Origin of the sequence: Arhodomonas sp. SL1 (genome assembly GCF_052060015.1) — a bacterium.
Lineage (GTDB): Bacteria > Pseudomonadota > Gammaproteobacteria > Nitrococcales > Nitrococcaceae > Arhodomonas.
In genome coordinates this window covers 167,659-223,520 of the sequence record NZ_JBPODZ010000002.1, presented here as the reverse complement: position 1 = coordinate 223,520, position 55,862 = coordinate 167,659, and the positions used below count along the sequence as shown (strand labels likewise).

Annotated in this window: 51 protein-coding genes (2 of these 51 only partly in view); 24 read left to right on the top strand and 27 right to left on the bottom strand. The window is 68.8% G+C overall.

The features are described 5' to 3' along the window. Both ACQ754_RS04820 and ACQ754_RS04815 read right to left on the bottom strand, forming a co-directional pair. A protein-coding gene (locus ACQ754_RS04820) for a flippase (protein WP_440995864.1) crosses the window boundary here: on the bottom strand, window positions 1–1,160 show its 5' portion. 157 nt of this gene lie to the left of the window's left edge; only the first 1,160 of its 1,317 coding nucleotides appear in the window; the start codon lies at window positions 1,158–1,160; the stop codon falls past the left edge of the window. After that, a complete protein-coding gene (locus ACQ754_RS04815) occupies window positions 1,157–2,050 on the bottom strand; it encodes an FkbM family methyltransferase (RefSeq protein WP_440995863.1) in 894 nt (297 codons plus the stop codon). The genes ACQ754_RS04820 and ACQ754_RS04815 overlap by 4 nt, the downstream gene beginning before the upstream one ends. 57 nt (window positions 2,051–2,107) lie before the next feature. Between ACQ754_RS04815 and ACQ754_RS04810 the strand changes: the two genes are divergently transcribed. Next, window positions 2,108–3,298, top strand: a complete 1,191-nt coding sequence (locus ACQ754_RS04810; RefSeq protein ID WP_440995862.1) for a hypothetical protein — start codon at window positions 2,108–2,110, stop codon at window positions 3,296–3,298. Here ACQ754_RS04810 and ACQ754_RS04805 read toward each other — a convergent pair. Then, window positions 3,238–4,167: a sulfotransferase domain-containing protein gene (locus ACQ754_RS04805; protein ID WP_440995861.1), complete on the bottom strand. Its 930-nt coding sequence runs from the start codon at window positions 4,165–4,167 to the stop codon at window positions 3,238–3,240. The genes ACQ754_RS04810 and ACQ754_RS04805 overlap by 61 nt on opposite strands. 34 nt (window positions 4,168–4,201) lie before the next feature. On the opposite strand from ACQ754_RS04805, the gene ACQ754_RS04800 reads away from it, so the two are divergent. Beyond that, complete coding sequence (locus ACQ754_RS04800; protein WP_440995860.1) at window positions 4,202–5,344, top strand: glycosyltransferase family 4 protein; 1,143 nt, start codon at window positions 4,202–4,204, stop codon at window positions 5,342–5,344. An 8-nt stretch (window positions 5,345–5,352) separates the two neighbouring features. Here the strand turns inward: ACQ754_RS04800 and ACQ754_RS04795 are convergent, their stop codons facing one another. After that, window positions 5,353–5,913 (bottom strand): Uma2 family endonuclease, encoded by a 561-nt coding sequence (locus ACQ754_RS04795; RefSeq protein WP_440995859.1) that lies wholly within the window; start codon window positions 5,911–5,913, stop codon window positions 5,353–5,355. A 38-nt stretch (window positions 5,914–5,951) separates the two neighbouring features. Between ACQ754_RS04795 and ACQ754_RS04790 the strand changes: the two genes are divergently transcribed. From ACQ754_RS04790 to ACQ754_RS04770, 5 genes are all read left to right on the top strand, one after another. Further along, entirely contained in the window at window positions 5,952–6,638 is a 687-nt protein-coding gene (locus ACQ754_RS04790; protein ID WP_440995858.1) for a response regulator transcription factor, read from the top strand. Continuing rightward, window positions 6,625–7,962, top strand: a complete 1,338-nt coding sequence (locus tag ACQ754_RS04785; protein ID WP_440995857.1) for a sensor histidine kinase — start codon at window positions 6,625–6,627, stop codon at window positions 7,960–7,962. The genes ACQ754_RS04790 and ACQ754_RS04785 overlap by 14 nt, the downstream gene beginning before the upstream one ends. Window positions 7,963–8,026: 64 nt before the next feature. Next, window positions 8,027–8,740, top strand: coding sequence for a glycosyltransferase family 2 protein (locus tag ACQ754_RS04780; RefSeq protein WP_440995856.1), 714 nt, complete (start codon window positions 8,027–8,029; stop codon window positions 8,738–8,740). Beyond that, entirely contained in the window at window positions 8,737–9,018 is a 282-nt protein-coding gene (locus ACQ754_RS04775; RefSeq protein ID WP_440995855.1) for a lipid-A-disaccharide synthase N-terminal domain-containing protein, read from the top strand. Before ACQ754_RS04780 ends, ACQ754_RS04775 begins: the two co-directional genes overlap by 4 nt. A 2-nt stretch (window positions 9,019–9,020) precedes the next feature. Further along, complete coding sequence (locus ACQ754_RS04770; RefSeq protein WP_440995854.1) at window positions 9,021–10,709, top strand: ArnT family glycosyltransferase; 1,689 nt, start codon at window positions 9,021–9,023, stop codon at window positions 10,707–10,709. Here ACQ754_RS04770 and ACQ754_RS04765 read toward each other — a convergent pair. Genes ACQ754_RS04765 through ACQ754_RS04745 form a run of 5 tightly spaced genes read right to left on the bottom strand, consistent with a single transcriptional unit; the run spans window position 10,651 to window position 18,744 of the window. Continuing rightward, window positions 10,651–13,299 carry an AMP-binding protein gene (locus tag ACQ754_RS04765; RefSeq protein ID WP_440995853.1) on the bottom strand — a complete coding sequence of 883 codons (2,649 nt, stop codon included), beginning with the start codon at window positions 13,297–13,299 and terminating at the stop codon, window positions 10,651–10,653. The two genes, ACQ754_RS04770 and ACQ754_RS04765, sit on opposite strands and share 59 nt — an antisense overlap. Next, window positions 13,296–16,073, bottom strand: a complete 2,778-nt coding sequence (locus ACQ754_RS04760) for an ATP-binding protein (protein WP_440995852.1) — start codon at window positions 16,071–16,073, stop codon at window positions 13,296–13,298. The genes ACQ754_RS04765 and ACQ754_RS04760 overlap by 4 nt, the downstream gene beginning before the upstream one ends. Next, window positions 16,066–16,269: a hypothetical protein gene (locus ACQ754_RS04755; protein ID WP_440995851.1), complete on the bottom strand. Its 204-nt coding sequence runs from the start codon at window positions 16,267–16,269 to the stop codon at window positions 16,066–16,068. The genes ACQ754_RS04760 and ACQ754_RS04755 overlap by 8 nt, the downstream gene beginning before the upstream one ends. A gap of 11 nt (window positions 16,270–16,280) precedes the next feature. After that, complete coding sequence (locus ACQ754_RS04750; protein WP_440995850.1) at window positions 16,281–18,365, bottom strand: exonuclease domain-containing protein; 2,085 nt, start codon at window positions 18,363–18,365, stop codon at window positions 16,281–16,283. A 4-nt stretch (window positions 18,366–18,369) separates the two neighbouring features. After that, on the bottom strand, window positions 18,370–18,744 hold the full coding sequence (locus ACQ754_RS04745) for a response regulator transcription factor (protein WP_440995849.1): 375 nt from the start codon (window positions 18,742–18,744) through the stop codon (window positions 18,370–18,372). A gap of 160 nt (window positions 18,745–18,904) precedes the next feature. Between ACQ754_RS04745 and ACQ754_RS04740 the strand changes: the two genes are divergently transcribed. Further along, window positions 18,905–20,794, top strand: coding sequence for a putative nucleotidyltransferase substrate binding domain-containing protein (locus ACQ754_RS04740; RefSeq protein WP_440995848.1), 1,890 nt, complete (start codon window positions 18,905–18,907; stop codon window positions 20,792–20,794). Between the two features lie 22 nt (window positions 20,795–20,816). Continuing rightward, complete coding sequence (locus tag ACQ754_RS04735) at window positions 20,817–21,671, top strand: fumarylacetoacetate hydrolase family protein (RefSeq protein ID WP_440995847.1); 855 nt, start codon at window positions 20,817–20,819, stop codon at window positions 21,669–21,671. On the opposite strand, the gene ACQ754_RS04730 is transcribed toward ACQ754_RS04735, so the two are convergent. The 7 genes from ACQ754_RS04730 to ACQ754_RS04700 all read right to left on the bottom strand — a co-directional run bounded on the left by ACQ754_RS04730 (window position 21,662) and on the right by ACQ754_RS04700 (window position 28,920). Beyond that, a complete protein-coding gene (locus tag ACQ754_RS04730) occupies window positions 21,662–22,645 on the bottom strand; it encodes a L,D-transpeptidase family protein (RefSeq protein WP_440995846.1) in 984 nt (327 codons plus the stop codon). The two genes, ACQ754_RS04735 and ACQ754_RS04730, sit on opposite strands and share 10 nt — an antisense overlap. A 57-nt stretch (window positions 22,646–22,702) precedes the next feature. Beyond that, on the bottom strand, window positions 22,703–22,987 hold the full coding sequence (locus tag ACQ754_RS04725) for a hypothetical protein (RefSeq protein ID WP_440995845.1): 285 nt from the start codon (window positions 22,985–22,987) through the stop codon (window positions 22,703–22,705). Window positions 22,988–23,054: 67 nt separating this feature from the next. After that, window positions 23,055–23,864 carry a metallophosphoesterase gene (locus ACQ754_RS04720; protein WP_440995844.1) on the bottom strand — a complete coding sequence of 270 codons (810 nt, stop codon included), beginning with the start codon at window positions 23,862–23,864 and terminating at the stop codon, window positions 23,055–23,057. 22 nt (window positions 23,865–23,886) lie between these two features. After that, window positions 23,887–25,950, bottom strand: a complete 2,064-nt coding sequence (locus tag ACQ754_RS04715; RefSeq protein WP_440995843.1) for a sensor domain-containing diguanylate cyclase — start codon at window positions 25,948–25,950, stop codon at window positions 23,887–23,889. A 2-nt stretch (window positions 25,951–25,952) separates the two neighbouring features. Continuing rightward, window positions 25,953–26,930: an ABC transporter substrate-binding protein gene (locus ACQ754_RS04710; protein WP_440995842.1), complete on the bottom strand. Its 978-nt coding sequence runs from the start codon at window positions 26,928–26,930 to the stop codon at window positions 25,953–25,955. Between the two features lie 157 nt (window positions 26,931–27,087). Further along, window positions 27,088–28,386, bottom strand: a complete 1,299-nt coding sequence (gene hmgA, locus ACQ754_RS04705) for a homogentisate 1,2-dioxygenase (RefSeq protein WP_440995841.1) — start codon at window positions 28,384–28,386, stop codon at window positions 27,088–27,090. An 81-nt stretch (window positions 28,387–28,467) separates the two neighbouring features. Continuing rightward, complete coding sequence (locus ACQ754_RS04700) at window positions 28,468–28,920, bottom strand: MarR family winged helix-turn-helix transcriptional regulator (RefSeq protein ID WP_440995840.1); 453 nt, start codon at window positions 28,918–28,920, stop codon at window positions 28,468–28,470. Window positions 28,921–29,029: 109 nt separating this feature from the next. On the opposite strand from ACQ754_RS04700, the gene ACQ754_RS04695 reads away from it, so the two are divergent. Both ACQ754_RS04695 and maiA read left to right on the top strand, forming a co-directional pair. Further along, the gene (locus tag ACQ754_RS04695) at window positions 29,030–30,013 is read left to right on the top strand and encodes a fumarylacetoacetate hydrolase family protein (RefSeq protein WP_440995839.1); all 984 of its coding nucleotides are present in this window, start codon (window positions 29,030–29,032) and stop codon (window positions 30,011–30,013) included. Beyond that, window positions 30,013–30,648 carry a maleylacetoacetate isomerase gene (gene maiA / locus ACQ754_RS04690; RefSeq protein WP_440995838.1) on the top strand — a complete coding sequence of 212 codons (636 nt, stop codon included), beginning with the start codon at window positions 30,013–30,015 and terminating at the stop codon, window positions 30,646–30,648. The genes ACQ754_RS04695 and maiA overlap by 1 nt, the downstream gene beginning before the upstream one ends. A 6-nt stretch (window positions 30,649–30,654) precedes the next feature. Here the strand turns inward: maiA and ACQ754_RS04685 are convergent, their stop codons facing one another. After that, the gene (locus ACQ754_RS04685; protein ID WP_440995837.1) at window positions 30,655–33,093 is read right to left on the bottom strand and encodes an EAL domain-containing protein; all 2,439 of its coding nucleotides are present in this window, start codon (window positions 33,091–33,093) and stop codon (window positions 30,655–30,657) included. Here ACQ754_RS04685 and ACQ754_RS04680 point away from each other — a divergent pair. Continuing rightward, window positions 33,073–35,202, top strand: coding sequence for an ATP-dependent helicase (locus ACQ754_RS04680; RefSeq protein WP_440995836.1), 2,130 nt, complete (start codon window positions 33,073–33,075; stop codon window positions 35,200–35,202). The two genes, ACQ754_RS04685 and ACQ754_RS04680, sit on opposite strands and share 21 nt — an antisense overlap. A 350-nt stretch (window positions 35,203–35,552) precedes the next feature. Continuing rightward, a complete protein-coding gene (leuA, locus tag ACQ754_RS04675; RefSeq protein ID WP_440995835.1) occupies window positions 35,553–37,262 on the top strand; it encodes a 2-isopropylmalate synthase in 1,710 nt (569 codons plus the stop codon). A 37-nt stretch (window positions 37,263–37,299) separates the two neighbouring features. Here leuA and ACQ754_RS04670 read toward each other — a convergent pair whose 3' ends face one another. Further along, the gene (locus ACQ754_RS04670; protein ID WP_440995834.1) at window positions 37,300–37,770 is read right to left on the bottom strand and encodes a potassium channel family protein; all 471 of its coding nucleotides are present in this window, start codon (window positions 37,768–37,770) and stop codon (window positions 37,300–37,302) included. Between the two features lie 101 nt (window positions 37,771–37,871). Between ACQ754_RS04670 and ACQ754_RS04665 the strand changes: the two genes are divergently transcribed. After that, entirely contained in the window at window positions 37,872–38,477 is a 606-nt protein-coding gene (locus ACQ754_RS04665) for a class I SAM-dependent methyltransferase (protein WP_440995833.1), read from the top strand. Window positions 38,478–39,006: 529 nt separating this feature from the next. Here ACQ754_RS04665 and ACQ754_RS04660 read toward each other — a convergent pair. The 4 genes from ACQ754_RS04660 to ACQ754_RS04645 form a co-directional block, all read right to left on the bottom strand. Continuing rightward, complete coding sequence (locus ACQ754_RS04660) at window positions 39,007–40,314, bottom strand: TRAP transporter large permease (RefSeq protein WP_440995832.1); 1,308 nt, start codon at window positions 40,312–40,314, stop codon at window positions 39,007–39,009. Continuing rightward, window positions 40,304–40,807 carry a TRAP transporter small permease gene (locus ACQ754_RS04655; protein ID WP_440995831.1) on the bottom strand — a complete coding sequence of 168 codons (504 nt, stop codon included), beginning with the start codon at window positions 40,805–40,807 and terminating at the stop codon, window positions 40,304–40,306. The genes ACQ754_RS04660 and ACQ754_RS04655 overlap by 11 nt, the downstream gene beginning before the upstream one ends. Window positions 40,808–40,825: 18 nt before the next feature. Next, window positions 40,826–41,866: a TRAP transporter substrate-binding protein gene (locus ACQ754_RS04650; protein WP_440995830.1), complete on the bottom strand. Its 1,041-nt coding sequence runs from the start codon at window positions 41,864–41,866 to the stop codon at window positions 40,826–40,828. A gap of 63 nt (window positions 41,867–41,929) precedes the next feature. Next, window positions 41,930–42,430, bottom strand: coding sequence for a MarR family winged helix-turn-helix transcriptional regulator (locus tag ACQ754_RS04645; RefSeq protein ID WP_440995829.1), 501 nt, complete (start codon window positions 42,428–42,430; stop codon window positions 41,930–41,932). 184 nt (window positions 42,431–42,614) lie between these two features. Between ACQ754_RS04645 and ACQ754_RS04640 the strand changes: the two genes are divergently transcribed. Both ACQ754_RS04640 and ACQ754_RS04635 read left to right on the top strand, forming a co-directional pair. After that, window positions 42,615–42,887 carry a hypothetical protein gene (locus tag ACQ754_RS04640; protein WP_440995828.1) on the top strand — a complete coding sequence of 91 codons (273 nt, stop codon included), beginning with the start codon at window positions 42,615–42,617 and terminating at the stop codon, window positions 42,885–42,887. A 132-nt stretch (window positions 42,888–43,019) separates the two neighbouring features. After that, on the top strand, window positions 43,020–43,643 hold the full coding sequence (locus tag ACQ754_RS04635) for a LuxR C-terminal-related transcriptional regulator (protein WP_440995827.1): 624 nt from the start codon (window positions 43,020–43,022) through the stop codon (window positions 43,641–43,643). A 57-nt stretch (window positions 43,644–43,700) separates the two neighbouring features. Here ACQ754_RS04635 and ACQ754_RS04630 read toward each other — a convergent pair whose 3' ends face one another. Both ACQ754_RS04630 and ACQ754_RS04625 read right to left on the bottom strand, forming a co-directional pair. Continuing rightward, window positions 43,701–45,050 (bottom strand): ATP-binding protein, encoded by a 1,350-nt coding sequence (locus ACQ754_RS04630; protein WP_440995826.1) that lies wholly within the window; start codon window positions 45,048–45,050, stop codon window positions 43,701–43,703. After that, a complete protein-coding gene (locus tag ACQ754_RS04625; RefSeq protein WP_440995825.1) occupies window positions 45,043–46,209 on the bottom strand; it encodes an FIST N-terminal domain-containing protein in 1,167 nt (388 codons plus the stop codon). Before ACQ754_RS04625 ends, ACQ754_RS04630 begins: the two co-directional genes overlap by 8 nt. Before the next feature lie 213 nt (window positions 46,210–46,422). Between ACQ754_RS04625 and ACQ754_RS04620 the strand changes: the two genes are divergently transcribed. From ACQ754_RS04620 to ACQ754_RS04585, 8 genes are read left to right on the top strand one after another with little or no spacing between them, the layout of a single operon-like run. Beyond that, window positions 46,423–47,781 carry an alginate export family protein gene (locus ACQ754_RS04620; RefSeq protein WP_440995824.1) on the top strand — a complete coding sequence of 453 codons (1,359 nt, stop codon included), beginning with the start codon at window positions 46,423–46,425 and terminating at the stop codon, window positions 47,779–47,781. A 17-nt stretch (window positions 47,782–47,798) separates the two neighbouring features. Further along, window positions 47,799–49,313, top strand: coding sequence for an aldehyde dehydrogenase family protein (locus ACQ754_RS04615; RefSeq protein WP_440995823.1), 1,515 nt, complete (start codon window positions 47,799–47,801; stop codon window positions 49,311–49,313). Window positions 49,314–49,330: 17 nt separating this feature from the next. Continuing rightward, window positions 49,331–50,479, top strand: coding sequence for an amine dehydrogenase large subunit (locus ACQ754_RS04610; RefSeq protein WP_440995822.1), 1,149 nt, complete (start codon window positions 49,331–49,333; stop codon window positions 50,477–50,479). Between the two features lie 10 nt (window positions 50,480–50,489). Next, window positions 50,490–51,032 (top strand): MauE/DoxX family redox-associated membrane protein, encoded by a 543-nt coding sequence (locus tag ACQ754_RS04605; protein ID WP_440995821.1) that lies wholly within the window; start codon window positions 50,490–50,492, stop codon window positions 51,030–51,032. Continuing rightward, the gene (mauD, locus tag ACQ754_RS04600; RefSeq protein WP_440995820.1) at window positions 51,025–51,669 is read left to right on the top strand and encodes a methylamine dehydrogenase accessory protein MauD; all 645 of its coding nucleotides are present in this window, start codon (window positions 51,025–51,027) and stop codon (window positions 51,667–51,669) included. Before ACQ754_RS04605 ends, mauD begins: the two co-directional genes overlap by 8 nt. A gap of 15 nt (window positions 51,670–51,684) precedes the next feature. Continuing rightward, window positions 51,685–52,209 (top strand): methylamine dehydrogenase light chain, encoded by a 525-nt coding sequence (locus ACQ754_RS04595; protein ID WP_440995819.1) that lies wholly within the window; start codon window positions 51,685–51,687, stop codon window positions 52,207–52,209. Beyond that, entirely contained in the window at window positions 52,202–52,690 is a 489-nt protein-coding gene (locus ACQ754_RS04590; protein WP_440995818.1) for a c-type cytochrome, read from the top strand. The genes ACQ754_RS04595 and ACQ754_RS04590 overlap by 8 nt, the downstream gene beginning before the upstream one ends. Continuing rightward, entirely contained in the window at window positions 52,687–53,118 is a 432-nt protein-coding gene (locus ACQ754_RS04585; RefSeq protein ID WP_440995817.1) for a c-type cytochrome, read from the top strand. The genes ACQ754_RS04590 and ACQ754_RS04585 overlap by 4 nt, the downstream gene beginning before the upstream one ends. A gap of 47 nt (window positions 53,119–53,165) precedes the next feature. Here ACQ754_RS04585 and ACQ754_RS04580 read toward each other — a convergent pair whose 3' ends face one another. The 3 genes in view from ACQ754_RS04580 to ACQ754_RS04570 are tightly spaced (at most 40 nt apart) and all read right to left on the bottom strand, a layout consistent with a single transcriptional unit that may run on beyond the window. Continuing rightward, a complete protein-coding gene (locus ACQ754_RS04580) occupies window positions 53,166–54,317 on the bottom strand; it encodes an ABC transporter substrate-binding protein (RefSeq protein WP_440995816.1) in 1,152 nt (383 codons plus the stop codon). A gap of 40 nt (window positions 54,318–54,357) precedes the next feature. Continuing rightward, window positions 54,358–54,885 carry a flavin reductase family protein gene (locus ACQ754_RS04575; RefSeq protein ID WP_440995815.1) on the bottom strand — a complete coding sequence of 176 codons (528 nt, stop codon included), beginning with the start codon at window positions 54,883–54,885 and terminating at the stop codon, window positions 54,358–54,360. Window positions 54,886–54,895: 10 nt separating this feature from the next. Beyond that, window positions 54,896–55,862 carry the 3' portion of an LLM class flavin-dependent oxidoreductase gene (locus ACQ754_RS04570; RefSeq protein WP_440995814.1) on the bottom strand. Its footprint extends 122 nt past the window's final position, so the window shows 967 of its 1,089 coding nt (coding positions 123–1,089); the start codon falls outside the window, past its right edge; it ends in the stop codon at window positions 54,896–54,898.

Sequence of the window (55,862 nt, the reverse complement as noted above, 5' to 3'; positions counted from 1 at the left end):
AGGGCCACGTTGGCGACGACGCCCACGGCCAGTCCCCGTGCCGTGTCGCCCTCGTGGCCGGTCATGTTCAGCAGCAGTGCCACCGAGCCGAACGCGGCGTTGCCGAATTGGCCGAGGGCGAGGAGGATCAACGCGGGCCCGCCGCCGCTGTAGTCCTCGCCGAATACCAGGACGATGACCGTCTCGGCGATGATCAGGAAGGCCGCCACGATGGGCAGCGTCAGCACCATCACCAGCCGTGCGGCGCGGGTGGCGGTGCGCTGCAGCGTGGCGAGGTCGCCGCGGGCGTGGCTATGCGAGAAGCGCGGCGCGACCACCAGGTTCACCGCCATCAACCCGAAGCTCACGCTCATGGCGGCCTGGGAGATCACCCGGTAGAGCCCTACCTCGTCGCTGGGTCGGAACCAGCCCAGCATGATCAGGTCGGTATACTGATGGACGATATGCATGGCCGAGACCAGGGTCAGGGGCAGGGTGCTCGCCAACCATCGCCGGCTTTCATAATGCGGTGCCGCCTGCTTCGGCAGGGGCGGAGATACGCGGCGAAACAGCACCACGGCGGCCCACAAGGCCAGCGCCGCCGCACCGGCATGCAGCGCCACGGCGGTATCCGGGCGCATCGCCTGCGGGGCTACGACCAGCAAGGCGGCGATGGCGAGGAACAATAGGGCCGGGCGGATCACGTATTCCGGGAGCTGGCCGAGGATTACGTGATGGAGGCCCCGCATGGTGGCCCCGTAGAGGTTTGCCAGGATGATCATGGGCACCGCCACCACGGCCAGGGCGACGCTCGTCCGCTCCACGGCGTCGAGGCGTGCGCCGAGCAGCCAAACCCCCAGGATAGAGATCATCGCCACCGAGACGCCCAATGCGAGCGCCCCCCCAAAGGCCCAGCGCCGTATCCCCTGCAGGAGATCCCAGCGCTCGCGGGCGCGGGCGGCGGCGGTCTCGCGAAGGATCAGGATCGGTAGGCCGCCCGCACCCGGCATGTTGAGCAGCATCACCAGGGCCATGGCGTAGGCGTAGATACCGTAGCCAGAGGGCCCGAGACTGCGTGCTAGAAGCACCGTCAGGCCGAAGGCCAGGGCGGCGTTGAGCGCACGCAGGGCGAAGCTCGAGGCGCCGCTGCGCAGCAGTGAGCCCAGGCGGAGCGCGCTCACGGCAGGCACAGGATGTTGCAATGCGAGCTGCGTTTCGGTAGGCGTCTCCGCAGGGTGCCGGCGGGGGTGATGTAGTGGATCCGGTAGCGGAGATCGTCCCAGAGGGTTCGGACCGCGTCCGGATCCCGCCCCGCCGCCGCGAGCAGGCTATCGTTGCGTTCCATGACCACAGCGGGGCGCAGCTCGCTGAGCGTTCGCCGCGCGCCTTCCAACACGTCCATCTCGGCACCCTCGACGTCGATCTTGATTACGTCCACCCGGCGCAGGCCTTGCTGGGCTACGTACTCGTCCAGGGTCAGGCAGGGTACGGTCTCGGGAGCCCACCCGTGCTCGCCGCGGCCGACGTAGGGGGAGCTGCGCCCGGCGTTGTAGAGTCGGCCTTTCCAGTGCGCCTGGGGGACCCATACCGTGAGCTCACCCGCCTCCGCGGCGAGGGCGCAGGCGTTGACCGTGATGTTCTCCAGGCCGTTGTCGGCGATGGCGCGCTCGAGGCGCTCGCGGTTGCCGCGCACCGGCTCGAAGGCGTGGACCTGCCCGGCGGGGGCGTCCGTGGCGAGGACCAGGGAGAAGCAGCCGACATTGGCACCCACATCCAGGGCCACACCGTCACGGGGCAGGCGATCGCGGAGCACGGCGAGGGCGCCGCGGTCCTCGGCGGGGAAGCCGTACCAGAACACCCCGGCCTCCACATGCTCACTCAGCCGCACCGGCAGGGACGCGCCACCGGGCAGCCGGGCCGGCATAGGGTCGGTGACGCGGCGGGCCCAGAACTGGGGCATCACGCGGCTCACCGACGGCCACAGCCCTCGCACCCCGGGTATGGAGGCCGCCGCAAGGCTGATACGCTGGCAGACATGGAGGGTGAGAGGTGGTTTCGGTCGCTCCGTCATGCTAAGGGAGTCTACAGGCGGCGTCTGGGGCTGTCAGCGAGGCCGTTACGGCTGCTGATGGCGGCTCTGTTGCTCCTCGCCGTCTCCTGTGGCGCCGCGGCGGACCCGCGCCTGGAGGCGCCATCGTTCCGTAACATCGACCCGGTGACCTTTCGCTTTGACTATCCCGCCCTGGCCGCGCTGAAGCTGGAGGGCCAAGTGGTCCCCGGGCTGCACCGCAACTTCGTGCCCCAGGGCATCGATTACGTGGATCGGGATAACGGCCGGGTGGTGCTCTCTGGCTACTTCTGTGAGCGCGTTGGCCGGGGCCTGCGTTGGCAGATGTTCATCCGTCGCTGCATGCTCAAGCATTCGGCCTTGTATCTCTATGACCTCGCCGCCGGTGAGACGGTGCGCTTGGCGATGCTGGAGGAGCGCGACGGTGAGCCCATGCGGCGGCATGCCGGTGGTGTGGCGGTGCTCCACGATTGGCTCTGGGTGCCGGACCGTTTCCAGGTGTTCCGCTTTGCTCTCGATGAGCTCCTGGACGCTGAGGTGCCGGTGATCACTATGCGCCCGGACAACGAACGCCCCATCCCCGTGGACAGCAGCGGCGACTTCGTTACCGCGGAGGGCGGGATGCTGTGGGTCGGGAACTTCCAGCGCGGCGACCGCGGCGCGCCGCTACCGCAGCATTACCTCTCCCTGCTCGGTGACACCCGTGGCTGGACGGCCGGTTACCGTATCGACCCCGAGACCCTGCGACCAGTGAACCGGGAGCGCTACCAGCTGCGCTGGGGCGGGATGAGCCACGAGGTCTACCGGCCGGACATCGCATTGCATCACCGGGATCGAGTCCAGGGGATTTCCTTCCTCGGCACCCATCGGGTGGTGTTAAGTGCGTCTTGGGGCCGTGCCCCGAGCAGCTTCGCGTTTCATCACCTGCCGAGCTCCGTGGCGGAGGCCTTGGAGAAGCCCTCGCCGACGGTCCGCTTGCCGGATGGCACCGAGATCCCCGTGCTCACCCTGTTCCGCCCGACCCGCGAGATGCGAGTGCACGCTCCGCCCGGTTCCGAGGGCATCAGCTTCGACGGCAGGGGGTTGGTAACGGTCTTCGAGGGCGGGGCCATGCCGTATCGCGAGCGGTGGCCGGACGTGGAGGACCGTATGATCCGCTTCCTACCGCCGGGGATCACGCGCTCTGTGGATCAACTGGCCGAGGCGGTCCCGGAAGAAGGATCGCCATCGGAGTCCGGCGCTATCCAGTGAGAGAGGTCGCGTCCGAGGAGCTGGGAGAGTAGCGTCACGTCGTCGGCGAAATACCGCCGCAGGCGCCCCGCCATCTCCGGGGAGAGGGCAGGCCGGCGGTCACCGGCGCTATTGAGCCGTCGCAGCGCCGCAGCGATCCCCCAGTCCCCGCTGATTCCCAGGGCGTCCCGCGCCCGGCTGGTATGGCGGATGAGCCGTGAGAGCAGCAGGGAGCGGGTCGGCGGTGTTGCGTTGACCACCGGGAACTGGCGGCGACCATCATCGTCGACCTGCAGGAAGGCGAGGGTTCGGCGATATACCCCCGCGGGGTCGGCACGCAGGTCATCGAGGAGCAGCGCGAGGACGCGCTCTTGCGGTACCCACCGGTAGAGGCGCTGGAGCTGCTCACCGAGGCGGCAGTAGGCGCCGTACTGGAGCCGATCCGGGTCGGCTCGGACCGCCCGGGGCAGCTCGCGGCCGGCGTGGCGCGCGGGTTGCAGCTCCCAGGCCCGGGCGAACTCACGCCGGTCCTCCCAACCCTGGCGCTGGCACTCGGCGTGCAGGGCGGGGGCCATCTCCACGGGGTTGCGTAGGCAGACGATGAAGCGGGCGGACGGGTTGTAGGCGAGGATATTGGGCACCGCCTCCGGGCAGTACAGGTAATGGGTGGAGGCCTCCCCGACGGCCCGATGGCCGGGGCCCGCGCTCGCGAACAGTGCCTCGTACTCCGCCAGGTTCCGGGTGGCCGGCATGCTCTCGGTGTTAAAGTAATGCGGCTCCTTGCGCGGGCTCAGGAACACCGCCGGGTGCTCGGCGAGCCATTGGGCGAGTGCGGTGGTGCCGCACTTGGGGGCGCCCAGGATGAAGAAGTCCGGTCGCTGGCTGGCCATGTCCGATTCGACCTCGGGACTCGTGGAGACGGCAATGATGGCACAGCGCGCGGCGGTGGCCGCGCACCCGACCCCCCTCCGGGTGTTGCACGTGGTGCGCACCGACGACCCGGCCGGCGGGGGCATTATTCACTATATCAACCGGTTGGGGGAGGGTCTCGCCGGCTCGGGAATTACCATGGGGGTTCAGGCGGTATTCGGCCGGGACCAAGCCCGCCGGGTGCTGTCCGTGCGTGCCCCATTGGCCTTCCTCCGACGCACCCGCCGCGCGCTGCGTGAGGCCGATGTCCTCCATGCCCACGGGATCTTCGGATGGCACGTGCTGCTCGGGGTGCTGGCCGCCCGGCTGGAGGGGCGGCCCTACGTCATCACCCTGCACGGCCACCTGCATTCGGCCGCGTTGCGGGAGCGCTTCCTGGCCAAGTGGCTGTATCTGCGAGCCGGTGGCGAGCGGATCCTGCGGCGGGCCGCCATGGTCCTGGTAAGCGCCGCGGCCGAGCAAACCGCGCTGCGAGCGCATAGCCCGAGGGCGAGGGCAAAGATGCTGGTACCGGCGTTGCCGGTGCCGGAGACAGCGACGCCACCGCCGCCGGGCGACCCCGGTGATACCCTCCAAGTGTTGTTCATCGGCCGCCTGCACCCCCACAAGGGTCTCCCGGAGCTGCTGGAGGCGGTGGCCCGGCTCCGGGGCGGAGGGCAGCCGGTGGCGCTGCAAGTGGCGGGCAACGGCCACCCCCACCAGCGCCGGGACGTGGAGGCCCGAATTCGACGGCTGGGTCTGGAGGATTGTGTATCCTTGCTCGGCCACGTCGACACCGCCGAACGGGATCGACGGTTGCAGGCCTCCCATGTGCTGGCGTTGCCGTCGCATTCGGAGAATTTCGGTTTCGCCGTGGCCGAGGCCATGGCCCTGGGGCGGCCGGTGGTGGCCAGCGAGGGTGTTGGTGCCGCCGAGATCGTCGCCGAGCGGGATTGCGGCCGAGTGATCCCGGTCAGTGACGTGGACGCCTTGGCGGAGGCCCTGTACGCCTGCACGGATCCGGAACGGCGCCGGAGGTGGGGACGTCGCGCCCACCGAGCGGCCTGGGAGTGCTTTTTGCTGGGGCGTCTGGGAAGCGATGCGGCGGCGGTTTATCGTGACGCCGTGGCGGCGGACGCCACCGGTCATTCGGAGTAGCCGCGGGGTCAGGCCCAGAGCGTGTCCAGGGCGAAGGTGATCGCCTCGAAGGGTGGCTGGGAGACGGCATCGTCCTCCTGCAGGGTGGCGAGCAGCAGCCAGTAGGCGCCCTCCTGCAGGGCGTAGACCTCCAGGGTGCGGGCGTCCGGATCCACCAGCCACAGGTGGGGCACACCCTCCCGAGCGTAGCCGGGCATCTTAACGGCGCGGTCGGTGCGGGCTGTTGCCGGGGAGAGGATCTCGCAGACCCAGTCGGGGGCGAGCTCGAACCAGGCGGTATCCGGTAGAGAGGGCATGTGCTCGCGGCGCCATCCGGCCAGGTCCGGCACGATGATATCGCCGCCGAGGTGGAGCTCCGGCTCGTCGAGTATCCACCACCCCCCCGGGCCGTTCCCGCCGTGGTCGAAGGGGCCCCATAAGTTCCCCGTAAGGGCCGAATAGGCCCGGGCGTGCCGGGGTGCCGGCCGGGGATGGGTATGCAGCTCGCCGCCGAGGATCTCTCCGACCAGATGCTCGGGGAGGGCGAGGATGTCCTGGTAGGTCGCATGTTCGGTGTTGGGCTCGGCCATGGTAACCACCCCCGGTGCTCTGGGTTATCCTAGCGCACATGCGGATCCTGGTGGTGGAGGACAACGCGGCGCTGGCGGCCAACCTGGTGGATTATTTGGAGTCCCGGGGCCACCAGGCGGAGGCCGTCGGCAATGGGCGTCGGGGGCTGAACCTGGCCATTGCCGAGCCCTACGAGGTGATCGTGCTGGACCTGGCCCTCCCCGGCATGGACGGTGTGGAGGTTTGCCGGCGGCTGCGCGAGGCGGGGGTGGCGACTCCCGTGATTATGCTTACCGCCCGGGGGGAGCTGGAGGAGAAACTCGCCGGTATTGACAGTGGTGCCGATGACTACCTCGTCAAGCCGGTGGCGCTGGCGGAGCTGGAGGCGCGGGCTAGGGCCCAGGTCCGGCGTGTGCGGGGTGAGCTGGCGAGCACGCAACTCACTGTCGGTGACCTGGTGCTGGACGAAGAGGCCTTTGAGGTACGCCGGGGGGACACGCCGGTGCCTCTCGCCCCGGCGGATTTCCGTCTCTTGCGCACCCTGATGCGTGCCGCGCCGCGGGTGGTGCCCCGGCAGGAGCTGGACCGGGCACTGTGGGGCGAGGACGTCCCTGGCAGTGACACCCTGCGCGCCCATATCCACCGTCTGCGCTGTGCCATCGACCGGCCCTTCGGCCGGGATACCCTTCGAACCCGGCACGGTATCGGTTATTACCTGGTGGCGGATGGGAATGGGTCCCCGTAGCCTGCGTGCCCGCATCCTCACCGCCTTCGCCCTGGCCGGGCTGGTGCTTGGCCCGTTGGTGGTGGGGGTGTTGCTCCTCGCCGCCTATGAGCTCGAGGAGCAGGCGGTCGGCTCGATCCTCTCCCAGCGCCTGGAGCGGATCATGGCCGAGGGGGCCGCCCCGGTAACGGGCGACGGCGAAGCGGCGCCGGGTCTGCGGCTTTTCGGGCCGGTCGGCGCCGAGGCGCTTCCCGAGGATGTGGACCGCTGGCGGCCCGGCCTCTATGAGATTGAGCCCGACGGGGAGTCCGTGGCCGTGGAGTACCAGGGGACGCTGGGGACCGATCCGCTGTTTTCACTGCCTCGCCAACCCAGCTTGGCGCTGGCCATCGACCGTTCGGATGGGGTCACCTATGTGCTCGCCGAGGATCTCACCGCCCTGGAGGTCCGCGAGTCGCTCACGATCTGGCTGGTGGTGGCTGCCGCGGCCTTGGCCATGTATCTGTCGCTGTGGATCGGCTACTACCTCTCCCGGCGGCTGATCGATCCGCTGCGGCGGCTGGCCGCCGCCGTCGGCCCTGCCCGGGCGGGCGCGGGCCCGGCCGTCGACCCGGCCGATTATCCGGACGACGAGGTGGGCGAGCTGGCCGTAGCCCTGGCGGATTATCAGCGGCGCACGTATGAGGCCTTGGAGCGGGAGCGCGGCTTCTCTGCGGATGTCGCTCACGAGCTGCGCAACCCGCTGGCGGTCATCCGCAGTTCCCTGGAGTTGCTCCAGGAGGCGCACCGGCTCGCAGGGCCCCAGCGTCGGGCCCTGGAGCGTGCCGATGCCGCTACCGGGGAAATGGGGGAGACCCTTTCCGTGCTGTTGTTGCTTGCCCGGGAATCCCCCGCGGCCGATGACACGCCGGTGGCGCTTGGCCCGCTGGTGGGCGCGGCGGTGGAGCGTTTGCGCCGGGAGAGCGATGTGGCCATCCACTATAGTGCCAAGGCGGAGCCCTTATTGATGGCACCGGAGGCGGCGTTACGGTCCGTGGTGGAGAACGTGCTCGCCAACGCCTTGCAGAGTACCCCCGAGGGGGAGGTGCGGGTGTTGCTGGACAGCGGGCGGTTGGTGGTGGCAGACACGGGCATCGGTATCCCCGCCGCCGATCTGCAGCGCATCCGCGGCCGCGGCGAACAGGGCAGCAACAGCCCGAGGGTCGGCAGCGGGTTGGGGCTGTCCATCGTCGACCGGCTCTGCCGGCTCTTCGGCTGGGAGCTGGAGATCCACAGCAGCGAGGGTCGCGGCACCACGGTCACCTGGCGGTTTACGCCGGCGTCACCGTCTCTCCACATTCCGTAGACATTTTGTTGACGTGGTACCGGCTATCGTCTGGCGCACTGGAATGCGGCAGAGGAGGCCGGCAATGGTGCTTTCCGTGGTGATCCCTGTGCTCGACGAGGCGCCCAATATCCCGGGCCTTGCCAGGGAGCTGGGGCATGCCCTGGCGGACATCGAGGCCTACGAGATCGTGTTCGTCGACGATGGCAGCAGCGACGACACTCAGGAGGTGCTGGCAGTCCTGAGCGCCGCCGATCCGCGCATCCGGCTGATCACCCATCCCGCCAATCGGGGTCAGAGCGCGGCCCTGACCAGTGGGGTGCGCGCTGCCCGGGGGGAATGGGTAGTGAGCCTCGATGGCGACGGCCAGAACGATCCCGCGGATATCCCGCGGTTGCTTGTCGAGCAACAACGCAGCGGTGCCCACCTGGTCACCGGCTGGCGTCGTCGGCGCAGGGATCGTTGGCATCGGCGCTGGTCGTCGCGCGTGGCCAATACGGTGCGTGGTCGGCTGCTCGGCGATGACTGCCCCGATACCGGTTGTGGCCTTAAGCTGTTCCGCCGCGCGGATTTCCTCGACCTGCCGCGGTTCGACCATATGCATCGATTCCTGCCGGCACTGTTCCGACGGGCCGGCCTCCCGGTGGCGAGTGTGGCGGTCTCGCACCGGGCCCGAGCCGCCGGCCATTCCAAGTACGGGCTCTTCGACCGCCTCTGGGTAGGGGTTGTGGATCTTCTTGGCGTGTCTTGGTTGGGCCGGCGCTGGATCCCCACCGACTACCGGGAGGTGCGGCCGTGAGCGGGCCCTCGCTCATCTGGTTGACGGTGGGTCTGACCGGTCAGGCGCTGTTCTCACTGCGGTTTCTGATCCAGTGGTTGCACAGTGAAAGGGCCCGCCGAAGCGTCATCCCCATCGCCTTCTGGTACTTCAGCGTTGCCGGCGGTATCACCCTGCTCGCCTATGCCGTCCACCGGCAGGATCCGGTTTTCATCCTGGGCCAGACGACTGGTTTAGTGATCTACCTGCGAAACCTGTGGTTCCTCCATCGCGAACGTCCGTCGACAGTGGAGGAATGAACATGAGGGCCGGGAGTGCGGTTGCCCTGTGGGCCCTGGCCATGGTGGCGGCGCTCACCGGTGTCTATCTTTGGGTGCTGCCGATTGTACCCATCGACGAGACGCGCTACCTAGGGGTCGCCCTGGAGATGTGGCAGCGTGGCGACCTCCTGGTGCCCTACAACAACGGGGTCCCCTACAGCCATAAACCGCCGTTGTTGTTCTGGTTGTTCCACGCCGGCTGGTCGGTGTTCGGCGTCAGTGAGATATGGCCGCGAGTGGCGGTGGCCGGTTGCGCCCTGGCAGCCCTGGGGCTGACCGCGCTCCTGGCCCGCCGCCTCTGGCCAAGGTGTCCCTGGGGCGTCGCCCTGGCGGTGATCTTGCTCGTCGGGACCTTTCCCTGGGCGCTGTGGACGCCGGTGGTGATGTTCGATGTGCTGCTCACAGTGCTGGTCCTGCTTGGGTTGGTCGGGACCCGGGAGTTGACCGGGGCGCGCCCGTGGCGCGGGGTGGCGCTGCTGGCGATGGGCGTCGGTGGCGGCGTCCTTGCCAAGGGGCCGGTGGTGCTGCTGCACCTCCTGCCGGTTGGTGTTCTCGCGCCGTTGTGGTATAGCCCTGCCCAGGGATGGGGGCGATGGTATGCCCGCTGGAGTGCGGGGATCGCGGCGGGCGCGGCCATTGCCCTGGGTTGGGCGGTGCCCGCCGCGCTGGCCGGCGGTCCGGACTACGCGCAGGCCATATTCTGGGGACAGAGCGCCGGCCGCATGGCGGACTCCTTCGCCCATGCGCGCCCGTGGTGGTGGTACCTCGTGCTCCTGCCTGTGATCCTGTTGCCGTGGGCACTATGGCGCCCCAGCTGGTGCGCCATTGCCGCGCTCGGCAGGGGTGGCGACGCCGGTAGCCGGTTCCTCCTGGCGTGGCTGGTCCCCGCCTTCGTCACCTTTATGTTGATCAGCGGCAAGCAGGTGCATTACCTCCTCCCCCTGCTGCCCGGCGTGGCGTTGCTATTCGCCCGCGGATTGACGGAGCGCACTGCGGGGCGCTGGTGGGATGGTTTTCCCTTCGCGCTGTTGGTCCTCGGGCTGGCCGGTTTCGTCGCGTGGGCGCCCGGGAGCCCGGCATTCGCCGACGCTCCGGGTTGGCTCGGTGACATACCCACGTGGGTGCCCTGGGCCATGGCGCTGGTGGCGCTCGTCATGACGCGCCTCCCCGAGGCGGTTACCGGTCAGGCCCTGGTGCTGTCCAGTGCGACTGTAGCGGTGCTGGTAATCCTGGTCGGAGGGATCGGGAAGGCGGCGGCCCCCTGGTACGACCTCTCCCCCGCGGCCCGGGTGGTCGCGAGTGCCCAGGGGGAGGGCCGGCCCGTGGCCCACGTGGGCAGCTACCACAACCGCCTCCGTTTCCCCGGGCGGCTGACCGCACCGGTGGAGGAGGTCTCTCACGGTGGCTGGAGGGTCTGGGCGTGCGCCCATTCCGAGGGGCTGGTGGTGCGCTATACCGAGCGCTCGCCGGCGGATCCAGCCGCCTCGGTCCTGCAGCGCCCGTTCCGTAGCGACTGGCTGGTCATACAGCGCGGTGGTGCCTGGGCCTGCCCGGCGTCAGCGCCGGCGGCGGGGGCGTGGCCACCGGCGAGGCGCGGTGAATCGGCCGCGTTCAGCATGCCTGTGTCTCACGGGCGAGTGTCTCCAGTGCGTTCTGTAGGGCAGCCGTGATCCTGCGCTCCTCATTGCCATAGGTGGCGGGGGGAATGGGGGTACCGATGAACAGCCGTACCCTCCCGGGACGCGGCAGGCGTCGGCCCGGTGGGAGCACCTCTCGGGTGCCCTCGATCCATACCGGGACCACGGGAACCGGCTGGGCCGCCAGTACTCGCCCGATGCCCGGGCGCAGGGCCTGGAGGCGGCCGTCGGGCGACCGCCCCCCTTCCGGGAACCAGATCAGGCTGTGGCCCCGCTGCAGGCAGGCGGCGGCGAGGGCGAGGCTGCGGCGCGGTGCCGCGCCGGGGTCGATGGGGAGCACGCCGGCGGTGCGGCTGAACCCCCGGGTGAGACGGTTGGAGAAGAGGTAGCTCTCCAGACCGGCCCAGTACAGGGATTCGAGCTGCTGGTGGCTCAGCGTGGGCAGCAGCGCCAGCGGGTCCATGAGGCTGAGGTGGCGCGGCGCGATCAGGTAGGGGCCGCCGTCCGGGAGACGACCGTGGACCTCGACGCGCATTACCAGCCGACCCAGCAGGCGGGCGATCCCCAGCAGCAGGTAGGCGATGGCGCGCCGCGGCGCGGCGTTCGGTTTCAGGGCCGTCCGCTGGTCCTCGCTGAGCATCGTCTCGGGCGCGGCGAGCTGATGGGCCAGATCGCTGCCCTCGTCCCGCGCCCGGGACGCACCGGCGGCCTCTCGCAGTAGGTCCCGCACCGTCTCGACCCGGGTGATGGCGGTGTCGTCGAGCTCGATGCCGGCCCGATCCTGTAGCGCCAGGGTGAGCTCCACCCAGCCCAGGGAATCGATCCCGAGGTCGCCGGCGAGCTCGCTGTCCGGGGTAAGGCGCCGGTCGTGGAAGCGCTCGGCGAGGTACTGCCAGGTATCGTGCGCGGCGGGGTCCGAGAGCAGTTGCTGGTCCTCGGGGGCCATGGCCTCGGGGGAAATCGGCGCGGTGCGCGAGCCGACAGCGCCATCGTCCGTTTCCAGCGCATCAAAGAGCTCGCGCAGCTTGTGACGGCGGAGCTTGCCGAGACGGGTACGGGGCAGGGGATCCAGCGAGATCCGCAGGACGCCCGGCCGGTGGTGGCTGGGCAGAGCCTGCGCGGCCTCCCGCGCCGCATCCCGCAGCTGAGCGCCGAGGCGTTCGCCGCTGAGCCCGCGGGTCAGGCGAGGCTCCGGGACCACGATGGCCGCGAGGCGGTCGCCGTGCTCGAGTACGCCGGCCTCGCGCACCGCCTCGGCGTCTTCCAGCACGTGTTCCACCCGTTCGGGGTCGATGTTCTCGCCCCCGGAGAGGAGGATCATGGCGGACTGGCGGCCGAACAGGTGGAGGTAGCCTTCGTCGTCCCGCTCGCCGGTGTCGCCGGTGTGGAACCAGCCGTCCTCGTCGAGTACCTCGGCGCTCTTCTCCGGCAGATTGAGGTAACCGCTGAAGACATTCGGCCCCTGGGCCATCACCTCGCCGTGCCTGCCAGCGGTGTGGTCGATGGTCAGCTCCACGCCGGGCAGGGGCAGACCCGCGGTGTCCAGCCGCAGGCGCTCGGGTGGGTTGTAGGTCAGGATTGGCGCGGTCTCGCTGAGCCCGTAGCCGGTGGCCACCTCCCAGCCGAGCGCCTGCAGGCTGCGGCCCAGGTCGGGGTCCAGGGCGGCACCACCGGCGACCACCAGGCGCAGGCGGGGGGCGAGGCGGGCATGGAGGTCGGCGAATAGCCGGTGGCCCAGGCGCAGGCCGAACCGCCGCCGCGCGAGCCGGGAGACGGCGAGCATCCGCCGGAACACCCATGCCGCAAACCGGCCACGTTCGGCGACACGCCCCTGCAGGGCCTCCCAGATGGCCTGATACAGTCGCGGTACGCCGAGCATCACCGTCGCCTCGCCCTCGCGCAGTGCCCGGACGATCTGCGGGCCCACCAGGGAGAACGGCACAATCAGCGGGGCGCCGAGGGTCAGCGGGGTCAGTATGCCGACGGTAAAGGGATAGACGTGATGAAACGGCAAGGGCACCAGGACCCGGTCGGAGGCGTCGGCGAGATCCTGGTCGCACAGCGCGCTGACATTGCTGGCGAGGTTTCTGTGGGTCAGCGGCACCCCTTTCGGCGGGCCCGTGGTTCCGGAGGTGTAGAAGATGGCGGCTACATCGTCGGGGCGGGCGCGGGTGGCCGAGGGCTGCGGGGCCAGCATATCGGCCCAGCTGTCGGCGGCCGGCGGGTTGGTATCGAGTAGACGCAGCGCCGCGTTGCCCAGCTCCGGGGGCAGGCGCTCCTTCAGCGACGTGGTGGTGAAAATGAACCGGGGCCGACAGTCGGCCAGGGAGTGCGAGAGATCCTCCCCAGGCATCTGCGTATCCAGTGGGATCGCGGCACCGCGGGCGTGCATCACACCCAGGGCGACCACGATCCAGTCCGTGCTGTTGGGGGCGAAGATCGCCACGCGGTCGCCGGGCTCCATGCCGTGCTGTTCCAAGCCGGCGGCCAGACGTGCCGCTCGGCCCAGGAGATCGTCTCGGGACGTGGTATGGAGGTCGTCGCGGCCCATCGCTACCACCGCATCCCGGTCCCCCGGAAGGGCACACGAGGTCAGTAGCTCGTCGATGGTTTCCGCGCTCATGGGCCACTCCCTCGTTCCCGGCGCGCCTGCAGTGCCCCCTGTACGTCCACCGCGCAGTGCTCACCGCCGGCCTCCGGGAGGTGGACAACGAAGCGGGCGCCCCCTTCCGGGCCGTTCTCGGCGTGGATGCGGCCCCAGTGGAGCTCGACGATGCGCCGGGTGATGGCCAGCCCCAGGCCACTGCCCTTGGGCTTGCCGCTGCCCGAATCGAGCTGATGGAACTTCTCGAAGATCCGCTGCAGCTCCGCCTCGGGGATGCCGGGGCCGTTGTCCTCGACCCACAAGCGGAAGCCGGTGCCCTCGCGTTCCAGGCCCAGGGTGACCCGGCCGTCACCCGGGTCGCAGAACTTCACCGCGTTGGAGAGCAGGTTGATGACCAACTGTACGAGCCGGTCCGGGTCGCCCTTGACCGGCGTGGCTTCCTCGGGGAGATCGGCGTTGACGGTGACTTCCCGGTCCTCGAAGAGCTGTCGGGTGCTCTCCATGGCGTCGGAGATAACCTCCTGGAGATCCACGGTCTCCAGGCGCCAGCCGGACCAGCCGCTCTCCATGCGCGATAGATCCAGCACCTCGTTGATCAGCCGGCTCAGCCGTTCGGTCTCCCGGACCACGATCTGGAGGAATTCGGAGCGCTTCTCGGCCGGCATCTCCGGGTTCTCCAGCAGGATCTCGCCGAACGCGCGGATGGAGGTCAGCGGCGTCCGCAACTCGTGGCTGACCATGGAGACGAATTCGTCCTTGAGTCGGTCAAGCTCGGTGAGGCGCTCGTTGGCAGCGCGCAGCTGCGCGGTGGCGCGTTCAAGCTCCTCGGATTTCTGTTCCAGCTGGCGGCTGTACTCGATGGCCTGGGAGGTGGCGTCGAGGATCTCCATCACCCCCGCGAAGGTCAGTGCCTCGGCCTTGACCACCGAGGAGATCATCACCCGCGCCGATGTCGAGCCGATGTGGCCGGCGAGTAGCCGTTCGGCGAAGCTCACCAGGGCCGGGTCCGCCTGGGCGGCGTCCTCCGGTATACCCCCGCGCCGGCGGCCGAAGTCGACGAGGGCCTCCTCCACCTCTGCCTCGCCGAGGAAGCGCTCGAGCAGGGCTCGCAGGTCGCCCACCGAGGCGCGACCCTCCCAGAAACTGCGCTCGTGCCCCGATTGGCGGAAGATGTCGACGAACAGCGCCGCCTGGATGCGGTCCAGGTCCTGTTGGCGGCTGAACAGCGATAGGCCAACCGTGAGGCCGATGTTCACCAACAGGCTCCAGAACACGGCGTGGGAGAGCGGGTCCAGGCCGGTGAGCCCGAGCACTGCCTCCGGGCGCAGCCAGGAGAGGCCGGCCGGCCCCTCGGCGAGCCAGGAGAACGGCAGCCAGCCGGAGCGGATAAACGACGGCACCAACAGCGTCCAGGCCCACAGCGACACGCCGCCGAGCATGCCCGCGATGGCGCCGTTGCGCGTGGCGCCGCGCCAGAATAGGCCGAGCAGTATCGGCGGGGCGAACTGCGCGGCGGCGGCGAAGGAGATCAACCCGATGCTGACGAGGGCGTAGGACTCACCGATGAGCGCGTAGTAGAGGTAGCCGAGGAGCACGGCGCCGACGATGGCCGCGCGGCGCACCGCCAACACCAGCCCGGATAGGTCGCGGAGGCCGCCGGCCTCCAAGGCCCGTAGGCGCAGCAGCGCCGGCATGACCAGGTCGTTGCTGACCATGATGGACAGCGCCACCGTGGCCACGATGACCATGCTGGTGGCCGCGGAGAAACCGCCGATATAGACGAACAGTGCCAGCAGGCGCTGACCCTCGGCCAGGGGCAGGGTGAGCACAAAGGTGTCCGGGTCCACGGAACCCGGGGCGAAGCTGGTAAGCCCTGCAACCGCGATGGGCAGTACGAACACGTTGATCGCGAGTAGGTACAGCGGGAACAGCCAGGAGGCGGTGCGCACGTGGTTCTCGTCGACGTTCTCCACCACGGTGACCTGGAACTGTCGGGGCAGAAACAGGATTGCCCCCATGGACAACAGGGTGAGGGTGAACCAGTTGCCGTAGCCCCCGGGCAAGGCGTCCATGGAAAACAGGCGGCGGATATCGGGGTTGGTCATGGCCCGCTCGGCGAGGTCGGTGAAGCCGCCGAACATGCCCCAGGTCACAAAGGCGCCCACCGCGAGGAAGGCGACGAGCTTGACCACCGATTCCACGGCGATGGCGGCCACCATGCCCTCGTGGCGCTCGGTGGCGTCCAGGTGCCGGGTGCCGAAGAGGATGGAGAAGATGGCGAGCACCGCGGCCACGTACAGGGCCTTGTCCACCCAGAAGCCCTGGTCCGAGGGCAGTGCCTCGGGTCCCTGGAGCACCGTGTAGCTCACCGACACGGCCTTGAGCTGCAGGGCGATATAGGGCGTGACCGTAATAATGGCCACCACCGTGGCCAGCGACCCCAGGAGCATGCTCTTGCCGTAGCGGGAGGCGATGAGATCCGCCACTGAGGTGATTCGGTAGGTCTTGCAGATGCGGATGATCTTGCGCAGCACCAGCCACCACAGCGCCGCCATCAGCGTTGGCCCGATGTAGATAGGCAGAAAGCCGAGGCCCGTGGTGGCCGCGCGGCCGACGCTGCCGTAAAAGGTCCAGGCGGTGCAGAACACTGCCATGGATAACGTGTAGACATAGGGGCTCGCCGCCAGGGGGCGGCCGCCCCGGTCGTGGTGCCGATCGGCCACCCAGGCGATGGCGAAGAGCAGGCCGAGGTAGAGGAAGGAGGCGAGCAGGACGACGCGCTCGTCAATCATCCTTGCGCTCCCCGCGCTGCCTGCCGAACAGAAGGCGGATGAGCACGATGAATGCCGCCCAGATGGCGAACAGCCCGATCCAGAGCACGGGCGCGTTGCCGTCGCCCTCGAGCACTGCCAGCAGCGGGAAGTTGAAGGCGACCACGCCCAGGAGGAACAGTGCGAGGAGGCGTTCGTTGGACGGCCCCTGCTGCATGAGCGCCCCCGCTAAAAGGCCCGCTGCTGGCGACGAAATTCCACCATGCGCTCGGAGGCGTTCACCGCGTCGCGCAGGGTGACGATGCCGTGGTCGGGTAGCAGATGCACCAGAGCGGTGAAGATTTCCGCGGTGGTCAGCGCGTCGCCCATGGCGGTATGGCGGCCGGAGACCTCCACCCCCAGACGTCGGGCGATGGACTCCAGGGCATGGTCGGGGGTGTGGTCGTGGATGAGGATGGATAGCAGCAGGGTGTCGAGCACCGGATTGTCGAAGCGTACCCCGGTGTTGCGCTGCTTTAGCCGCAGGAAGCGCATGTCGAAGGCGGCGTTATGGGCCACCAGCACCGCATCGCCGACGAATTCCCGGAACCGCGGCAGGGCCACGGTGATATCCGGCGCGTCCGCCACGTCTTCGTCGGTGATGCCGTGGAAGCGCGTCGAGGTCTCGGGGATCTCCCGTCCCGGGTTGATCAGGGTCTCGAAGGTCTCGCCGTCGCGTACCTGGGTGCCCGAGACGCGGACCGCGCCGATCTGGATGATCTCGTCACCGTGGCTCGGCTCCAAGCCGGTGGTCTCGGTATCGAAGACCACGTAATCCAGCTCCGCCAGCGGCCGTTCCGCCAGCTCCCCCAGCGGTCGGGCACGCTCGCCCAGACTGAAGTCATAGAACTCGGGGCGCGGCGGCAGGGGGTTGCGGGTTTCGGGCTCGTGCTGGGAGGCCGGCAGGGGCAGGCGCAGCAGGGCATGCCCCGGCCGCTCCGGATGGGCCCGGCTCCAGATGGCGGTGTCGTGGCGGTCAAGCACCTCGCGGGTCGTTACGGTGCTGCCGGCGTCCTCCAGCGGTGCGTCGAGCCAGCCCGCCAGGCGGGCGGAGGGCACCGCCTCGCCGGCCCATACCAGGTCCACATAGACTCGATCCTTGTGGGTGGTGGTCTCCACCTCCACCGTCTCCACCCCCTGCTCCTCGCCCAGGCGCAGCAGCAGTTCCCGGAGTACCTGGCCGATGAGGTAGCCCTCGGCCCGCAGCCAGTGCCCGGCGGTGATCAGCCGGACCTCGGGTAGGGCCGCATCGGTGCGCTGCACGCTGGCGAGGATGTCCTCGGAATACAGGTCGGCTAGGCGCCAGGGGTCGGTGACCACGTTCTGCGCCTCGTGGAACAGGGTGTCGAAGCCGGAGGCGAGGCGCCGGCTCTCGTCGCGGATGATCCGCTCGAAGCGTTGCCGGGCATCGGCAAGGCCCTTCTCCTCGGCGGCTTCCAGGTTGTCCGCGGCGGCACTGAGGCTGGCCAGGGGGTCGCGGAGGTCCTCGATGGCGCGGCGCAGCGCCCGCTCCTGGCGCAGCAGGTCCCGGGTGGCGGCGCTGACGTCCTCCAGGGTGAGCACGAAGCCCCCGTTCTCGGCGGTGCCATCGGGGAGCAGGCCGAGCCGGCAGCGCAGCAGCCGGGAGGCATCGGCGGTGGCGCAGACGAAGTCCGCGCCGCGGTGGCCCTCGCTGCCGCCGTTGGCGCTGCCGTGGCGGAGCATCTCCAGGGTGTGCTCCAGCGGCAGGTGGGCGAGCACGTCCATGACGGAACGGCCGAGGCCCAGGGCGGGTTGGTCCCGGAGCAGGGCGCGGGCGGCCTCATTGTAGAGCAGGATGCGGCCCTCGCCGTCGCAGACCACCACCCCCTCGCGGATCTCGCGGACCACGGTCTCCAGGCGGTTCTTTCGGTCCTCGATCTGCGCCGACCAGGAGGCGACCGCCTTGTCGAGCTCCGCGCGGCTCCGTGCCAGGGCATCCCCCAGCGCCTGCACCGAGTCCGGCAGCTCGCCGAGCCAGTGGTGGCGGCCCAGCTCCAGGGCGTGGGCGGGGTTGGAGCGGGCCATGATTCGGGCGCCGCGGTCGACTGCCGCCAGCGGCCGGAACAGCAGCCAATCCAGCGATACCCAGACCAACAGTAGGAGCGCTACCGCCGCGGCGGTCATCGCCGCGGGCCACTGGGGCTGGGCGGCGAGGTAGGTGGCGGTGGCACCGCCACCCAGCGCTATCGCCGTGGCCGTGCCCACCAGCAGCCATAGGCGGCGGCGCACCGGGGGCAGGCGGAACCCCCGCACCCTGTCAGCCCCCCTCGCCGGCGATCCGGCGAACGCGCTCCACCACCTCGCTGGTGGAGAAAGGCTTGACGATATAGTCGTCGGCGCCCAGCGAGATCCCCTTCTCGCGGTCGATCTCACGGCCCCGGGCGGTGAGCATGATCACCGGCACCTCGGCGAGCTCGGGGTCGTCGCGCAGGGTCTGGCAGATCTCGTAGCCGTCGGTACCGGGGAGCATGATGTCGAGCAGCACCACGTCCGGGCGTTGCTCGCGTGCCGCGGCCAGGGCGTCCTCCCCGTTGTCCGTTGTGGTGACCGTGAAGCCTGCCTGCTCGAGTAGGAATTCCAGAGACAGGACGATGTTGGGTTCATCGTCGACGACGAGCACGTGCTTCGACATGGATCGATCCCGTTATCTCGTTGGCGCACGCGGGCGCTTCCAGCGCCCCTCTCCTCCCGGGGCCCTACGACCCCTTATTGGACCAGTATATGGTATTCGACCGTTCCCCGTCGCGAGGGTAGGCTGTCGGTGGAGCCGGAAACGGTAGGCGGGGGTGCCGATGCACAGCGTCGATGAACAGCCTGAGGCGATCCAGCGTTTCCTCGAGGGGCACACGCCCTTCGATGCCATGGAACCGCGGCATCGTGACCTGCTCGCCACCCATGCCGAGGTGCTGGCATTTGCCGACGGGGAGGTCATCCTGGAGCCCGGGAACCGCCGGGTGGAGTATCTCTATATCGTCGCCATCGGCGGTGTGGAGGGGGAGCGGCCCCTTGCCGAGGGTGAGCGCTTCGAGCTCGGGGCGGGGGAAAGCTTCCCCATGGGGGCGTTGCTCGGCGAGCGCGCCACGCGCACCGTCTACCGCGCCCTCGGTGAGACCCGGTGCTACCGGGTCGGGCGGGAGGTGTTCGCCCAGCTGTTCACGGAGAGCCCGCCGTTCCGGGACTTCTGTATCCGCGGGGTGAGCAGCCTGCTCGATCAGGTCCAGCGCCACATCCAGGTCTCCGCGGCCCAAAACCTCGGGGCGGAGACCAGCTTCGATACCCCCCTGGGTGAGCTCATGCGTGGCGAGCCGGTTACCTGTGGGCCGCGCACGCCGGCACGGGAGGCCGTGGCACGGATGCACGGGCGCAAGGTCGGCAGTATCGTAGTCGTGGATGAGGCGGGCCGGCCCGCCGGTATCTTCACCCTCCACGACCTCCGCGCCCTGGTCAGTGCCGGGGCCGACCTGGATCAGCCCGTCGCGGATGCCATGACGCCGGAGCCGCTGGGCTTGCCCGAGGAGACCTTCGCCTTCGAGGCGGTGTTGCTCATGGCCCGCGAGCACATCCGTCACGTGGTGGTGACCCGGGACGAGCGCCTGGTGGGGGTGGTCTCGGAACGGGATCTGTTCGCGCTGCAGCGCATCAACGTCGTGCATATCATGCGCGGGATCAGCCGGGCGGGCTCCGTGGAAGAGCTGGCGGAGTCCCGTCGCGGGGTGCAGCCGCTCATCGACACGATGATGGCCCACGGCGCCGAGGTGGAGCAGCTGACCCGCATCATTACCCTGCTCAACGACCGAACCGCCATGCGTGCCATCGAGCTGGTGCGCGAGGAGTATGGAGATCCCGGCATCGGCTTCACCTGGCTCGCCTTCGGCAGCGAGGGCCGCGGCGAGCAGACCCTGGTCACCGATCAGGACAACGCCATCCTCTTCGAACTGCCGCCGGGGGAGACGGCAGAGGCGGTGCGGGAGCGGCTCCTGCCGCTGGCGCGGCGCATCAATGAGGCGTTGGCGGCCTGTGGCTTTCCCTTGTGCCCCGGCAACATCATGGCGAGCAATCCCGGTCTGTGCCTGTCCCTGGACGAATGGCGGGGGTTGTTCCGGCGGATCATCGTCAGCCCTACCCCCGAGAACCTGCTGAAATCGAGCATATACTTCGATATGCGCCCTATCTGGGGGCCCCCGGAGCCCGCCGAGCGGCTCTTCGAGGAGGTCCTCGCCCTGACCGGGAAGAATTCCATCTTCCTGCACATGATGGCCGGGAACGCCCTGCAGAATCGCCCACCGCTGGGGCTGTTCCGGGATTTCATCACCGAGCGTGAGGCCGGCAGCCGGCGGGAGGTCCTCGACCTCAAGGTCCGGGGGCTGACGCCCTTCGTCGACGGTGCCCGGCTGCTTTGCCTGGAGGCGGGGATCGCGGAGGCGAACACCCTGGAGCGGCTGCGCCGGCTCGCCGAGGCGGGCATCGCCGGTGAGGACGAGGCGGATGCCTGGCGGCGCTCCTTCGCCTTCATCCAGCTCCTGCGCATGCGCCTGCACCAGGGCCAGGCCCGCGCCGGGGAGGCGATGAACAACCGGTTGGATCCGGAGACCCTCAACCCACTGGACCGACGCATCCTCAAGGAGGCCTTCCGCCAGGCCCGTGCCCTGCAGCGCAAGCTGGAGGTCCGCTATCACGTATGACGCATCAGGAGACGCGAGCACCATGCGACTGATCCGGTTCGGTCCCCCCGGCGCCGAGCGACCGGGCCTGCTGGACGCCGACGGCGTGCCCCGCGACCTCTCGGGGCAGGTCGATGACCTCGGCGGGGCGGCCCTCGCCCCGGAATCACTACAGGCCCTGGCGGCCCTGGATCCCGCGTCGCTGCCGCTGGTGGCGGGCTCGCCGCGGCTCGGGCCGTGCATCGCGCGGCCCGGCAAGATTCTCGGCATCGGTCTGAATTACCGGGATCATGCCCGGGAGACCGGGGCACGGCCCCCCGACCGGCCCATCGTCTTCCAGAAGGCGTCTTCGTCGGTCTGCGGACCGGATGATGACCTGCTCCGGCCACCCGGTGCCGAGCAGCTGGATTGGGAGGTGGAGCTGGGCGTGGTGATCGGGATGCCGGCGCGGCGGGTGACTGCCGCGAACGCCCTTAGGTATGTGGCCGGCTATTGCGTGGTCGACGATGTCTCCGAACGGGACTGGCAGCGGAACCACGGGGGCCAGTTCACCAAGGGCAAGAGCCATGACAGCTTCTGCCCGCTGGGTCCCCATCTGGTGAGCGCGGAAGCGGTGCCCGACCCGCAGTCGCTCCGGCTGTGGACGATGGTCAATGGCGAGCTCATGCAGGACGGAACCACCGCGGAGATGATCTTCCCAGTCGCCGAGCTCATCGCGCATCTCAGTGGCTACATGACCCTGGAGCCTGGTGACATCATCGCCACCGGCACCCCGGCCGGCGTCGGTCTGGGCATGGAGCCACCGCGGTTCCTCCAGCCCGGGGACACCGTGCGCCTCGGGGTGGAGGGGCTCGGCGAGCAGCACCACCGGGTGGTAGCGGTGGAGGATCAGTCGTAGCCGGTGACCGGCGTAGGCACCCCGGTGGGCCGTTCGAGAACCGCCGCTACCCGATTGCGGTCCACCAGGTGGCCGCGTTCCAGGGCCTCGTTGCTGATGCGTGTGGCATGGGCGTTGCGCTCGCGCTCACTGAAGCGTAGGTCCTTCGCCGTGTAGTCCTGATCCGTGGGCAGCGGGTGGGCCTCAACCCACAGGCGTCCCTGGGACCAGGCGGTCTTCACCGGTTGGTGCACCAGGTGTACCGGCGCCCCCCGCGGGACCTGGGGGAATAGCGCAGCGATGTCCTCGGGGTAGAGTCGCACGCAGCCATGGGAGACCCGCATGCCCACGCCGGCGGGGCGGTTCGTGCCGTGGATCAGATAGCCCGGCAGGTCCAGGATCAGGGCATAGGCCCCGAGGGGGTTGTCCGGGCCCGGCGGCACCTCCCGTGGCAGCCGCTCACCGCGGGCGGCCGCCTCGGCGCGGATGGACGCCGGTGGATACCAGGCGGGCTGGGGGATCTTCTCGGTGACGCGCGCGGTGCCCAGCGGTGTGCCCCAGTCCTGCCGGCCGATACCGATGGGGTGGCTGTCCACGTGCCGGCCGTCCTCGCCGTAATAGTACAGCCGCAGCTCCGGGGCATTGATTACGATCCCCTGCCGGGGTGTGTCCGGGAGGATGAAGCGCCGCGGCACGATCACCGGGGTGCCGTCGCCCGGCAGCCAGAAGTCCTTGTCCGGATTGGCGAGGAGAATGTCCCAGTACCCCAGGTCGAAGCGCCGGGCCACGTGGTGCAGGGTCTCGCCGTCGCGGACGATGCTGACGTGGGTGCGGCCCACGAGGGCGTCGCCGTTGGCCGGTGTCGGCCAGCGGTAGAGGTGGGTCCGGGCGGTCTCCAACGGATCCGACCTGGCCAGCGCGGGGGCGATGGCGGGTAAGGCACCCAATGCCTGCAGCAGTCGCCGGCGTCGGGGGTCGAAAGGGGGCTGCGGCATGTTCCTCGTTCCCGGGGGCGAACAGGCCGCTATCGTGCCAGCTTGTGGCAGGCGTCGCTAGCGGGCGAGCTCGACGCAGCGCCAGATGTGATCTTCGCGGAAGCGCAGCAGCCGACGCTCTCCCGCCCGAGGCGGCCGCCGGGCCCTACCGTCACTCGGATACCGGGCCAGCGCCACGCCGACGAGCTCATCGGCGCGCACCGCGAGCAGGCGGACGTCGATCCACTCGCCGCCGCAGCAGAGCTGGACGACATCCCCGGTGGCCGCCTGGTAGCGCGCACCGGTGGGGGTATGCAGGGGCTGGTGGCGCCTGCGCGGGTGGAGGGGGGCGCTGTCTTCCATGGGCTCCGTCCTCGTGGGCCGCTCTCGAGTAGTGGACCCATGGTAGTTCCGCGGGATGACGCCACGGTTACAGGGTGATCACCTTGGCCGGATCGAAGGCGACACCGTCGATGGCGGCTGGTGACTCCTCGGGATAGCCGGGCTGGTTGGCGACGAAACGGGTGCCGTGGGCCGTGAAATCGGCGTTGGCATGCGTGTGCCCGGAGATCCAGAGCGCCGGACGCCGCGTGTGGGCCAGCGCCCGGAGATCCGAGACGAACGCGGCGCTGAGGCCGTTGCGCGGATAGCCGGGATGGCACAGCGCCGGGATGCCGGGGTGATGGGTGACCACCACGCTCGGGCCGTCCCACCGCCGGGCGAGGGTATGGTCCAGCCACTCCCGGCTGACCAGGTGATCGTCCCGGGCCTGTGTCGGGGTGAACGGTCCTTCTTCGGTGTGGATGAAGTGATGGTCCACCATCGTTTCCGCCGCGAGGCGCTGATTCTCCCGGATCGCGGCGGGATCGCCGGCCGTGCCCAGGCGATAGTCGGTCCACAGGGTGGCCCCCAGGAACCGTACCCGACCCAATTGCAGCACCTCCCGCTCGAGGACGTGGACCTCGCCCATGCCACGGGCCCGTAGCGCACGGGCGGTCTCACGGCACTGGCCGGCGAGTTCCGGATGGTACCAGCCGTGGTATTCATGGTTGCCGAGGACGTAGATCACCGGGACAGAGCGGGTCGCGGAGAGCCGTGCCGCGGCCTCGACGCCGTGGGTCCCGGTGGCGATATCCCCGGCGAGGACGACGACATCCGCGCTGGCGGGCGGCACCAGTGCCTCCAGGGTCTCGCCGTTGCGGGTCTCCAGATGAATGTCACTGACCGCCTGTATGCGCACGTCTCCGCCCCTGCAAGCCGTGTCAGCCGAGCCCGTGACCGGGTAGGTCCGCAGAATCCGCGCTGGCCACCCGATTCCGTCCCTCGCGCTTGGCATTATAGGTGCCCGCGTCCGCCCGGCGGATGAGCGACTTCACGTTATCCTCCTCGCGCAGGTCCGCCACCCCCACGCTCATGGTAACGTGCTCGGCGACGGGGAATTCCGCCGTGGCGACGTTGCGCCGGAGCTCTTCGGCCACCACGCGGGCGCAACCGGCGTCGGTCTGGGGCAGCAGGATGATGAACTCTTCACCGCCCCAGCGCACCAGAAGGTCGCTGGCACGCAGCCGCTCGCGGATCACCACGGCGAAACGCTCCAGGACCCGGTCGCCCAACTCGTGTCCGTGGTGGTCGTTGATGCGCTTGAAGTGGTCGATGTCGGCGAGCAGCAGCGACAGGGGGTGGCCGTAGCGGCGCGCCTGCTCGATGGCATGCTCGAGGATGGGCACGAAGCCGGCACGATTGAGCGCGCCGGTGAGGGCATCGTGGGTGGCGGCGCGCTTGAGCTGCTCCTCCAGGGCCTTGCGGCGGCTGATGTCCATGAGTACCCCACGGAAGAGCCGTCCGGGCTGGGGGTCGCTGGCCGCCACGGCGTGTCCGAGTACCCAACGCACCCCCTGGGCCGTCTCCACCCGGAACTCGACGTGCCACTCGCCGTTATCGGGACGGTTGGCCGCTCGTGTGGCCGATTGCAGGGCGGTAAGGTCATCGGCGGGGATCCGGGCGGTAAGCGTGGCCGGGTCATTGGGGGACTCGTCGGCACGGAGGTCGAAGAGGCGGGCGACGCCGTCACTGACGTACGGCAGGGACTCGCTGCCATCGGGCATCCGACGGTACTCGAACACCGCACCCGGTATGGTGTTGGCGATGTCGCGCAGCCGGGTGCGTTCCGCCTGCAGGGCAGCCAGGGCCCGTTTTCGTTCGGTAATGTCCTCGGCGATACCGTCGATGACTTCGGTGTCGTCATCCCGGGTGAGCCGCGCGGTCAGCGCGATCCAGCGGGGTTCCTCGCCCGTCGCCGTCCGCATCTCCACTTCCCGTGCCCGGACCTCGCCGTCGTCCCGCAGGGCCTGCATGAAACGGTCCCGCTCGTCGGCGTCGGCGAACAGGGTCTCCAGGGCGCGGCGACTGGTGCGGCCGAGTGCCCGCGTGCCGAGGCTGGTGCGGAAGGCAGGATTGGCCTCCAGCTCCGCCGTCTCGCCGTGCAACCGTGCCCGGAACACCGCTACCGGCAGGTCGTTGAAGACGCGTCGGTAGACCTCGAGGCGCCGGCGGTAGCGCTCCAGGCGCCGGTGGAGATCGAAGAAGTCATTCGCCCGGCGGGCGAGAAGCCGCATCTCCGCGCCGCCTACCTCGGGGGCGCGCTGCTCCGTGTGACCCGCATGCTGGGCGCGCAGGGCGCGGTAAACACGTCGCAGGGGGGTGAGAAACTGGGTGCGCACCATCAGGTAGGCCATCGCCATGAACACGGCCGCGCCCAGGGCGGTCCAGGCGGCCTGCATGGCGGCGCTGGTGCTGGCCTGGGCCAGCGGCTGGCTGCCGTCCATCACCACCACGACCCGTCCCCCGGCCAGGGACTGTCCCACGGCGGTGGTGGGGTTGGTCAGCCATAGCCGGGAGATGGCCACCGCCTGCCGCGCCTCCGGTAGCCAGTGGGTGAGGCTGTCGTCGTCCAGGGGGCGAGTCAGCCAGGGGCCGACGATGGTGTCCCGGAGCTCGGCCACCGGACGCTCGCGCCACGCATGCCGCGAGCTCGCCACCACCTGGTTGCGCGCGCCGTCCACCAGGGCCACGGCGCGGACCTGGTGGTTGGCGGCGACGGTCAGGACAAAGCGTTCCAGGGCGTTGAGGGAGGCTGTGGTCTCGGCGGCGTAGTTCATCACCCGGGAGAGGTTGAGGGCCTCCTTGCGCAGTGTCTCCACGGCCTCCGCGCGCTTCTGGCTATAGGCGCTGTAGCCGATGGCCGCCACGAACACCGCCGAGAGCAGTAGCAGGGAGGCGGCGAGCCGCACGCCGGTCCTCTCCCAGGGGCGGATGCCCTCGTGCATCACTACCTCGCCTCCGTGACCAGCGTGGGGTTCAGCAACGCCTGCGGGTCATGGCGGTCGGCATCGCCGTCGAACAGGGCCACCGCGTCCTCGCTGCGCCGCAGGGCCCGCGCCAGGCAGCCGTCCTCGCCCCAGCAGCGCTGCTGCTCGTTGAGCCCGAGCATCTCGATGCCGCGTAGCGAATCGGCCACCATGTGGGTCGCCTCGCCGGAGCGCCGGGCCAGCAGCGTCACGGCACGGTCGGGGTGTTGTTCCGCCCATGCCAGGGCCCGTTGATGGGCGCGGAGCAGGTGCACCAGCGCCGCTCGGTGGGCCTCGATGGTCTCGGTCCGGGCGATGAGCACGTCGATCACCGTCTCCGGGGCCTCGCTGGTGTCGAAGATGCGGCGCACGCCCTCCAGGCGTGCGATGCGCTGTGCCCGGGGCGGGTAGCTGACCACCGCGTCCACCTGACCGTCGGCGAGGGCCTGGCGCATCTCCGCTTGGGGCATGACCACCAGCTGGAGGTCATCGACGGCCAGGCCGGCCCGGTCCAGGGCGGCAGCCAGGACCAGGAGGTTCACCGAGCCCGGTTCCACGGCCACGCGCCGGCCGGCCAGCTCGGCCGGGCCGTCGAGGGGGTCCCGGGCCAGAATGCAGTCCGCCCCCACCGAACGGTTGAGGGCCATAATGGCCTGTACGCCGAGGTCCGCCTCATGGTGGATCTGCACCAGCTCCATGGTGGTGCCGCCGATCAGCTCGACCTGCCCGCGCTCCAGGGCCCGGCGGGAGTCGGCGAGGGAGGCCGTGTCCACGAACTCCAGATCGATTCGGTCGTCGTCGATGAAGCCCTGTTGCTGGGCGATGTAGAAGTAGCCGTAGCCGGGCCAGGGGTTGGTGGCCAGGCGCAGGGTGGGTGTCTTCGCCCCGTGCTCGGAACAGGCGGACACGGCGAGGACGACGCATACGAGCATCGCCATGGTGCAGTGGCCGCGTGCCATGCATTCCCCCGTAGTCATTCAGCTCGTCATTATTCCGGTGGCAATCTACCGCATTATTTCCCTGTTGCAACGGAGCATCTTGGGGGCAGGAATGCACAACACCCCGCGGCAGCACGCTGCCACGGGGTGTCAACGAGGTGTCGCCGGAGGGCGTCGCTCAGCGGCGGTTGCGGTCGAACTTCGCCTCCAGGCCCTGCCAGACGTCGATGTAATCGCGCTGGCGGAAATCCGCCTCCACCGCCTGCTCGGTGGGCAGGAATACATACCGGGACTCGAACATGAAGGCCAGCGTGTCGCCCTGGTAAACCGGCTCCAGCGGCATGGTGGAGGCCTTCTCGAAGGTCTCGGTATCCGGTCCGTGGGGGGTCATGCAGTTGTGCAGGCTGGCCCCACCCGGCTCGAAGCCCTCGGCCTTGGCGTCGTAGGCCCCATGGATGAGCCCCATGAACTCGCTCATTACGTTGCGGTGGAAGTAGGGGGGGCGGAAGGTGTCCTCCGCGACCATCCACCGGGGCGGGAAGATGACGAAGTCCACGTTCGCCGTCCCGGGGGTGTCGGTGGGGGCGGTGAGCACCGTGAAGATGGACGGGTCCGGGTGGTCGAAACTCACCGTGTTGATGGTGTTGAACCGCGCCAGGTCGTACTTGCAGGGATGGTAGTTGCCGTGCCAGGCGACCACGTCCAGCGGTGAATGGTCGATGCCCGCGGCCCAGAGGTTGCCACAGAATTTGGCCACCAGCTGGAAATCGCCGCGCTCCTGCTCGTAGGCGGCCACAGGCGCGAGGAAGTCACGCTGGTTGGCCAGGCCGTTGGCGCCGATGGGACCGAGATCCGGGATCCGGAAGAACGCCCCGTAGTTCTCGCAGATATAGCCCCGGGCATGCTCGCCGGCCAGGCGCACCTGATACTTCAGCCCCCGGGGAATCAAGGCGATCTCGCCGGGGCGGACGTCGACGATGCCCATCTCCGTGGCGATCTCCAAGCCACCGTCCTGGGGCACGATGAGCCATTCGCCGTCGGCGGAGTAGAAGTAGCGCCCGTCCATGGATCGGTTGGCGGCGTAGAGGTAGACCCCGCAGCCGGCCTGGGCGTGGAGGTCCCCGTTGCCGGCCACGGCAAACAGCCCCTCGATGAAATCGGTGGGCGCCTCCGGGAAGGGCATCGGGCTCCAGCGCATCTGGTTCGGGTCCGGGCGGCCCTGGGTGGGTGCCTGCAGGTGGCCGAGCTCGACGGGCTCGAAGGGCTGCTGTACCACCGAGGGCTGGATGCGATAGAGCCAGCTGCGCAGGTTTTGGTTGCGCGGCGCGGTGAACGCGGTCCCGGAGAACTGCTCGGCGTAGAGGTCATAGGGGCAGCGCTGCGGGGAGTTGCGCCCCACGGGCAATGCACCGGGTTCCGCTTCCGTTTCGAAGTAATTGCGGAACCCGCTGAGATAACGGTGGTCATCCTGCGGCATGTCGGCCTCCTCCTCGATGGGTTCGACGGGCCCTACCGGCCCATGCCGCGGAATGGTACCGCCATTTAGTTTTGAACGAAACTACCGTTCGGGGGCAGTCTCCCCAAGGCGTGCGAGCAGCAGTGATATGGCCTGGCGCTGGGTCTCGGAGAGGCCGCCGAGCAGCCGCTCGGGGGCGTCGCTGTCGAGGCCGTGGAGGGTGTCCAGGCATTCCTGACCCGCGGCGGTGAGGCCGAGGCGTGCCACCCGGTGGTCGGCGGGATCCGTGCGGCGCCAGATCAGGCCACGCTCGCGCAGGCGGGTGATGGCACGGGTCACCCGGGGCGGCTCCATGCCGGCGCGGCGGGCCACGGCGCCGGCGGAGACGGTCCCCTCGGCCTCGAGCACCGCCAACACCCGCCAGTCGGCGAGCCGAATCCCGGCGGTCGTTCGGCAGGCGCGATCGAGGGCCGCCTGGATACCGTCGGCGAGGGTGCACAAGGAACCGGGGAGGAGGTGATGGCTTGCGCTTTCGCGCCGGGTGGCTAAGGTCATGGGGGAGATCCGTCCGTCGCTTGACTTCGATTTCGCCTGAAACTACTTTCCGGGAGCCTAGAGGCCGCCCCGACGGCAGGCCATGATCGACATCAAACGCGGAGGCAACATGAAACTCGCTTCCCTGAAACGGGGGCGCGACGGCGCGCTACTCGTCGTATCCCGCGATCTCTCCCGTGCCGTGGAGGCCACCGATGTGGCGCCGACGATGCAGGCGGCGCTGGATGACTGGGCGAACAAGGCGCAGCCGCTGCAGGCGCTCTACGAGCAGCTCAATGCCGGCAATGTCGACGGTGCCTTCGAGTTGGACGCCAACGCGCTCGCTTCCCCCCTGCCCCGGGCCTATCAATGGGCGGACGGCAGCGCCTACGTCAATCACGTGGAGCTGGTGCGAAAGGCCCGTGGGGCGGAGATGCCGGAGAGCTTCTGGCACGACCCGCTGATGTATCAGGGTGGCTCCGATTCCTTCGTGGGGCCCCGGGATCCCATCGTTGCAGCGAGCGAGGACTGGGGGATCGACTTCGAGGCCGAGCTGGCGGTGATCACCGGTGACGTGCCCATGGGCGTGGAGCCCGCGGCGGCCTCGCAGCACATCAAGCTCCTGATGCTGGTCAACGATGTCTCCCTGCGCAACCTCATCCCCGGTGAGCTGGGCAAGGGCTTCGGGTTCTTCCAGTCCAAGCCGGCCAGCGCATTCTCGCCGGTGGCGGTCACCCCCGACGAGCTCGCCGACGCCTGGGACGGGGTCAAGGCACACCTGCCCATGGTGGTGCATCTCAACGGCGAGGCCTTCGGCCGCCCCAATACCGGCGTGGATATGACCTTCGACTTCGCGGAGCTCATCGCCCACGCGGCGAAGACCCGGGAGCTGGAGGCGGGGAGCATTGTCGGTTCCGGCACCATCTCCAACTACGACCGCAGCCTCGGGTCCTGCTGCCTCGCCGAGCGGCGCATGCTCGAGAAGCTCGAGCACGGCGAGCCGAAGACGCCGTTCATGCGCTTCGGCGACCGGGTGCGCATCGAGATGTTCGGCAATGACGGCGCCACCATCTTCGGGGCCATCGAGCAGTCGGTGGAGGAGTACCGGGGCTGATGCGGCTCTACGACTACTACCGCTCCACCGCCGCCTACCGGGTGCGGATCGCCCTGAACCTCAAGGGTATCGGCTACGAGTCGGTGCCTGTGAACCTGCGCGAGGGCGAGCAGGGCGGCGCGGCCTACGCCGGGATCAACCCCCAGCGGTTGGTGCCGATGATCGAGGACGATGGTCTGCGCCTGGGCCAGTCCCTGGCGATCTGCGAATACCTTGAGGAGCGCTATCCGGAGCCGCCGCTGCTGCCTGCCGATCCCGGTGGCCGGGCCCGGGTGCGGGCGTTGGCGCAGATGGTGGCTTGCGATATTCACCCGGTGAACAACCTGCGGGTGCTGAAGTACCTCACCGGGACCCTGGGCGTCAGCGACGATGATCGGTTGGCCTGGTATCACCATTGGATCCACGAGGGCTTCCGCGCCATCGAGGCCATGCTGGCGGAGGATCGCAGCGGGGGCTTCTGCCACGGGGACAGTGTCACCCTCGCCGACGTCTGCCTGGTGCCCCAGGTCTACAATGCCCACCGCTTCGAGGTGGATCTCGGGGATTACCCCCGAATCCGGGCCATCAATGAGGCCTGCCTGGCGTTGCCCGCCTTCGACGCCGCCCGCCCCGAGCGTCGGCCGGACGCGCTATAAACGACCCTAGGGGGGCGCCCCCGCGTCCTCCAGCAGGCGGAGGAAGTCCGGGGCGGGGATCGCGGGCGCGGCCAGGAAACCCTGGAAGAGCAGGCATCCCTCCCGTTGCAGGAACGCGAGCTGATCCTCGGTCTCCACGCCCTCGGCGAGCACTTCCAGGCCGAGGGCATTCCCCATGGCGATGACCGTGGCGGTCAGGCGTGCATTGCGGGTGTCAGCGGGGAGGTTCCGGATGAAGCGGCGGTCGATCTTAATGGTGTCCGCCTCAAGGTCCTGTAGATAGGCCAGCGCCGAGTAGCCGGTGCCGAAGTCGTCGATGGCCAGGGACACCCCGAGGTCTTTAAGGGCCGCGATGGCCTCCCGCGTCCCGGCGTCCGGGGAGACCAGCAGGCGCTCGGTGAGCTCCACCTCCAGGGCCCTGGCCGGCAGGCCATACATCCGTAGGCGCTCGGCCACCTTGTCCACCAGGCGGGGATCACGGAATTGGGCGGCAGAGAGGTTGACGGCTATCCGTGTCTCGCGGTGGCCGCGGGCGTGCCATTCCGCCGCGGCGGCGCAGGCGTGGTCCAGGACGTACTCGCCGAGGGCGAGGATCAGGCCGCTGTCCTCGGCGGCGGGGATGAACTCCTCCGGCGGTATTGCGGCGCCGTCGGGACGAGCCCAGCGGGCCAGGGCCTCGGCCCCGATCACCCGGCGGTCGGCCACGGCGAGCAGGGGCTGGAAGTGCACGGCGAGCTCGCCGGCATCGAGGGCCTCCCGCAGGCCGATGTCCATTTCCAGGCGGCGTTGCGCGGTGCGGGTCAGCCCGGGCCGGTAATACACGTAATCCCCCCGGCCCCGCGCCTTGCTGTCATACATGGCGGCCTCGGCGGCCTGCAGTAGCGCCGCCGCGGTTTCCCCGTGGTCGGGGAACAGGGCGATGCCCACGCTCATGCCGAAGGAGGCCTGCTGGCCGGAGGATAACGTCAGCGGTGCCGCGGCCCGCTCGATGAGCGCCTGCGCCAGGTGACCGGCGTCAGCGTCGCTGTGGAGATGCTCCATGACTACGACGAATTCGTCGCCACCGTGACGGGCGAGCAGGTCCTCGCTGCGCACCCGTTGTCCGAGGCGCTCCGCGATGCCCTGGAGCACTTGGTCGCCGGCCTGGTAACCGAGGCTGTCGTTGATGTCCTTCAGTCGCGCCACGTCGCAGAGCAGGACGGCCAGGCGATCCCCGCGCTGGCGGCTGCCCGCGAGGCGCTCGTCCAGGAGGCTGCTGAGGAGTGTCCGGTTGGGCAGACCCGTGAGCGGGTCGTAGTGGGCCAGGTGTTCCAACTCCGCCTCGGTCTGCTTGATTCGCGAGAGGTCGGAGAATACCGCCGCGTAATTGATCAACCCGCCGTCATCGTCATGGATGGCCGTGATGCTCAGCCATTGGGGATATAGCTCTCCGCCCTTGCGGCGGTTCCAGATCTCGCCCTGCCAGTGACCCTGCGCCTCAATGTTCCGCCATATGGCCTCGTAGAAGGCCTCGTCGTGGTAGCCGGAGGAGAGGATGGCCGGGGTCTTGCCGAGGACTTCCGCTTCGCTGTAACCGGTGATTCGGGTGAAGGCCGTATTAACGCTGATGATGCGCCGGTCCGGGTCCGTGATGATGACCCCCTCCCGCGCGCTGGCGAATACGTGGGCGGCCTGACGCAATGACTTCTCATAGTCCTGCCGCTCCAGCAGCGCCACCACCCTTGCCGCCACCATGTCGAGGAGATCTCCCTCCTCGGCGAGAAACGGGTCGCTTTCCCCGGAGGCCAGGTTCGTCGGGTACCCCACTACGATATGGCCCAGCTCCCGATCATCGGACCGAAGGGGCCGGCTCAGGGAGTGCTCCATGCGGTCGACGGCGGCGTCGCTGCAATAGCGTTGGCCATCGCCCAAGGACACGCAGGCAACGGCCTCGTTCGGATAACGGAAGCCTTGGGGCAGGGCGTCGGCCACTCGTTGCAGGGCCTCGGCGGTGGAGAGGTCGGGCCGCTGGAGTGCCGCGTTGATGCGATTGAGGCAGTCGAGTTCCTTGAGCCGCTCCGCCAGTTCCGCGGCGATGAGGCTCGGTTCCTGCGGGTGGCCTGTGCCCTCCGCGGGTGGGTCGGGTCCGAGTATCACCAGGCGGAGGTGGTCCAGGGGGGCGGGGAGGTCCGATAGCCGGCCGCCCAGGCCCCGCCCGTCTCTGCCGCGGGGTTGAATGGGTACGCCCCCGTCGGGTTCCGGGTACTGCGGCGGGGCGTCGAACAGTGCGGAGAAGGGCAGGTCCGCGAGGCCCCCGGAGGTGCTGCCGAGGCAGTGGGCGGCCGCCTCATTGGCGAAGATCACCACCCCGTCGCTCTTCCGGACCAGCAACACCGGCGTGGGCAGGCGCTCGAGCAGCACCCGCACCTCCCGCGGCAGTTCACGATGCCTACCCGTTCGCCCCATGCCTGCATTCTGGCCGACCTGGGTGGCGAGTGCCACCGCTATGGCATCTGTGCGCCCGCCGCCGGATGGCGTACCCTTCGCGCCATGCTCGACGACGACCAGAAACGGGTGGTGGCCCACGAGGACGGGCCGGCTGCCGTGCTCGCCGGTGCCGGTTCGGGGAAGACCCGCTGTACCACCGAACGGGCGGTGCGCCGACTCACCGAGGCCGGCGTGGACGGTGCCTCCATGGTGTTGCTCACCTTTACCAACAAAGCGGCGGGGGAGATGCGTGAGCGCATCCGGGCCGGGCTGCCGGCCGGCCTCGAGCTGCCCTGGATCGGCACCTTCCACAGCTTCGGCAACCAGCTGTTACGCCGCTGGGGCAGGCATATCGGTGTGCCCGCCAACGCCACCCTGATGGATGCCGATGACGCCCGGCGCATGCTCGACGCCCTGCTTGCCGGTCCCTTCTCGGATCGCGAGCGCCGGCTCCAGGCTCTGGAGGCGGTGGATGCGATCAACGCCCGTGGCCTGGATGTGACCGAGGAGGCAGACCTGGGTACCCTAGTCGACACCGCAGGGGAATATGGCTTCGGGCCGGTGGCCAGCGCCCGGCTATTGGAGCGGTTGCGCCGTTTCGAGCGGGAGAAGCGCGAGGCGGCGGTGATCGATTTCGCCGACCTGATCATCCTGCCGGCGCGGCTGTTGCGGCGCTACCCGGAGTTACAGGGGCACCTCGCCGGCGAGATCCGTGATCTCACCGTGGACGAGGCCCAGGATACCGATGCGGCGCAGTTCCGGCTGCTGGAGCGGGTGGCCCCGGCGAATCGCACGGTGATGCTGGTGGGCGACGACGACCAGGCCATCTACGAGTGGCGCCACGCCCGCCCGGAGAACCTGCGGACCTTCATCGAGGGCTGGTCCGCTGCCGTCTACCGGCTGGAGCGCAATTACCGCTCCACCCCTGCCATCGTCGGCGGTGGGGTCGCCCTGGTGCGCCACAACAGCGCCCGCCTCGACAAGGAGCCTTACGCGGTGCGCCCGGGGCCGTCGGACGACCGCGTGGCCCTCCATCATTACGACACCGTCCCGGACATGGCGGAGGGCGTGGCGGCCCGCCTGGCGGTGGCCATCGCGGAAGGGGTGCGCCCGGATGACCTGGCGGTGCTCTACCGCAAGAACCGCATGGGTCGCGAGATGGAGGCGGCGTTGTTGCAACAGGCGGTCCCCTACCGGATCAAGGCGGGTACGGACCTGCTCGCCCACGCCGATGTGCGCATGATGCTCGCCGCCGGGCGCCTCGCCGCGAATCGCCGGGACATCCGGGCACTCTCGCGGCTTGCGGAGCTGGTGCCCGGGCTCGGGGCCCGGGGTGTCAGCCGTCTGCTCGGCAGTGGCGGGGATCCGCTGGAGGCGGGGGGCGCGCTGTCGCCCCGGGCCGCTGAGGGGGTGGAGGTGCTGCGCCGCGCCATCGATGATCTCGCCGCGCGCGGCCCGGAGGCGTTGTTCGACTGGTGCCGCACCACGCCCCTGATCCACGACTGGCTACATCGGCGGGCGCGGCGTGGTACCCGGCAGGACAACACGGACGTCGAGCGCGCGTTGCGGCCCGTGCATGCCCGGCTGCGTGCGGTCCAGTCGGCGATGCGCCGCCGGCTCGATAGCCTGCCCGAGGAGGCCGATGCGCTCCGGCGTTGGGCGAGCGCCTTGGAAGTGGTGAGCGGCGGTAGCGACGATGCCGACGCTGGCGAGGGGAAGGTGACGTTGTGCACGGTCCACGCTGCGAAGGGGCTGGAATGGTCGGAGGTGCACCTGTTCGGCTTCTCGGAAGGGCTGATGCCAATGGAACGCGACGGCGCAGTGGACAATCTGGCCGAGGAGCGCCGTCTCGGCTACGTGGCGATTACCCGGGCCCGCGATCGCCTCGTCCTCCATCATGCGGACCGGATGCCCGCCAGGGCGGGCCAGCCGGCGCGGCGGTTGGTCATGTCGCGCTTCCTCGCCGAGGTGGAAAGCGGCCAGCCGGTCTCTGTGGTTGATCGGCGCCAAGGGGCTGTTGCCGTGGAGCCGGACAATAGCGGCGGCCCGCGGGACTGGCTGGCGGAGATGCGCCGGGCCCTGGGCTGAGGGCGCGCTTGACATTTTCGGTACGCGGCCGTTAACTATCAGCATGATGCGCGTGAATATCGCAACCACCCTCCTTCTCCGACTCCGGCACCTGCTGCCGGGGCTGCTTCTGCTGCGCCTTGCGCGCAGCTGAATTACACCCCATACCCCCAATCGAACGAATCTCTTTCCCCGCCAATCGGCGGGAATCGCGGACCTACGCGAGGAGCCAGCGGCTATGACGCCCGGTACCATCAACGGACAGCGACGACTGATCAGCGGTCAGCGGGCCACGGAATTGTGGCTGCCCGCTGGCCACGGCATCGCCACATCCCCGATAATCCGCTAACGGGAATCAGGAGTACCCAGCGATGTTGTCCGATCCGTCCAAGAAATACCGCCCCTATCGTCCGATTCAGCTCATTGACCGCACCTGGCCGGACGCGAGCATCGACGCGCCGCCGGTGTGGATGAGCACCGACCTGCGCGATGGCAACCAGGCATTGTTCGAGCCCATGGGGGTGGAGACCAAGCTGGAGATGTTCCAGATGCTGGTCTCGGTGGGTATCAAGGAGATCGAGGTGGGTTTCCCCTCGGCCTCCGAGATCGACTATACGTTCGTGCGCCGGCTCATCGAGGAGGACCTCATCCCCGACGACGTGCGCATCGAGGTGTTGACCCAGGCGCGGGACCACCTCATCGAGAAGACCATGGAATCCCTGCGCGGGGTGCCGCGGGCCATCGTCCACCTCTATAACGCCACCTCGCCGGCGTTCCGGGAGCTGGTCTTCCACCTCGACCGTGACGGCAGCCGGGAGGTGGCGATCAACGGTGCACGGCGCATCAAGGAGCTCGCGGCGCAGCAGCCCGAGACGGAGTGGACATTCCAGTACAGTCCGGAGACGTTCTCCGCGACAGAGCTGGACTTCGCCCGCGAGGTGGTGGACGCGGTCACCGAGGTCTGGGAGGCAACGCGGGACAATCGCGTGATCATCAATCTGCCGGCGACGGTGGAGATGTCCATGCCCAACATCTTCGCCGACCAGATTGAGTGGATGCATCGCAACCTCGCCCGGCGCGACGGCATCATCCTCAGCGTCCATCCCCATAACGACCGGGGTACCGCCATCGCCGCCGCCGAGTTCGCCGTGATGGCCGGTGCCGACCGTGTCGAGGGTTGCCTGTTCGGCAACGGCGAGCGCACCGGGAACGTGGACCTGGTGACCCTCGCGCTCAACCTCTACACCCAGGGGGTGCACCCGGGGCTCGACTTCTCCCGTATCAATGACGTGGCGCGCACGGTGGAGCAGTGCACGCAGCTGCCCATCCATCCGCGCCATCCCTATGTGGGGGACCTGGTGTTCACCGCCTTCTCTGGCTCCCACCAGGATGCCATCAAGAAGGGCCTGGCCGCGCAGGCGCCGGATCAGCCCTGGCGCGTGCCGTACCTGCCCATCGATCCCGAGGATCTGGGCCGGACCTACGAGTCGGTGATCCGGGTCAACAGTCAGTCCGGCAAGGGCGGGGTGGCCTACCTGCTGGAGCGCGACTACGACCTCACCATGCCGCGGCGCATGCAGGTGGAGTTCAGCAACGTCATCCAGCGGGTCACCGACAGCACCGGTGCGGAGATCCGCGCCGACGAGATGTGGGAGATCTTCCGCCGCGAGTATCTCGAGCTCGATCACCCCGTCGACTATATCGGGCAGAGCCTCTTCGACGTGGACGGCCGTCAGGGCATTCGCCTGAAGGTCCGCGAGGATGGCCGCGAGGAGGTGCTCACCGGCGTCGGTAACGGCCCCATCGACGCCCTGCTTGATGCCCTCGACGCGGACGTGCGAGTGCAGCATTACGAGGAGCACTCCATGGGCCGGGGCTCCGATGCCCAGGCGGTGTGCTTCGTGGAGCTATCCTGTGAGGGGGTCCCCGGCGATATCTTCGGCGTCGGCATGGACGGCAATATCATCAGCGCCTCGGTGAAGGCGGTGATCAGCGGTATCAATCGGATCTGGGCCCGCCTGCCGGAGGACCGGCGAGGCGTCCTGCTCGGCCGCGCCGGCCACGACCGGCGCTTCGCCTGAGGCGCCGGCGGCCGTGAGTGGTAGCGGCATGCTGCCGTTACCACTCCCGCTGCATGGCCAGGAAGGCCATCGAGGCCGACCAGGTGACCAGCGCCAGGCCGGTGATCGCCTCGGTGCCCACTAGCATTCGGACCGCCCCTTCCGGCGTGATGTCGCCAAAGCCCAGCGTGGTGTAGGTGACCGCGGAGAAGTAGACGTAATCGAGCAAGCTGGTCACCGGCGTGCCGGTCAGGGCACCGGTGCCGTCCAGGATCAGCAGCAAGTGGTAGCCCAGGGCGAACAACCAGATCTCGGCGACATGCGCGCCGAGCATCGCCAGGATGACCACGACCATGCGGCGCGGGGGTGGATGGCGTATCCCGGTATCCACGAGGCGCCTCCAGACCAGGTTGAGGCACTCGTAATGGATGACCACGCACGCCCCCACCAGGATCAGCGTGGTGACCACGACCGTCCAGTGGGGGACGCTCGTCAGGGCCTGGGCGAGGGTAGTGGTTTGTTCTTGCACCAGAATCTGTGAACAGGGCCACGAGCCGGGCTTGCGTTCACGTTGCCCGGGCTGCGAAGCTTTAGCGCTTGATGGGCAAGTTTACAACGGAGAATGCCAGAGTGTCTGCCGTGAATGGATCATCCAACGGGACCGCCAAGGGTTCGGGTTTCTGGCTGTTCGCGAGCAATTTCTTCAAACATCCCACCATGCTCGGCTCCATCATCCCGAGCTCCCGACATCTCATCGAGCGCCTCCTCGCGCCGGTGGACTGGTCCCGTGCCAAGCGTGTGGTGGAGTACGGCCCCGGCGTGGCCACCTTTACCCGGGCGCTGCTCGAGCGCATGCCCGAGGACGGCGAGCTGCTGGTGATAGAGCTCAACGAGGATTTCGCCCACTACGTCCGCGAGCGCATCCATGATCCCCGGCTGACCGTGGCCCATGCCTCCGCCGGCGAGCTGGATCGCTGGATGGAGCGCCTCGGGTGGGAGGGGATCGACTATATCGTCTCCGGCATCCCCTTTAGCACCATGCCTGCCCACGTGCGTGACGAAATCCTTCGAAAGACCCGGGATGGGCTGGCCGAGGAGGGTGAGTTCCTGGTTTTCCAGTTCTCCAACGCGGTCTTCCCCTATCTCAAGGAGAATTTCGACGAGGTCGACCGGGGCTTCGAGTTGCGCAACATCCCACCGGCCCACTGCTATCGCTGCCGAGCCGACGGAGCCTGAGGGAAGGGTGTCGCGCCCGCCGGATCCGGCGGGCACAAAAAAGCCCGCGTTCGCGGGCCCAATGTTTTTTGCTTTGTAGCCTCTCCCCCCCTTGGCCGACTAGCCCGATCTGTCGCCGGGCTTCGCCTTCAAGGTTGGTGTCGATCTTACCGTACAAGTCAGCGGACGCAAGCATGAGTTGTGACGCGATGCACCATGCCTATGGTTGTGATCGTGAATTCCTATCGTGACTAGGTATTCACATCCCTCGGAGTTCGTGTATACTGCATTGCAACAGAGGTTTTGATCTCTCCTCCTCTTGGCCGGCTCCCTGAGCCGGCATTTTTTTGCCCGGGTCCACAATTTGTGAGCTATTGGCACATGACTTGTGACTGATTCAGCGTTCATGTTGCAGTGCAATGCTGTATACTCTCGACCAACAGAGGTTCTCAATCTCTCCTCCTCCTTGGCCGACCCCTAGGTCGGCTTTTTTTTTTGTCTCAACCCTCCTGTCATTCTCAACCCTCCTGTCATTCGTCGCCCGTGCCTCTCAATCGAAGCCCAGCAGCCGGGGCAGCCCCAGGGCGAGTGCCGGGAAGGCCAGTAACAGCGCCAGTCGGAGAACGTCGGCGAGGATGAACGGCAGGATCCCGGCCATAATCCGTGGCAGGGGCACATCCGGCGCCGCGGAGTGGATGACAAAGAGGTTCATCCCGATAGGCGGGGTGATCAGTCCGAGCTCGATGACGGTGACCAGCACGATCCCGAACCAGACGGGGTCATAGCCCAGGTGTTCCACTACCGGGAAGATAAAGGGGACGGTGAGCAGCATCATCGAGAGGCTGTCCATGAAACAGCCGAGCAGCAGGTAGAACACCAGGAGCACTACCATCACCTGCCAGGCCGACCAGTCCAGGCCGTTGACGAGCCCCACCAAATAGCCGGGCAGGTTGCTGGACTCGATGAAAAAGTTGAACAGTGCCGCCCCGATCAGGATGAAGAAGATCATGCCGCTGGTTACGGCGGTCTCCCGTATGCCCGCCAGCAGGGTCTGCCAGGAGAGCTGGCGGCGGGCGGCGGCGAAGAGAAAGGCGCCCGCTGCCCCGACCGCCGCCGCCTCCGTGGGCGAGAACAACCCGGCGTAGATCCCCCCGATGACTACGACGAACAACAGCGCCACATCCCAGGTGCGGTAGAAGGCGCGCAACCGCTGGCGGGCGTTGCGGCGTTCGCCTGGTGGGCCCAGCGCGGGGTTCAATCGGGTGCGGAGATAGACCGCCAGCATGTAGAGCACGGTGCCGAGCACGCCCGGGATCAGGGCCGCCGCGAATAGCGCGCCGATGGATTCCTGCACGAGCAGTGCGTAGATCACGAGAATGATGCTCGGCGGGATGAGCACGCCGAGGGTACCCCCGGCGGCCACCGATGCCGCGGCCAGGGACTCCGCATAGCCCTTGCGCCGCATCTCCGGCAGCGCCACCCGGGACATGGTGGCCGCTGTTGCGAGGCTGGAACCGCAGATGGCGCCGAAACCGGCGCAGGCCCCGATGGTGGCGACGGCGAGGCCCCCGCGGATGTGCCCGATAAAGGCGTAGATGCCCTCGTAGAGGTTGCGTGAGAGCCCGGCGTGGCTGGCGAACACGCCCATGAAGATGAACAGTGGTACTACGGAAAGGCCATAGGGGTGCACCGCGCCGAAGGGCTGGGTGCCGAGCATGAATTTCACCGTGGGCCAGCCGGCCAGGGGGATCGCGCCGATCACGCCGACCAGCCCCATGGCCACTGCCACGGGTACCCGCAGGGCGATCAGCACCAGGGTTACCGCGAAGCCGGTGATCCCGATCAGCTCACTGGGCATGGGGCCCGCGGACGATGGTGGCGAGGCGGCCGGCGGCGATGACAACGGTGGCGAGCAGCGAGAGCGCGCAGCCGGACAGCAGTGCGCCCCAATACCAGATCATCGGGATGCCGATGGTCTGGGAGGAGTCGCCGTAGCGTAGGGCCATGACGGCCTGCTCGTAGCCGTAGATGCCGATCAGGGCCACCAGGGCCGCCCCGGCGATGGCGGCGAGGGCGTCGAGCAATGCCCGGCCCCGGGGTGGCAGCCAGTCGGTGGCCGCGGTGATGCCCACGTGGCCGCCGCGCATGAAGGTATAGGGGATGGCCCAGAACGCCATGACCATCACGCACAGCTGGGTGATGTCCACCAACCCGCTGAGGGAACGGCCGAGCAGGGCGCGGGCGATGATGTCGGCCACCGTGAGGACGATGGCCATGCCGAGCACCACCACGCCCGCACCGGCAACCCAGCCCAGGAACCGTTCCACGAGGCGGTGCACGCCAGCCGGCACGGCGCCCGTTACCCTTGCTCAGTCCCCGCTGTGCTGCCGGATCAGCTCCCGCGCACGTTCATAGAGCTCCCGGGCGTTGCCCACGCCTTGGTCCTCGAGCTCCGCAAGCCGGGCCTCGATCATCGGGGCCAAGCGCTCGCGCCAGCGCTCGCGTTCCTCGTCGCTGACCTCGATGAAGGTGTGCCCGCGCTCCTCGGCATCCTTGCGCCCGGCACGGTCCCACTTGTCCCACCAGTCCCCGAATTCGGCGACCAGGGTCTCGCCGGAGAGCTCGTCGATGGCGGTGCGCACCTCCTCGGGGAGGCGATCGAAGCGTTGCTGGCTCATCACGAAGTAGAACGAGACCGTGTAGGCGCGGGCGTCGGTGTGGTATTCCAGCACCTCGTTGAGGCGGAATGCGCCCACCGCGTCCCAAGTGAACACCGTCCCATCCAGGGTGCCCTTGGAGAGGTTCTCATAGACCTGGCTCGGAGGCATCCCCACCGGCGTCGCGTCCAGGTATTCCAGCATCTGCGAGATGGCCGGGCTCGGCGTGCGCAGGCGCAGGCCCTGCAGGTCCTCTAGGCTGCGTACCGGGGTGTCGGTGGTGTGGATCAGCCCGGCATTGTGGGCATGGAGCGCCAGTACCTTGAGCCCCTCGTACTCGTCGCCGAGGCGCCCTTCCTGATAGAGCTGCCAGAGCACACGGGAGGCGGTGTCCGCGTCCTGCACCATGAACGGCATCTCGATCACCGAGGTGGCAGGAAAGCGCCCCCGGGGCAGGCCGCTCAGTCCGTGGGCCATGTCCACCACGCCGGCGCGGACCTGATCGAGCTGGCGGGTGATATCGCCGAAGGACGTGTTGCCGGGATGGATGGTGACCTCCACGGCGCCGTCCGTGCGTTCCTCGAGCTCCCGGGCCCAGGGTTCGATGAAGTCCTGATGGATGCCGTGGGAAGGCGGCAGGTAGTGGCTGATCTTGAGCTCGACGGGCTGTTGCGCACCGGCGGTGCCGCTGAGCAGCAGCATCGCTGCGGTGACGCCGGTCAGCGCGAAACGGTTGAGGAATCCGTGGCGCATGGCTCTCCTCCCTCGGGATGGGTTCTTCGTTGTTACCGATCCATCCTACGGCAAATGCTTTCGCTAAAAAATATCTCCGCCGCCGGTTTCCCGCATCTCCCGGACGCGGTGCTGGAGGTGGTCCAGCAGCCGCTCGAGCTCGGCGCGTTCGCCCTCCGAGAGCTCGGCGAGGAGCTCGCGCTCCCAGGACAGCGCCAAGGGGGCGATGCGCTCATAGGTGGCGCGGCCGTGCTCGCTCATGCGGATCAGCGCTACCCGTTGATCGCCGGTGTCGGTCTCGCGCTCGATGAGCCCCCGCCGGCCCATGCGCTGCAGCGCCCGGCTGACCCGGGGCTTGTCCATATTGGTGCGCTCGCTCAACGCCCCGGCGGATAGCGGCTCGTGACGGGCAAGATGGGCGAGCACCCGCCACTCGGGGATGCTGACGCCGAAACGCGATTGGTATACCCCTGCCAGGGAGCGGCTCATCCAGTCCGCGAGCACCGCCATCCGGTAGGGGATGAAGCGCTCGATTTCCAGGGCCTCCTCGGCCGCGTGCTCGGCTTGGGTGGTCTCGTTGCTCATGGGGTCCTCGTGACACCGCCGACAGGACAACGCGATGGTGCAGCAGCCGCCCCATGCCGGCAAGGCGCGGCACCCGCCGCCTTCTCCGTGGATCTATGAAAAATCAATACAGCACCTGTGATGCTGCGTTGCAACAGAAAATAGTACAATTTCGAACAAATTTACTGCAGTGGAGTATCACATCATGCAGCAGTGGTTCCTCATCCTCGGGCTCAGCGAAACCGGTGACCGCAAGGTCTACAAGGCCCGCCTGGAAGACCGCGAGCAGGCCGAGCGCCTGGCCGCGCAGCTCGGTTTCGACGACGGGGTCACCATCCTCGACGAGGCGCGGATCGCCCGCGTCGGGCAGTATGGCTATGGCTTCCAGCTGGTCTTCCGCATCGCCCCCGAGCTGGACCCGGCGGAGTTCGCTCTGGATGCGGCCGAGGGCGCGGACGAGGAGCGCCGGGCCGCCTGAAGGCCGCGCTCGGACGGGCGGGGCCGCGCGCATTCCCTCCGCTATCGGAATGCACATCGCCCCGCCGGGGCTGTCCCCGCTGACACCACCGTGCTAGCGTTCCCGCTTACCCCCCGGGAAGAGGTAAGCACCATGGCACGGGTGCTGATCGCCGACGATCATCCCTTGATGCGGGACGCGTTGCGCCCCGTGTTGCGGGAGTTGTTCGATGGCGGCGTGGAGATCGCCGAGGCGGACACCGTGGAGGCGACCCTTTCGGCCCTGGACCAGGATCGCTTCGATCTGGTCCTCTTCGACCTGTGCATGCCCGGTGGTGGAGACGCCGGCGCGCTGCTCGCCGCCCGTGACCATGCCGACGGCAGCCCCGTGGTGGTGGTCTCTCACCGCGAGGACGCGGGGGTGGTTCGCCAGTGCATTGCCGCCGGGGCCGCCGGCTTCATCCCCAAGTCCCTGAACACCGCCCTCATCCGCAGCGCCCTGCGTTTGGTGGTGGACGGCGGCCAGTACTTCCCCACCTGGGCGCTGGCCGAGGGCGAGACCCCGGAGCCGGCCCCCGGGAGCACCGATATCAGTGCGCTTACCCGACGCCAGCGTACCGTCCTGCGTCTGCTCGGTGAGGGGCAGTCCAATCGCCAGATCGCGGAGACCCTCCACCTCAGCGAGTGGACGGTGAAGGCCCACGTCAGCGCCGTGCTCCGCAAGCTCGGTGTCAGCACGCGGGTGGAGGCGGCCCTAATCGGCCGCGAACTCGCGTAGCGTCGGAGGGCTCGTGTTTCCGCGGTGCGCCCGTTCAAGGGTGATTGCCGGGGTCGGTCATGGCCGGTCCGCTGCGAGCCGGGCCCGCAGGCGGGCGGTATCCAGCGGTTTGTGCAAGAGGCCGACCTCGAGGTCCGTGCACTGGCGCTTCAGCCATTCGCCGCGTTCGCTGGTGATGATGAACGTCCGAACGGCGGGGTGTCGGCGGCGAAGCCGCATGGCGTAGCGCAGCCCGTCGTCGCCCGGGGAGTCCAGGTGGTAGTCGATGAGCGCCACCGACGGTGGTGGCGAGGGCGTCTCCACCGGTGCCGTGTGGCTGTGGACCCGCGCGCCCCACTGGCGCAGCAGTGTCGCCAGCCCGAGGCACACCGCCTGGTCGTTCTCCACCACCAGGATGTCCTGCCCTGAGAGGTCGCCGCCGGTGCCGGCCGTCTGCGGGGCGAGCGGCGTCAGCGCCACCTGGGCGGGATCCCCCGCCGGCAGGGTGATGTGGAAGGAAGAGCCGCGGCCCGGTAGTGAACGCAGGGACACGTTGGTGCCCAGCAGCTCGGCGATCATGCGCACGATGGTAAGGCCGAGGCCCAGTCCCTGACCGTCCGCGACCCCCGCCTGGCGCAGCTGGTAGAAGCCGCGGAAGATCCGCTGCTGCTCCGCCTGCGGGATGCCCGGCCCGGTATCGTGCACCGAGACCTGCCAGCCGGTCCGCCGCCGCCTCGCGGCCAGCAGGATGCCGCCCCGGCGGGTATAGCGTACGGCGTTGCCCAGGAGGTTGCGCACCACCCGCTCCACCAGCACCGGGTCACTGTGAGCGGTAGCCGGCGGGCAGCGCACCCGGCAGGTTAGGTCGGCGCTCTCCGCCTGCAGGCGATATTCCGCACCGAGGCGGTGGAGCAGGGCGTCCAGGCGGAAATGCCCGGGCTGGGGTCGCACCACCCCGGAATCCAGCTTGGCGATATCGATGAGGCTGCCGAGCAGGCTCTCCATGGTTTCCAGGGTGGCCTGGCCGCTGGCGGCGAGGTCCAGGACCTCGTCGTCGGCGGCGCTGTCGGCGATGGCCTGCAATAGCAGCCGCGCCGCGGTAAGGGGTTGCTGGAGATCGTGGCTGACGGCGGTGAGGAAGCTCGACTTGTTGGCACTGGCCCGCTCCGCCCGTGCCTTCGCCCGCTGGAGCTCGTCCTCGGCGCTGCGCCGGCGGGCGATCTCGTCCATGAGGCGCCGGTTGGCCTCCACCAGCTCCGCCGTGCGGGCCTTGACCGTCTCCTCCAGGACCGCGGCGGTCTCGAATAGGGCGTAGTCCCCGCCCCGGCCGCCCTGTTCTTGCTCGGCGCGCTCCATGAGCACGTCCACCATGCGCTGCAGCCGGGCATTCTCCGCGCGCAGCCGCTCCAACTCGTCGCCGTCACCCATGGCCGAAGGCAATGCCAGTGAAGGTCTGGTTGAGGTGCATGCGCTCGAACTGCTCCCCGTAGCTGGCCATGCCACAAACGCGGAAGTCGCGGAAAAGGGGCACGGCGGCGGGCGTCAGCCCCTTGGCCTCCATCTCCAGATGGCGCAGTGCACAATCAAAGGCGAGGGTGGCCTCCACCCCGCCGAGGTCCGCAGCGGTGGACTCCAGGCGCGCCTGGAGATCGCCCACGAGGTCACCGGCACAGGTCACCCGGAAGACGATGCCCTGGTCCACCGCGCAGGTGAACGCCAGCCCCTCGTCCGGATCCGTGGAGACCAGCCGTACGGAGCGGACGTAGTGCGAATCGCCGATCTTCACCGCCGGCGGGCTGTCCGCGAGGACCGTGGGGGTCAGCCGCTCCACGCTGGTGCCGATCGCGCGGGCGTACTCCTCCGCGGCGGGGCGCCCGTTGAGCTCGAGGACCACCCGGCGTGCTGGGTCCGCGCGGGTGACTAGCAGTCGCTGCGGGCCGGGGATGAAATGATGGGTGCTGAACGCCCGGAACGCCTTGCCGGGACGGATCAGGGTCAGCACGGCGGCATTGCCGTGGCCGCGGCCCTGGTGCCAGATCCGCCCCGGCCGGCCACGGAAGTGGTCGCCAGCGGAGCCGCCGACCAAGTGGAGATTGCCCAGGCCCTGGGCCATGGAGGCCACCAGGCGTTCCTCGCAGAGGGTGCGCCCGTCGACGACTAGCAGGGCGAAGGTGTCCTCCGCGCTCGGTGGATCACCGGTGAGGCGGTGCATCTCGCTCTTCAGCCAGCTCGCGCACTGGAAACCCTCGGAGAAGCCGATGCCGCGGACGCCATTGAGTGCCGCGCTGACCGTCGCGGTGCCGGCCGGAAAGGCCAGGGCGCTGACCCCGTGGCGTCGGTAGCCGCCGGGGCCGAGCACCGCCGAGCCGACGGCGCCGAGTATCTCCGTGCCGGGGCGGTGCTCTGTGACCCGCGCCGCGACCGCCTCCAGGGGATAGTCGCCCGAGCACCAGAGCAGGATCAGCGGCCGGGTCTCCGCGCCGAGCCGTCGGTTGATCTCTGCAGCGGCCCGGACCGGGTCGGGCTCGGTGGTGTCGACCTGCCGGATGGCAGCGCGAACGGCGGTCCGCGCAAGCGGCTGCTGCATGTCCGCTCCTCCTCCCCATGATTCCAGTCGAGCCTAGCAGCTGTATGCCGCGCCGTTGAGCGGTTGCAATGCCCGGCGGGAGGAAACTAACACTTTCCGGCTAGGCGGGGGCGGGGAAAATGCTGCGAGGTGGCAATACAGGGCGTCGACCGCGTCGCCTAGACTTTGATCGAGCGCAATGACAATGCAGAACGATCGCAGAGGAGGGGAGAGATGGCCGCTGCGTTTCCGATCAGGGGGGCACTGGCCCTGTCCGTGGCCGCAAGTGTCGCGGCAGCAGGGCATGCCCATGCCTATGAGCTCCATTCCGGTGCCGACGGCTCCACGCTCAACGTGGATGTCGAGATCGGTGCGGGCTACTTCTCCAGCCAGGAAGACTATTCCGGCCAGGGCCGCGGCGAGGTCAACTGGGCGGAGGGCTATATCAAGGGTGGGCTCTCCGGCGAGCGGATGCTCGGGGACGGGGCCAGCGTCTACGGGGCGGTGAGCGCCCTGGCCTCCACCACGGACGGTGACGGTGATGCCGGCGGCTTCACCACCGGCGAGGAGAGCGAGCTGGACCTGGAGGACGCCTACCTGGGCTGGCGTTCCGGATCGCTCGTGGGCGGAGTCGACAACGCCGTCGACCTCTCCGTCGGCGCCCAGCCGTTCTCGGTGGGGGACGGTTGGCTGATTCAGGGCGACGCCCTGAACTTCGGCGAGGGCTTCGGTAGCGACCTGGACCGTGGTGGGGCCTACTGGCTCGCCCCGCGCCGGGCGTTCCGGCGCACCGCTATCGCCCGCTTCGAGACCGCCTCGCCCTGGCGCGGGGATGCCTTCTACCTGGGCTCGGACAACGACGCCCAGGGGGAGACCGAGCTGGCCGGTGCCAACGTGGAGTACAATGCCGACGCCGGCAGCGTCGGCGCCACGTACCTGCGGGTGGTGGATGTGGACACCGATGCCCTCGGTGGCCTGTATGCCCCCCGCGATGACCTCAATACCTTCAGCCTGCGGGGCAACAGCTCGTTTGGTATCGATAACGCGGATTTCCGCTTCGAGGCCACCCTGCAACGGGGCAGCCCGGCGGACGCCGGCGATGTCGATGCCCACGCCTGGTACGTGGAGGGCAGCTACCAGTTCGCCGATTTGCCGCTGGCCCCGCAGCTCGCCTACCGCTTAAGCAGCTTCTCCGGCGATGACCCGGATTCCTCTGATTACGAGGGCTTCGATCCGCTGTTCTACGGCTTCAGCCGCGGCTACGGGACCTGGTTCCAGGGCGAGGTCGCCGGTAACTATACGGGCCCGTTCAACACCAACGCGGACATCCATCACCTGGGCCTGTACCTGCACCCCCATGAGCGCGTCCGCGTTGGTGCCCTCTACTTCGATTTCACCAGCCGTGAGACCCCGGCGGGCGTGAGCGACGACTTCGCCGAGGAGTTCAACCTGTTCATGGAGTACGCGGCGACCGAGCGGTTGTTCCTCTCGCCGATGTATTCGCGGTTCAGCCCCGGGGATGGCCTTGAGCAGACCCTCGGCAGTGATGAGACCAACCACTACTTCCAGGTCATCGCCATCTGGAACTTCTGAGACAAGGACGGGAGATTATGAGCGAAGCGCAAGCCCGGCACTCGGTGTTCGACGGCGTCTCGGCGGCCGCGCGGGCCTTCGTGGAGCGCGACCACCAACTGTTCATCGGTGGCGAATGGGTCGCCGCGCGGGGCGGGGAGACCCTGTCGGTCTACGAGCCGGCCAGCGGTGAGTGCATGTGTGAGGTGCCGGCGGGCCAGGGCGGTGACGTGGACCGGGCGGTGAACGCCGCCCGGGAGGCCTTCGAGGGGGGCGAGTGGTCCCGGGCCCGCCCGGTGGAGCGCGAGCGGCTGCTGCTACGCCTCGCCGATGCCATCGAGGCCAACGCCGATGAGCTCGCCGAGATCGAGAGCCTGGACCAGGGCAAGTCCGTTGGCATGGCCCGCAACCTGGACCTGACCATGGCGGTGGACTTCGTCCGCTATATGGCGGGCTGGGCGACCAAGATCGACGGGCGCACGGTTGAGCCCTCGGTGCCGTACCTGCCCGATCAGCAGTTCACGGGCTGGACCCGCAAGGAACCCGTGGGAGTGGTCGGGGCCATCGTGCCGTGGAACTTCCCGATACTGATGGCGGTGTGGAAGGTGGTCCCGGCCATCGCCACCGGTTGCACGGTGGTGCTCAAGCCCGCCGAGGAGACCCCCCTTTCGGCGCTGCGACTGGCGGAGCTGGCGGCGTCGGTGGGGCTGCCGGCAGGGGTGTTCAATGTAGTCACCGGAGATGGCCCCGGCGCCGGTGCCGCCCTGTCCGGGCATCCCGGCATCGACAAGGTGGCCTTCACCGGTTCCACCGAGGTGGGGAAGCTCATCGGCAAGGCCGCCATGGACAACATGACCCGGGTGTCCCTGGAGCTCGGCGGCAAGTCGCCGGTGATCGTCCTCGACGACATGGACCCCCAGGCCGCTGCCGCAGGCGCTGCCCAGGCGATCTTCCTCAACCACGGGCAGGTCTGCACGGCGGGTTCGCGGCTGTACGTGCCCAACCGTGAGTACGATGCCGTGGTGGAGGGCCTCGCCGGCATCGCCGGCGGCATGCGCCTGGGCTCCGGCCGGGATCCGGAGGCCCAGATGGGGCCGCTGGTGTCGAAGGCGCAACAGGAGCGCGTCGCCGCCTATATCGACAGCGGCCGGCAACAGGGGGCACGGGTGGCCGCCGGCGGTGGTTGCCCTGACCGGGGCTTCTTCGTCGAGCCCACCATCCTCGCCGATGCCAACCACCAGATGCGGGTGGTGCGCGAGGAGATCTTCGGCCCGGTGCTCACCGTTATGCCCTACCAGGACCTGGACGAGGTGGCCCGACTGGCCAACGATACCCCGTACGGGCTGGGGGCGAGCATCTGGTCCAATGACCTCGCCCGTGTGCACCGGCTGATCCCCAAGATCCGCGCTGGGACGGTGTGGGTAAACTGCCACAACGTCCTGGACCCGGCCCTGCCCCTGGGCGGCTTCAAGCAATCCGGCATCGGCCGCGAGTTGGGCCGCGAGGTGGTGGACCTGTATACCGAGACCAAGACTGTGCTGATGAGCATCTGAGAAGGGGGAGAGTATCCATGAAATCCCGAACCTGCCTGGCGCTGCTAGTGGCCGGCACCATGACGGCCGGCCTGGCCCATGCCCAAATGGAGGAGATCGAGCCCGAGCAGCTCACCGTCGAGGAGTTGCCGGAACCGAGCCCCCACTGGGTCTACGTGGGCGACGTGAGTTTCTTCCACATGCCCGATTCCAAGGTGGTGCTCCTCGACGGTGACGCCGAGGACACCAACGCCGCCTACCTGGGCATGATGTCCACCGGCTATAACCCGGCCATCGCCATGTCCCCGGACGGCTCCGAGCTCTACTCCGCGGAGACCTACTATTCCCGCGGGACACGGGGTGACCGAGAGGATATCGTCACCATCTTCGACACGCGCACCCTCAAGCCGGTGGACGAGGTGGACATCCCCGAGAAGCGCCACTTCTCGCTGCTTCAGCCCCAGGGGCTGGTCACCGCCAACGGCGGCGACGACTTGCTGGTGTTCAACGTCACGCCGGCGACCAGCGTCAGCATCGTGGACCTGGAGGCCCGCGAGTTCCTGGGCGAGATCCCGCTGCCCGGCTGCGCGTTCATGTATCCGGCCCCCGAGGGGCAGCGTTTCGGCACCCTCTGCGCCGATGGCTCGTTCAAGGTCATCGACTACGACGGCAGCGGCGCGGAGAGCGCCCGCGAGAGCCTGGCGTTCTTCGATCCGGAGGACAGCCACATCTTCGAGAAGCCGGTGATGATCGGCGACACCTGGTATTTCGTCAGCCACGACGGCCACGTGCGCCCGCTGCACTGGGGCGACGCGATGCCGGAGCCGGGGGACGCCTGGCCACTGGCCGGCGAAGGTGAGGATGGTTGGGTGCCCGGTGGCTGGCAGATGGAGGCCGCCCATGAGGCGACCGAGCGGCTGTTCGTGCTCATGCACGAGGGCGGCGCGCACAGCCACAAGGATCCGGGCACCGAGGTGTGGGTCTATGACGTCGACAGCCGGGAGCGGCTGCAGCGCATCGCGTTGGAGACGCCGGCGCTGTCGATCCAGACCACCCCGGATGAAGAGCCCCTGCTGTTCGCCATTCGCGCGGACTTCGGGATGGACGTCTACGATGCAGACAGCGGCGAGTACCTGCGCAGCTTCGAGGGCTTCGCCGATACCCCGTTCCTGATGCGTCGTCCGTGAGGGATCCGCGATGATCGATCCGGTATTGAGCGGAATCGCCCAGGGCGTTGTGGCGGTGCTCCTGCTCGCCGCCGCTGTCTACAAGCTCCGCGATCTGCGCGGCTTTCGCGCCACGCTGCGGGAGTATGACCTGCTCGCCGAGGTGCTGGTGCGCCCGGTGGCCTGGCTGATCCCCGTCGCCGAGGTGGCCGCCGCCGCGGCCCTGGTCTATGGACCGACCCGCGTGGCCGGGGGGACGTTGGCGGCGGTGCTGTTCGCGGTGTTCACCCTCGCCATCGCCGTCAACCTGGCCCGCGGCCGGCGGGACATCGACTGCGGCTGCTTCGGCCCGTCCCGCGGTCAGCAGCTCAGCGGCTGGTTGTTGCCTCGCAACCTGCTGTTGGTGGCGCTGTCGGCGCTGGCCGGGCTACCCCCGGCGGAGCGGGCCCTCGGTGCGCTGGACTATTTCACCGTGGCGGCGGGGGTGGTGGCCTTCGTCCTGTTCTTCGTGGTTTCCAATGTGGTGATCGGGCTGGCCCCTCAGACGGCCGCCCTGAGGAGGCATCATGACTAACGCGCTGATCGTTTCCAATGTCGCGCTGTGGCTGGCGGTGATCGCCCTCGGCGTCCTGCTTATGGCCCTGGTGCGCCAGATCGGGGTGCTCCACGAGCGCCTGGGCCCGGCAGGGGCCCTGATGATCGACAAGGGGCCGAAGGTGGGTGATCCGGCGCCTATCCATGAGTCCCGCGACCTGCGCGGCGAGCCGGTGAAGGTCGGGGGCATCCAGGCGGACGGTCGCAGCACCCTGCTGTTCTTCATGGCCCCGAACTGCCCGGTCTGCAAGGGCCTTCTGCCCATGCTCAAGGCGGTCTCGGGCCAGGAGTCGGACTGGCTTCGCGTGGTCTTTGCCAGTGACGGTGACAGTGACGAGCACCAGGCACTCATCGCCGAGCAGGGCCTCGAGGGTCATCCCTATCTGCTCTCCGCGGAGCTGGGGATGAGCTATCAGATCGGCAAGCTGCCGTACGCGGTGATCATCGATGCCGAGGGGCGGATCAGCGCCAAGGGGCTGGTCAACTCCCGCGAGCATCTGGAGAGCCTGTTCCATGCCAGCGAGCTGCGGCTGCCCTCGATACAGGCCTGGCTGGAGCGGCAGAAGGCAGACACCGAGAACGAGGACAAGGGCGGCGTGCATCTGCACAAGGCCTGAGGAGGGGAAGAAGCAATGAAGTGGATGGATGATCTCATCGAGCGCTACTCCCGGGGCACGGTCAACCGTGGTTCCCGCCGCAGCTTCCTGCGTCGTATGGGTGCGGTGATGGTGGGCGGGGCGGCGCTGCCGCTGCTGCCGGTGGATCGTATCGCCGCCGCCACCAGCGGCAACGGCGACGGCATGGCCGGCGACCCGGGGGACCCGACCTCCTGTGACTACTGGCGCTATTGCGGCGTGGACGGGTTCCTATGCGCCTGCTGCGGGGGTTCCGCGAGCACCTGCCCGCCGGGCTCGGAGCCGTCGCTGGTGACCTGGGTGGGTACCTGCCGCAATCCCGCCGACGGGCGCAACTACATCATCTCGTACAACGACTGCTGCGGGCAGGGCACCTGCAACCGCTGCGTGTGCACCCGCAACGAGCGCGAGACCCCCACCTACGACATCCGCCGGGACAACGACACCAACTGGTGCCTGGCGGCGAAGAGCATGTCCTATCACTGCTCCACCGCAGTGGTGGTGGGTCTCGCCGATGAGTAGAGGGCCGTTCGCGGCCCTCGCCCTCGCCACCGTGGGGGTCGTGGCCCCCGCGCTGGCCGCCGATGGGCAGGCGGTGTTCGAGGCCCACTGCGCAGCCTGCCACCAAGCGGACGGCAGTGGGGCGCCGGGGTTCATCCCGCCGCTATCGGGCAGCCTGGGGCACTTCCTCGCGGCCCCCGGCGGCCGGGAGTACCTGATCAATGTGGTAACCAACGGGCTGGTGGGCCGTATCCAGGTGGGCGGCCAGGCCTATGCCAGCAACATGCCGGCCTTCGGCGGCCAGCTCGATAGCGCAGAGATCGCCGCGGTGCTGGATTACGTCCTCACGCGGTTCAACCCCACGAGCCTGCCGTCGGGCTATGACGGGATCACGCCGGGGCAGGCCGCCACGCTGGCGGATGAGGGCCTCAACGCCAACGACATGAACGCACGGCGGGCGGGGCTGGTCCTCCGCCTCGCCGAGGAGGGGGTGGAGCGATGAGCATGCGTGCCTGGAGCGTGGCCGGCGTTACCTTGGCGGCCGCGTTATCGACCGCCGGCGCGGCCGCCGGCCCGCAGGCGGACTACGCCCTGGAATGCGCCGGCTGCCATCTCATGGACGGCTCCGGCATGGCCCCGGCCGTGCCGGACATGCGGGGGATCATCGGGCGCATGGCCGAGACCCGGGAAGGGCGGGCCTATCTCGTCCAGGTCCCCGGAGCGGCCCTGGCGCCGCTGGACGATGCCCGGCTCGCCGAGGTCATGAACTGGACGTTGCGGCAGTTCTCGGCGGAGACGCTGCCGGAGGCCTTCGAGCCGTATACCGCCGAAGAGGTGGGCCGGCTCCGCGCCGAGCCGGTGGAGCACCCGGAGCGGGTCCGTCGCGAGCTGGTCCGCCGGCTCGGGGGGGCGGACTCCCCGGGTGGGTGAAGTCAGGGCGGGAGACGCCGCCGCCAGCGGCGCCCCGCTGTCGTGAGTTAATCCACCAGCCGCCACTGGCCGTCGCGGATCTCGGCCATGCGGAAGGCCGTCTCCCGGTCGAGGCCCATGTGGTCCTCCGGCGTCAGGTTGAAGATACCGGTCACCCCCACGTAACCGGAGATATTCTCCATCGCCTCGCGCACCGCTGCGGGTTCGGTGGTCGCCGCCGTGCGTACGGCCTCGGCGTAGAGCATCAGCCCGTCGTGGGCGTAGCCGCCGAAGGTGGAGGCGGGCTCGCCGTAGCGCGACTCGTAGGCCCGTTTGTAGCCCATCAGGACCTCTTTCTGGGGGTCGTCGGCCGGCAGTGCGTCCGCCACCAGCAGTGGCGGGGCGGGCAGGCGTACCCCCTCCACCGCTTCCTCGCCGGCGAGCTCGATGTACTTGTCCGAGGCTACGCCGTGGGACTGGTACAGGGGTAGATCGAGGCCGAGCTGGTGGTAGTTACGGGTGGCGATGGCCGGGCCTTGGCCGAAGCCGAAGATGAAGATCGCCTCCACCCCCTCGGTGTTGGCGATGCGGGTGAGCTGGGCCGACATATCCGAGTCCTTGGGGCCATAGGATTCGTCGGCGACGATCTCGATGCCGTGCTCAGCGGCGATGGCGAGGGACTGCTCCCGCCCCGAGCGCCCGAATCCGCCGGTGCCCGAGAGCAGGCCGATCCGTCGAATGCCGTGGGCGCGCATGTCGTCGAAGACCTTGGCCGCGGCCATGCGATCGGTCTGGGGGGTCTTGAAGGTCCACTCGCGGGTGGGCTCGATGGGCGCCACGGAGCCCGATAGGCTGACGAAGGGCATCTGCGAGCGTTCCATCATGGGGATGACCGCCATCGTGGAGCCGGTGAGGCCGCCGATGATGACGTCCACCTCGTCCTGGTTGACCATACGCTTGACGAAGGTTCGCGCCTTGGCGGCATCGCCGCCGGTGTCGTAGGTCACCAGTTCCAGGGGCCGGCCCAGGAGGCCACCCTCGTCGTTGAGGCGCTCCACGTACAGCTCCAGGGTCTTCTTCTCCGGATCCCCGAGGAACGAGGCCGGACCGGTCACGGGCATGAAACCGCCGATGAGGATGGGGTCCTGGGCATGGGTGGTGGTGGCCAGGCCGAGGCCGAGGACGGCGGTGCCGATCCGTCGTGCGAGGCGTCGCAGCATGGTGTCTCCTCCTTCCTGTGCGTTGTTGTCGTTGCGTGAGTCAGCTCATCGGGGTGGTCCTGCGGAAATCGCCGGCAACGAAGACCAGCGGCTCCACCATCGGGTCGTGATCGAAGGCCTCCACCCGCCCGAGCAGGATATCGTGATCGCCGCCGTCATGGCGCAGCGAGCGCCGGCACTGGAAACGCGCGACACAGCCGGCCAGCACCGGCGCCCCGCCGGCCCCGGCCCACCATTGCACGCCCTCGAATTTGTCCGGGCGAGGGGTGGCAAAGCGCCGGCAGAGCGCTTCCTGCTCGACGGCGAGGACGTTGACGGCGAAATGGGAGGCGGCCAGGAACGCCGCACGGCTCGGTGAATCGCGCATGAGGCTCCACAGGATCAATGGCGGTTCCAGGGACACCGAGCTGAAGGAGTTCACCGTGAGCCCCACCGGTGTCCCATCCGGGGCCCGGGTGGTGACCACCGTGACCCCCGTGGCGAAGCCACCGAGGGCGTTGCGCAGCGCCCGCGGATCGAAGGGCGTGTCTACGTCGGAGGCGTCCCGCGCCATTGCCAGTGCTGCCATGGTGCCCCCCTCACCCCTGTGCGCGTCGGTCGGCGACGCGCCGGTTCACCCGGGGCATGACCTCGTCGGCCACTAGTTCCATGGAGCGTTTCACCGTCTCGGGGGGCATATGGCCGAAGTTTTGCAGCATCATCACGTGCTGGACCCCGTTGTCGTGGAGCTCCACGAGCTTGTCCGCCACCTCGTCGGGGGTGCCGAACAGCGACAGACCGCTGGCCATAATGTCGTCATAGGTCTGCTTCTTGGCGTAGAGCCGGGAGTCGACGTACAGGTCGAAGGGCGCGGCGGCGTTGCGGCGTACCGCCTCCGGGGTATCCGCCACGTGGGTGTGCAGGGCGACGATGGCGTCGTCCTCGTGGCCGGCGATGCCGGCCTCGGACCGGCCCGCATGGAAGCTCGCCACCAGGGGGGCTATGTCCTCCCAGCGGTCCACCGAGGCATAGGGCACGCACATCAGATCGTGGCCGGCGTGGCCGATGTGGTACGCGGCCTCCGCCCGGAGCACCGCGACCTTGATCGGCGGGTGGGGGCGCTGGACGCAGGGGACATTGATCTGGACGTCGTCGAGGCGCTGGTAGGTGCCCTCGTGACTGACGCGTTCCCCACTGAGCAGGCGCCGGACCAGCCCTAGGTTCTCGTCGAAGCGATCCCGTTTCTCCGCGCCGTCGACGCCGAAGCCCTCGAACTCGTGCTTCAGGTAGCCGGAGCCGACACCGAGGACCAGACGTCCCCCGGAGAGGGCGTCCACCATGGCGTAGCTCTCCGCCACCACCCGCGGGTCGTGGAAGGTGAGAATGGAGATGGCGGAACCGAGGCGGATGCGCTGGGTCCGGGCAGCGAGATGGCCGAGCATCACCGCCGGGTTGGGCACGGCGCCGTATTCGTGGAAGTGGTGCTCGGCGACGAAGAAGGTGTCATAGCCCAGGCGGTCGGCGAGCTGCGCCTGGTCGATGACCTCCTGGTAGAGATCGGGCACC

Coding starts and splice junctions, on each gene's coding strand:
- ACQ754_RS04815 (WP_440995863.1), bottom strand. CDS start 2,050: ATGACGGAGCGACCGAAACCACCTCTCACCCTCCATGTCTGCCAGCGT.
- ACQ754_RS04810 (WP_440995862.1), top strand. CDS start 2,108: ATGGCGGCTCTGTTGCTCCTCGCCGTCTCCTGTGGCGCCGCGGCGGAC.
- ACQ754_RS04805 (WP_440995861.1), bottom strand. CDS start 4,167: ATGGCCAGCCAGCGACCGGACTTCTTCATCCTGGGCGCCCCCAAGTGC.
- ACQ754_RS04800 (WP_440995860.1), top strand. CDS start 4,202: ATGATGGCACAGCGCGCGGCGGTGGCCGCGCACCCGACCCCCCTCCGG.
- ACQ754_RS04795 (WP_440995859.1), bottom strand. CDS start 5,913: ATGGCCGAGCCCAACACCGAACATGCGACCTACCAGGACATCCTCGCC.
- ACQ754_RS04790 (WP_440995858.1), top strand. CDS start 5,952: ATGCGGATCCTGGTGGTGGAGGACAACGCGGCGCTGGCGGCCAACCTG.
- ACQ754_RS04785 (WP_440995857.1), top strand. CDS start 6,625: ATGGGTCCCCGTAGCCTGCGTGCCCGCATCCTCACCGCCTTCGCCCTG.
- ACQ754_RS04780 (WP_440995856.1), top strand. CDS start 8,027: ATGGTGCTTTCCGTGGTGATCCCTGTGCTCGACGAGGCGCCCAATATC.
- ACQ754_RS04770 (WP_440995854.1), top strand. CDS start 9,021: ATGAGGGCCGGGAGTGCGGTTGCCCTGTGGGCCCTGGCCATGGTGGCG.
- ACQ754_RS04765 (WP_440995853.1), bottom strand. CDS start 13,299: ATGAGCGCGGAAACCATCGACGAGCTACTGACCTCGTGTGCCCTTCCG.
- ACQ754_RS04760 (WP_440995852.1), bottom strand. CDS start 16,073: ATGATTGACGAGCGCGTCGTCCTGCTCGCCTCCTTCCTCTACCTCGGC.
- ACQ754_RS04755 (WP_440995851.1), bottom strand. CDS start 16,269: ATGCAGCAGGGGCCGTCCAACGAACGCCTCCTCGCACTGTTCCTCCTG.
- ACQ754_RS04745 (WP_440995849.1), bottom strand. CDS start 18,744: ATGTCGAAGCACGTGCTCGTCGTCGACGATGAACCCAACATCGTCCTG.
- ACQ754_RS04740 (WP_440995848.1), top strand. CDS start 18,905: ATGCACAGCGTCGATGAACAGCCTGAGGCGATCCAGCGTTTCCTCGAG.
- ACQ754_RS04735 (WP_440995847.1), top strand. CDS start 20,817: ATGCGACTGATCCGGTTCGGTCCCCCCGGCGCCGAGCGACCGGGCCTG.
- ACQ754_RS04730 (WP_440995846.1), bottom strand. CDS start 22,645: ATGCCGCAGCCCCCTTTCGACCCCCGACGCCGGCGACTGCTGCAGGCA.
- ACQ754_RS04725 (WP_440995845.1), bottom strand. CDS start 22,987: ATGGAAGACAGCGCCCCCCTCCACCCGCGCAGGCGCCACCAGCCCCTG.
- ACQ754_RS04715 (WP_440995843.1), bottom strand. CDS start 25,950: ATGCACGAGGGCATCCGCCCCTGGGAGAGGACCGGCGTGCGGCTCGCC.
- ACQ754_RS04710 (WP_440995842.1), bottom strand. CDS start 26,930: ATGGCACGCGGCCACTGCACCATGGCGATGCTCGTATGCGTCGTCCTC.
- hmgA (WP_440995841.1), bottom strand. CDS start 28,386: ATGCCGCAGGATGACCACCGTTATCTCAGCGGGTTCCGCAATTACTTC.
- ACQ754_RS04700 (WP_440995840.1), bottom strand. CDS start 28,920: ATGACCTTAGCCACCCGGCGCGAAAGCGCAAGCCATCACCTCCTCCCC.
- ACQ754_RS04695 (WP_440995839.1), top strand. CDS start 29,030: ATGAAACTCGCTTCCCTGAAACGGGGGCGCGACGGCGCGCTACTCGTC.
- maiA (WP_440995838.1), top strand. CDS start 30,013: ATGCGGCTCTACGACTACTACCGCTCCACCGCCGCCTACCGGGTGCGG.
- ACQ754_RS04680 (WP_440995836.1), top strand. CDS start 33,073: ATGCCTACCCGTTCGCCCCATGCCTGCATTCTGGCCGACCTGGGTGGC.
- ACQ754_RS04685 (WP_440995837.1), bottom strand. CDS start 33,093: ATGGGGCGAACGGGTAGGCATCGTGAACTGCCGCGGGAGGTGCGGGTG.
- leuA (WP_440995835.1), top strand. CDS start 35,553: ATGTTGTCCGATCCGTCCAAGAAATACCGCCCCTATCGTCCGATTCAG.
- ACQ754_RS04660 (WP_440995832.1), bottom strand. CDS start 40,314: ATGCCCAGTGAGCTGATCGGGATCACCGGCTTCGCGGTAACCCTGGTG.
- ACQ754_RS04650 (WP_440995830.1), bottom strand. CDS start 41,866: ATGCGCCACGGATTCCTCAACCGTTTCGCGCTGACCGGCGTCACCGCA.
- ACQ754_RS04645 (WP_440995829.1), bottom strand. CDS start 42,430: ATGAGCAACGAGACCACCCAAGCCGAGCACGCGGCCGAGGAGGCCCTG.
- ACQ754_RS04640 (WP_440995828.1), top strand. CDS start 42,615: ATGCAGCAGTGGTTCCTCATCCTCGGGCTCAGCGAAACCGGTGACCGC.
- ACQ754_RS04635 (WP_440995827.1), top strand. CDS start 43,020: ATGGCACGGGTGCTGATCGCCGACGATCATCCCTTGATGCGGGACGCG.
- ACQ754_RS04630 (WP_440995826.1), bottom strand. CDS start 45,050: ATGGGTGACGGCGACGAGTTGGAGCGGCTGCGCGCGGAGAATGCCCGG.
- ACQ754_RS04625 (WP_440995825.1), bottom strand. CDS start 46,209: ATGCAGCAGCCGCTTGCGCGGACCGCCGTTCGCGCTGCCATCCGGCAG.
- ACQ754_RS04620 (WP_440995824.1), top strand. CDS start 46,423: ATGGCCGCTGCGTTTCCGATCAGGGGGGCACTGGCCCTGTCCGTGGCC.
- ACQ754_RS04615 (WP_440995823.1), top strand. CDS start 47,799: ATGAGCGAAGCGCAAGCCCGGCACTCGGTGTTCGACGGCGTCTCGGCG.
- ACQ754_RS04610 (WP_440995822.1), top strand. CDS start 49,331: ATGAAATCCCGAACCTGCCTGGCGCTGCTAGTGGCCGGCACCATGACG.
- ACQ754_RS04605 (WP_440995821.1), top strand. CDS start 50,490: ATGATCGATCCGGTATTGAGCGGAATCGCCCAGGGCGTTGTGGCGGTG.
- mauD (WP_440995820.1), top strand. CDS start 51,025: ATGACTAACGCGCTGATCGTTTCCAATGTCGCGCTGTGGCTGGCGGTG.
- ACQ754_RS04595 (WP_440995819.1), top strand. CDS start 51,685: ATGAAGTGGATGGATGATCTCATCGAGCGCTACTCCCGGGGCACGGTC.
- ACQ754_RS04590 (WP_440995818.1), top strand. CDS start 52,202: ATGAGTAGAGGGCCGTTCGCGGCCCTCGCCCTCGCCACCGTGGGGGTC.
- ACQ754_RS04585 (WP_440995817.1), top strand. CDS start 52,687: ATGAGCATGCGTGCCTGGAGCGTGGCCGGCGTTACCTTGGCGGCCGCG.
- ACQ754_RS04580 (WP_440995816.1), bottom strand. CDS start 54,317: ATGCTGCGACGCCTCGCACGACGGATCGGCACCGCCGTCCTCGGCCTC.
- ACQ754_RS04575 (WP_440995815.1), bottom strand. CDS start 54,885: ATGGCAGCACTGGCAATGGCGCGGGACGCCTCCGACGTAGACACGCCC.